Genomic DNA, 57,017 nt, shown 5'->3' with positions numbered 1-57,017 from the left:
CACCCACAACCGGCTGATCCGCGTGGAGGTCAGCGTCCCGGACAGCGACCCGCACGTCCCGTCGCTCGTCTCCGTGTACCCGACGAACGACTGGCACGAGCGCGAGACGTACGACTTCTTCGGCATCGTCTTCGACGGTCACCCCGCCCTGACGCGGATCATGATGCCGGACGACTGGCAGGGCCACCCGCAGCGCAAGGACTACCCCCTCGGCGGCATCGCCGTCGAGTACAAGGGCGCCCAGATCCCGGCTCCGGACCAGCGGAGGTCGTACTCGTGAGCACGCAGTCAGCATCCGCCCGTGAAACCACCGAGGGCACGGTCTACACCGTCACCGGCGGCGACTGGGACGAGGTCGTCGAGTCCGCGGCCAAGGCCGACGACGAGCGCATCGTCGTCAACATGGGCCCCCAGCACCCGTCCACCCACGGAGTGCTGCGCCTGATCCTGGAGATCGAGGGCGAGACGGTCACCGAGGCCCGCTGCGGCATCGGCTACCTCCACACCGGTATCGAGAAGAACCTCGAGTACCGGACCTGGACGCAGGGCACCACGTTCGTGACGCGCATGGACTACCTGACGTCCTTCTTCAACGAGACGGCATACTGCCTCGCCGTGGAGAAGCTCCTCGGCATCGAGGACGAGATCACCGAGCGCGCCAAGATCATCCGAGTGCTCCTGATGGAGCTGAACCGGCTCTCCTCCCACCTGGTGTGCATCGCCACCGGCGGCATGGAGCTCGGCGCCACCACGATCATGATCTACGGATTCCGTGATCGTGAAATGATTCTCGACATCTACGAGCTCATCACGGGCCTGCGGATGAACCACGCGTACATCCGCCCCGGCGGACTCGCGCAGGACCTGCCGCCCGGCGCGGTGGACCACATCCGCGAGTTCGTGAAGAAGATGAGGAAGAACCTCCCGGAGTACGACAAGCTCGCCACCGGGAACCCCATCTTCAAGGCCCGTATGCAGGACGTCGGCTACCTCAACCTGGCCGGCTGCATGGCCCTCGGCGCCACCGGCCCGATCCTGCGCTCCACCGGCCTCCCGCACGACCTGCGCAAGGCGCAGCCGTACTGCGGCTACGAGACCTACGACTTCGAGATCCCGACCGCCGACACCTGCGACTCCTACGGGCGCTTCCTGATCCGCCTGGAGGAGATGCGCCAGTCGCTGGGGATCGTCGAGCAGTGCCTGGACCGGCTCGAGCCGGGCCCGGTCATGGTCGCCGACAAGAAGATCGCCTGGCCCGCCCAGCTCGCCCTGGGACCCGACGGGCTCGGCAACTCCCTCGACCACATCAAGAAGATCATGGGCACCTCCATGGAGGCCCTGATCCACCACTTCAAGCTGGTCACCGAGGGCTTCCGCGTCCCGCCGGGACAGACCTACGCGGCCGTCGAGTCGCCCAAGGGGGAACTCGGGGTGCACGCCGTCTCCGACGGAGGCACCCGCCCCTTCCGGGTCCACTTCCGCGACCCGTCCTTCACCAACCTGCAGGCCATGGCGGCGATGTGCGAGGGCGGCCAGGTCGCCGACGTCATCGTCGCCGTCGCGTCCATCGACCCCGTGATGGGAGGCGTCGACCGGTGACCACCTCATCTTCCGAGCGGGGCGTCAGCCTGGGCATGCCCGAACTGCCCGCCCCCGGCTACCCGGACGACGTGCGCGCCCGGCTGGAGGCCGACGCCCGCGAGATCGTCGCCCGCTACCCGGACTCGCGGTCCGCCCTGCTGCCGCTGCTGCACCTCGTGCAGGCGGAGGAGGGCCACGTCACGCGCACCGGGATGCAGTTCTGCGCGGACGTGCTCGGCCTGACCACGGCCGAGGTCACCGCGGTCGCGACCTTCTACACCATGTACCGCCGCAAGCCGTCCGGCGACTACCAGGTGGGCGTGTGCACCAACACGCTGTGCGCGGTCATGGGCGGCGACGCCATCTTCGAGGAGCTCCAGGAACACCTGGGCGTCGGCAACGGCGAGACCACCGACGACGGCAAGGTCACCCTGGAGCACATCGAGTGCAACGCGGCCTGCGACTACGCCCCGGTCGTGATGGTCAACTGGGAGTTCTTCGACAACCAGACCCCCGACAGCGCCAAGCGGCTCGTCGACGACCTGCGCGCCGGCCGTGACGTGGCGCCCACACGCGGGGCCCGCCTGTGCACCTTCAAGGAGACCGCGCGGATCCTGGCCGGCTTCCCCGACGAGCGGCCCGGAGCCGTCGAGGAGGGCGGCAGCGCCGGACCGGCGTCGCTGGTGGGCCTCCGCCTGGCCAGGGGAGAGGCCGCACCCGCGCGCGTGGTCCATCCGCGCGACGAGCCGCAGGACAGGACCGTGCACCAACCGTCGCCGGCTGAACACCTCAGCTCGCACGACGCGCCGCAGGATTCGTCCGCGTCCGACCCGGCCCACCCGGCGGGGCCTGTCGCCGAGGAGGGGGAGTGATGACATTGACAGCGGAGCTGAAGGAGAACAGTCCCGAGAAGCTGCTCGCACCCGTGCTGTCGGCCTTCTGGGACGAGGACCGGTCCTGGACGCTCGACGTCTACCGCAGGCACGAGGGGTACGAGGGACTCCGCAAGGCGCTCGCGATGTCGCCGGACGACCTCATCGCCTACGTCAAGGACTCCGGTCTGCGCGGGCGCGGCGGCGCGGGATTCCCCACCGGGATGAAGTGGCAGTTCATTCCGCAGGGAGACGGAAAGCCGCACTATCTGGTGGTCAACGCCGACGAATCGGAGCCGGGGACCTGCAAGGACATCCCCCTCCTCTTCGCGAACCCGCACAGCCTCATCGAGGGCATCGTGATCGCGTGCTACGCCATCCGGTCGTCGCATGCCTTCATCTATCTGCGGGGTGAAGTCGTCCCCGTCCTGCGGCGGTTGCACGAGGCCGTGCGCGAGGCCTACGCGGCGGGCTACCTCGGCAAGGACGTCCTGGGCAGCGGACTCGACCTCGAACTCACCGTGCACGCCGGAGCCGGCGCGTACATCTGCGGTGAGGAGACCGCGCTGCTCGACTCGCTCGAAGGCCGCCGTGGTCAACCGCGACTGCGTCCCCCCTTCCCGGCCGTGGCAGGTCTCTACGCCTGCCCCACCGTGGTGAACAACGTCGAGTCGATCGCGTCGGTTCCCGCCATCCTGAACCGGGGCAAGGAGTGGTTCCGCTCGATGGGCAGCGAGAAGTCCCCGGGCTTCACGCTGTACTCGCTCAGCGGCCATGTCGCCGGCCCCGGCCAGTACGAGGCGCCGCTCGGCATCACCCTGCGCCAGCTGCTCGACATGAGCGGCGGCATGCGGCCCGGCCACCGGCTGAAGTTCTGGACGCCGGGCGGCTCGTCCACGCCGATGTTCACCGACGAGCACCTCGACGTCCCCCTCGACTACGAAGGGGTGGGCGCCGCCGGCTCCATGCTCGGCACCAAGGCGCTCCAGTGCTTCGACGAGACGACCTGCGTGGTCCGCGCCGTCACCCGCTGGACCGAGTTCTACGCCCACGAGTCCTGCGGCAAGTGCACGCCCTGCCGCGAAGGCACGTACTGGCTCGTGCAGTTGCTGCGCGACATCGAGGCCGGCAAGGGCGTGATGAGCGACCTCGACAAGCTGAACGACATCGCCGACAACATCAACGGCAAGTCCTTCTGCGCCCTCGGCGACGGTGCCGCCTCGCCGATCTTCTCCTCGCTGAAGTACTTCCGCGAGGAGTACGAGGAGCACATCACGGGCCGTGGCTGCCCCTTCGACCCCGCCAAGTCGACGGCCTGGGCCGACCACCGCACGGAGGTGAACGCATGACTGTGACCACCAGCGCTCCCTCCGGAGGGGGAGAGGCGGCGGTCCCGCCGGAGGACCTCGTGACGCTGACGATCGACGGCGCCGAGATCAGCGTGCCCAAGGGCACCCTGGTCATCCGGGCCGCCGAGCAGCTCGGCATCGAGATCCCGCGCTTCTGCGACCACCCGCTCCTCGACCCGGCCGGCGCCTGCCGCCAGTGCATCGTCGAGGTCGAGGGCCAGCGCAAGCCGATGGCGTCCTGCACGATCACGTGCACCGACGGCATGGTCGTGAAGACGCACCTCACCTCGCCGGTCGCGGAGAAGGCGCAGAAGGGTGTGATGGAGCTCCTGCTCATCAACCACCCGCTGGATTGCCCGGTCTGCGACAAGGGCGGCGAGTGCCCGCTGCAGAACCAGGCCATGTCGCACGGCGCCGCCGAGTCCCGCTTCGAGGGCAGGAAGCGCACGTACGAGAAGCCCGTCCCGATCTCCACGCAGGTGCTGCTCGACCGCGAGCGGTGCGTGCTGTGCGCCCGCTGCACCCGGTTCTCCAACCAGGTCGCGGGCGACCCGATGATCGAGCTGGTCGAACGCGGCGCCCTCCAGCAGGTCGGCACCGGCGAGGGCGACCCGTTCGAGTCGTACTTCTCCGGCAACACCATCCAGATCTGCCCGGTCGGCGCGCTCACCTCGGCGGCGTACCGATTCCGCTCCCGGCCCTTCGACCTGGTCTCCTCGCCGTCGGTGTGCGAGCACTGCTCGGGCGGCTGCGCCACCCGCACCGACCACCGGCGCGGCAAGGTCATGCGGCGCCTCGCGGCGGACGACCCCGAGGTCAACGAGGAGTGGATCTGCGACAAGGGGCGCTTCGCCTTCCGCTACGCCCAGCAGCGCGACCGGCTGGACACCCCGCTGGTGCGCAACGCCGAGGGCGACCTCGAACCGGCGTCCTGGCCGGAGGCGCTCCAGATCGCCGCCCAGGGGCTGCTCGCCTCGCGCGGCCGGACCGGTGTGCTGACCGGTGGCCGGCTCACCGTCGAGGACGCCTACGCGTACAGCAAGTTCGCGCGCGTGGCCCTCGACACCAACGACATCGACTTCCGCGCGCGGGCGCACAGCGGCGAGGAGGCCGACTTCCTCGCCGCCCAGATCGCCGGTCGCGGCCGTGACCTCGACGGCAGCGGAGTCACCTACACCTCCCTGGAGAACGCGCCCGCCGTCCTGCTGGCCGGGTTCGAGGCCGAGGAGGAGGCACCCGGCGTCTTCCTGCGGCTGCGCAAGGCGTGGCGCAAGCACGGCCAGAGGGTCTTCTCCCTGGCCACGCACGCGACCCGGGGCCTGGAGAAGGCCGGCGGCACCCTGCTGCCCGCCGCTCCCGGCACCGAGACCAAGTGGCTGGACGCGCTCGCCGCCGGCACCGGCCTGGAGGGCCCCGGCGCCGAGGCGGCCGGGGCGCTGCGCACCGAGGGTGCAGTGATCGTCGTCGGCGAGCGGCTGGCCGCCGTCCCGGGCGGGCTCACCGCCGCCGTGCGGGCCGCGGCCGCCACCGGCGCCCAGCTGGTGTGGATCCCGCGCCGGGCCGGGGAGCGGGCCGCCGTCGAGGTGGGCGCGCTGCCGTCGCTGCTACCCGGCGGGCGTCCCGCGACCGACCCGCGCGCGCGGGACGAGGTCGCCGCCCTGTGGGGCGTGGCCGAACTCCCCTCCCGCTACGGCCGTGACACCGGGCAGATCGTGGAGGCCGCCGCGCGCGGCGAGCTCCAGGCCCTGCTGGTCGCGGGCGTCGAGGTCGCCGACCTGCCCGACCCGGCACGCGCGCGCGAGGCGCTCGCCGAGGCCGGCTTCGTGGTCTCGCTCGAGTTGCGGCCCAGCGAGGTGACGGAGCTCGCCGACGTGGTGCTGCCGGTGGCCGCCGTCGCCGAGAAGGCCGGCACCTTCCTCAATTGGGAGGGCCGGGTGCGCTTCTTCGAGGCCGCGCTGAAGCCCGACCAGTCGACCCGCCGGCCGGCCCCGGCCGACGCGCGGGTCCTGCAGATGCTGGCCGACGCGATGGACGTGCACCTGGGGCTGCCCGACCTGCGCACCACGCGCGCGGAGATCGACCGGCTCGGCTCCTGGGACGGTCCGCGGGCCGCCCAGCCGCTGGAGATCGCCGCCCAGCTGCCGCGTCCGGCGGCCGGTGAGGCCGTCCTCGCCGGGCACCGGCTGCTGCTCGACCAGGGCCTGCTCCAGCAGGGCGACGAGGCGCTCGCCGGTACCCGGCACGCCGCCCACGCGCGCGTGTCGGCCGCCACGGCCGCCGAGGCGGGCGTGAAGGACGGCGACGTGCTCGCCGTCACCGGGCCCGCCGGGGTCGTCGAACTGCCGCTCCAGATCACGGAGATGCCCGACCGGGTGGTGTGGCTGCCGCTGAACTCCGCCGGCGCGGGCGTCGCCTCCGACGCCGGGGTGCTGCCCGGCTCACTCGTCCGTATCGGCCCGGCGACCCTCGCGTCCGAGGCCCCCGAGGAGGTGGAGGCATGAGCCCTTTCCTCGCCGCTGAAGACCTCTCGATGTTCGGCCGCGACCCCTGGTGGCTGGTCGTCGTCAAGGCGGTGTTCTGCTTCGCCTTCCTGATGGTGACCGTGCTGTTCTCGATCGTCTGGGAGCGCAAGGTCGTCGCGTGGATGCAGTTGCGCATCGGCCCCAACCGGCACGGCCCCTGGGGCATGCTCCAGTCCCTCGCCGACGGCATCAAGCTGATGCTCAAGGAAGACGTCATCGTCAAGCGCGCCGACAAGGTGGTGTACGTCCTCGCGCCGATCGTCGCGGCCATCCCGGCCTTCATGGCGATCGCGGTGATCCCCTTCGGCCCGGCCGGCAACGAGATCTCGATCTTCGGCCAGCGCACCACGATGCAGCTCACCGACCTGCCGATCGCGATGCTCTACATCCTCGCGGTCGCCTCGGTCGGCATCTACGGCATCGTGCTCGCGGGCTGGAGCTCCGGATCGACGTACCCGCTGCTCGGCGGTCTGCGCTCGTGCGCGCAGATGATCTCCTACGAGATCGCGATGGGCGCCGCGTTCGCCTCGGTGTTCCTCTACTCCGGGTCGATGTCCACCTCGGCGATCGTCGAGGCGCAGCACGACCGCTGGTACATCGTCCTGCTGCCGGTGTCGTTCCTGATCTACATCGTGACGATGGTCGGCGAGACCAACCGCGCCCCCTTCGACATGCCGGAGTCCGAGGGCGACCTGGTCGGCGGTTTCAACACCGAGTACTCGTCCATCAAGTTCGCGATGTTCATGCTCGCCGAGTACGTGAACATGGTGACGGTCTCGGCGGTGTCCGTGACGCTCTTCCTGGGCGGCTGGCGGGCGCCTTACCCGATCAGCTCCTTCTGGGAGGGCGCGAACCACGGCTGGTGGCCGCTGCTCTGGTTCGTCATCAAGGTGCAGCTGCTGCTGTTCTTCTTCATCTGGCTGCGCGGCACGCTCCCGCGCGTGCGCTACGACCAGCTGATGAAGCTCGGCTGGAAGGTCCTCATCCCGGTCTCCGTCGTCTGGCTGATGCTGGTCGCGACCGTGCGGACGCTGCGCAACGAGAACTACGACTTCGCGGACATCGCCCTGTACGTCGGCGGCGGAGTCATCGCGCTGCTGTTGCTCTCCGTCATCGCGGACCTGTTCCGCGAGCGGGCGAAGGGCGCGGCGCAACCCGCCGAGGAGCCCGCCGGGTTCGACCCGATGGCCGGTGGCTTCCCCGTACCGCCGCTGCCCGGACAGGAGCTGCCGCCGGTCCCGCGGCGCCGGCCGAGCCGGGAGCGGGAGCTGATTGTCAGTGGCGGGTCCGATACTCACAGTGACGGATCTCTGGATGGAAAGGAGGCGTCCGATGGCTGAGGAGCCCAAGGAGGCCGGGCAGACGAAGCCCAGCTTCCAGAACCCCGTGGCCGGCTTCGCCGTGACCTTCAAGGCCATGTTCAAGAAGCGGCTGACCGAGCAGTACCCGGAGCAGCAGAAGACCACCGCTCCGCGCTTCCACGGACGGCACCAGCTCAACCGCCATCCGGACGGCCTGGAGAAGTGCGTCGGCTGCGAGCTGTGCGCCTGGGCCTGTCCCGCCGACGCCATCTACGTGGAGGGCGCCGACAACACCGACGAGGAGCGCTACTCGCCGGGCGAGCGGTACGGCCGCGTCTACCAGATCAACTACGCCCGCTGCATCCTGTGCGGCCTGTGCATCGAGGCGTGCCCCACGCGCGCGCTCACGATGACCAACGAGTTCGAGCTGGCGGACTCCAGCCGCGCCAACCTCATCTACACCAAGGAGCAGTTGCTCGCCGGTCTGGAGGAGGGCATGGTCGACTCGCCCCACGCCATCTACCCCGGCACCGACGAGCAGGACTACTACCGGGGGCTGGTGACGGAGGCCGCGCCGGGCACGACCCGGCAGGTCGCGGTCTCCAAGGGCGAGGCCCCGCAGGAAGGCGCCTCGACCTTCGGCGAGGACGAGCCGGCCTCGGGGAAGGCGGTCGGCCGATGAGCGCTCAGATCGCCGCCGCCTACTCCACCTCCACCGGCGAGGCCGTGCAGTTCTGGATCCTCGGCACCGTCGCCGTGCTCGGCGCCCTGGGCACCGTCTTCCTCAAGAGGGCCGTGCACAGCGCGCTCTGCCTCGCCGGCACCATGATCGTCCTTGCGGTGTTCTACCTGGCCAACGGCGCGTACTTCCTGGGCGTCGTGCAGATCGTCGTCTACACCGGCGCGATCATGATGCTGTTCCTCTTCGTGGTGATGCTGGTCGGCGTGACGGCCGCGGACTCCCTGAAGGAGACCATCAAGGGCCAGCGCTGGCTGGCCCTTCTGTGCGGCCTCGGCTTCGGCATCCTGCTGTTCGCCGGCATCGGGAACGCGTCGCTGCGGCAGTTCGACGGCCTCGCGCAGGCCAACGCGAACGGCAACGTGGAGGGCCTGGCCACCCTCATCTTCACGAGGTACGTCTTCGCGTTCGAGATCACCGGCGCCCTGCTGATCACCGCCGCGATCGGCGCCATGGTCCTCACGCACCGCGAGCGCACCGAGCGCGCCAAGACCCAGCGGGAGCTGTCCGAGGAGCGCGTGCGCGAGGGCAAGCACGTCCCGCCGCTCCCGGCGCCCGGCGTCTACGCCCGGCACAACGCCGTGGACATCGCCGGTCTGCTGCCCGACGGCACCCCGTCCGACCTCACCGTCAGCAAGACGCTGCGCGAGCGCGGCCAGATCCGTGACGTGTCCACCGAGGCGCTCAACGACCTGCGGGCCCTGGAGCAGCGCGCGGCGGAGCGCCTGGAGCGGACGCCGATCGAGCCGTCCACCTTCAAGCGTCCGGAGGAGGCGTCCAAGTGAACCCGGTCAACTACGTCTACCTCGCGGCCCTGTTGTTCACGATCGGCGCCACCGGCGTGCTGATCAGGCGCAACGCGATCGTCCTCTTCATGTGCGTCGAGCTGATGCTCAACGCCTGCAACCTCACGCTGGTGGCGTTCTCCCGGATGCACGGCAATCTGGACGGCCAGATCATCGCCTTCTTCACGATGGTCGTGGCCGCCGCGGAGGTCGTCGTCGGGCTCGCGATCATCGTGTCGCTGTTCCGTTCCCGCCACTCGGCCTCGGTCGACGACGCCAGCCTGATGAAGCTCTGAGGGGTCGGAAGAAATCGTGGAGAACCTGATTGCGCTGCTGATCGCGGCGCCCCTGCTCGGAGCGGCCGTACTGCTGTGCGGTGGCCGGCGGCTCGACGCCGTCGGCCACTGGATCGGCACGCTCCTGTCGTTCGTCTCCTTCGCCTTCGGCGTGGTCCTCTTCGCCGACCTGCTCGGCAAGGGCGCCGAGGAGCGGACCCTGACGAGCCATCTGTTCAGCTGGATCCAGGTCGAGGGCTTCCAGGCGGACGTCGCCTTCCGCCTCGACCAGTTGTCCATGACGTTCGTCCTGCTGATCACCGGCGTCGGGTCGCTGATCCACGTGTACTCGATCGGGTACATGGAGCACGACGAGCGCCGCCGCCGCTTCTTCGGCTACCTGAACCTGTTCCTCGCGGCGATGCTGCTGCTCGTCCTCGCCGACAACTACCTGCTGCTGTACGTCGGCTGGGAAGGCGTCGGTCTCGCCTCGTACCTGCTGATCGGCTTCTGGCAGCACAAGCCCAGCGCCGCCACCGCCGCGAAGAAGGCCTTCCTGGTCAACCGCGTCGGCGACATGGGCCTGTCCATCGCGATCATGCTGATGTTCTTCTGGTTCGGCACCTTCGCCTTCGGGCCGCTGCTCGGCGGCGAGGGCGAGCCCGGTCTCGCCGGGGACGCGAGCGAGGGCAAGCTCACCGCGATCGGCCTGATGCTGCTGCTCGCCGCGTGCGGCAAGTCCGCCCAGGTGCCGCTGCAGTCCTGGCTCGGGGACGCGATGGAGGGCCCGACCCCGGTCTCGGCCCTCATCCACGCCGCGACGATGGTGACCGCGGGCGTCTACCTGATCGTCCGCTCCGGCGCCATCTTCGACGCGGCGCCCGACGCACAGCTGGTCGTCACGATCGTCGGCGCCGTCACACTCCTGTTCGGTGCGATCGTCGGTTGCGCCAAGGACGACATCAAGAAGGCGCTGGCCGGCTCGACCATGTCGCAGATCGGCTACATGGTCCTGGCCGCGGGCCTCGGCCCCATCGGCTACGTCTTCGCGATCATGCACCTGGTGACGCACGGCTTCTTCAAGGCCGGGCTGTTCCTCGGCGCCGGTTCGGTCATGCACGGCATGAACGACGAGGTCGACATGCGCAAGTACGGCGGTCTGCGCACGTACATGCCGGTCACCTTCATCACCTTCGGCCTCGGCTACCTCGCCATCATCGGCTTCCCGGGCCTGTCCGGCTTCTTCTCCAAGGACAAGATCATCGAGGCGGCGTTCGCCAAGGGCGGCACCGAGGGCTGGATCCTCGGCGGCTGCGCCCTGCTCGGCGCGGCCATCACCGCGTACTACATGACCCGCGTGATGCTGATGACGTTCTTCGGCGAGGAGCGCTGGCGGCACACCAGGACCGCCTCCCCGGCCGAGCCCGGCGCGGAGCCCGCCGCCGAGACCCGCCCCCAGAGCGTCGAGGGCCCGGGGGCACCCTCAGAGCACGCGGAGCCGCACCCGCACGAGTCGCCCAAGGTCATGACGATCCCCATGATCGTGCTGGCCATCGGGTCGGTGGCGGCCGGCTTCGTGTTCAACTGGCAGAGCGGCTTCGTGCACTGGCTCGAGCCCATCACCGGGCACGCGCACGGCAATCCGCCGATCAGCGCGGGCACCGTCACCGGCGCGACCGTCGCGTGCATGGTCATCGGCGTCGCCCTCGCCTGGGCCCAGTACGGCAGGCGCCCGGTCCCGGCGGTCGCCCCGCGCGGGTCGCTGCTCACCCGGGCCGCCCGGCGCGACCTGTACCAGGACGACTTCAACCACGTCGTCCTGGTCCGCGGCGGCGAGCACCTCACCCGCTCCCTGGTCTACGTCGACCACACCCTGGTCGACGGTGTCGTCAACGGCACGGCGGCCTCGGTCGGCGGTCTGTCCGGACGGATGCGCAGGTTCCAGAACGGCTTCGCGCGGTCGTACGCGGTCTCGATGTTCGGCGGTGCGGCGATCCTCGTCGCCGCGACCCTGCTGATGAGGGCGGTCTGATACCGATGTCCTTTCCTCTGCTGACAGCCACGGCGGCGCTCCCGGCGATCGGGGCGATCGCCACGGCCGCCGTGCCGGCCGCCCGGCGCACCGCCGCCAAATGGCTGGCGCTGTTCTTCTCCCTCGGCACACTCGCCCTCGCGATCGCCGTCCTGGTCCGGTTCGACCCGGACGGCGACCGCTACCAGCTCACCGAATCGCACTCCTGGATCTCCGACTTCGGGGTCCGCTACGAACTCGGCGTGGACGGCATCGGGGTGGCGCTCGTCGCGCTGACGGCGCTGCTGATCCCGTTCATCGTCCTCGCGGGCTGGCACGACGCCGACCCGCTGGAGACGGGAAGCCGGAGGTGGCGGCCGACACAGGGCTTCTTCGCCCTGATCCTGGCCGTCGAGGCGATGGTGATCCTCTCCTTCGAGGCCACCGACGTCTTCCTCTTCTACATCTTCTTCGAGGCCATGCTCATCCCGATGTACTTCCTCATCGGCGGCTTCGGGGACCGTGCCCACGAGCACGGCGAGAAGGTGGCGTCGACGCAGCGGTCGTACGCGGCGGTGAAGTTCCTCCTCTACAACCTGGTCGGCGGACTGATCATGCTGGCCGCGGTGATCGGCCTGTACGTCGTCGCGGGGAACTTCAGCCTCCAGGAGATCGCCGAGGCCCGCGCCAACGGCTCGCTGGACATGGCGACGAACACCGAACGCTGGCTGTTCCTCGGCTTCTTCTTCGCCTTCGCGGTGAAGGCGCCGCTGTGGCCGCTGCACACCTGGCTGCCGAACGCGATGCAGGAGGCCACCGCCCCGGTCGCCGTCCTCATCACGGCGGTCGTCGACAAGGTCGGCACCTTCGCGATGCTCCGCTTCTGCCTCCAGCTCTTCCCGGAGGCCAGCAAGTGGGCCACGCCCGCCATCCTGGTTCTGGCCCTGATCAGCATCATCTACGGGGCGCTGCTCGCGGTCGGCCAGCGGGACATCAAGCGCCTGATCGCCTACGCGTCGATCTCGCACTTCGGCTTCATCATCATGGGCATCTTCGCGATGACCAGCCAGGGCCAGTCCGGGGCGACGCTCTACATGGTGAACCACGGCATCTCGACAGCCGTGCTGTTGCTGGTCGCCGGATTCCTGATCTCGCGGCGCGGCTCGCGGCTCATCGCCGACTACGGCGGTGTGCAGAAGGTCGCCCCGGTGCTCGCCGGCACCTTCCTGATCGGTGGCCTCGCGACCCTGTCGCTGCCGGGTCTCGCGCCGTTCGTCAGCGAGTTCCTGGTCCTCGTCGGCACGTTCACGCGCTATCCGGCGATCGGCATCATCGCCACCTTCGGCATCGTGCTCGCCGCGCTCTACACCCTCGTCCTGTACCAGCGGACGATGACGGGCCCGGTGAAGCCGGAGGTCTCCGCGATGCCGGACCTCCGGGTACGGGAGATCGCGGTCGTCGCCCCGCTGGTCGTCCTGCTGGTCTTCCTGGGCGTCTACCCGAAGCCCGTCACCGACATCGTGAACCCGGCGGTCAAGCAGACCTTGTCCGACGTACAGAAGAAGGACCCCCAGCCCGAGGTGGAGGCGGCCAAGTGAGCGCATCAGCCGTCCACAGCCTGTGGACAACCGCGGCCGATCCGATCTCGAAGATCGACACGCCGAAGATCGAGTACGGACAGCTCTCGCCCACCCTGATCGTCGTCGGCGCGGCGCTCCTCGGGGTGCTGATCGAAGCCGTCGTCCCGCGCAGGTCCCGCTACTACGCGCAGGTGTTCACCGCCGTCGTGGCGCTCGTCGCCTCCTTCGCCGCGGTCGTGGCGCTGGCCGCCGGCGGGTACGCCACGACCAAGTCGGGCATCGCCGCGATGGGCGCGATCGCCGTCGACGGACCGGCCCTGTTCCTGCAGGGCACGATCCTGCTGACGGCCCTCGTCGGCCTGTTCACCTTCGCCGAGCGCCGGCTCGACCCGGCGGCGCACGGCAACCGGGTCGACTCCTTCGCCGCGCAGGCCGCGTCCGTGCCGGGCGGCGAAAGCGAGAAGGCCGCCGTGAAGGCGGGGTTCACCACCACCGAGGTGTTCCCCCTGCTGATGTTCGCCGTCGCGGGCATGCTGATCTTCCCGTCGGCCAACGACCTGCTGACGCTGTTCATCGCGCTGGAGGTCTTCTCCCTCCCGCTGTACCTGATGTGCGCGCTGGCCCGCCGCAAGCGGCTCATGTCGCAGGAGGCCGCAGTCAAGTACTTCCTGCTGGGAGCCTTCGCGTCCGCGTTCACCCTGTTCGGCATCGCCCTGCTGTACGGCTACGCGGGCTCCGTGTCCTACGGCACGATCGCGCGGGTCGTCGACGGCACCGCCACCGACGTCAGCCCGGTCCTGGCGGACACCATGGGCAACGACGCGCTGCTGCTCATCGGCTCGGCGCTGATCGTCATGGGTCTGCTGTTCAAGGTGGGCGCGGTCCCGTTCCACATGTGGACGCCGGACGTCTACCAGGGCGCCCCGACGCCGGTGACCGGGTTCATGGCCGCGGCGACGAAGGTGGCCGCGTTCGGCGCGCTGCTGCGCATCCTGTACGTCGTGCTGCCCGGTCTGCGCTGGGACTGGCGGCCGGTCATGTGGAGCGTGGCGATCGTCACCATGCTGGGCGGCGCGATCATCGCGATCACCCAGACCGACATCAAGCGGCTGCTGGCGTACTCGTCGATCGCGCACGCCGGGTTCATCCTGGCCGGTGTCATCGCGACCACGCCGGACGGGGTGTCGTCCGTCCTCTTCTACCTGGCCGCGTACTCGTTCGTGACGATCGGCGCGTTCGCGGTGGTGACGCTGGTGCGCGACGCCGGCGGCGAGGCGACGCACCTGTCGAAGTGGGCCGGTCTGGGCCGCCGCTCGCCGCTGGTCGCGGCGGTCTTCGCGGTGTTCCTGCTGGCCTTCGCGGGCATTCCGCTGACCTCCGGCTTCGCCGGGAAGTTCGCCGTGTTCAAGGCGGCGGCCGAGGGCGGGGCGGCCCCGCTGGTCGTGGTCGGTGTGATCTCGTCCGCGATCGCCGCGTTCTTCTACATCCGGGTCATCGTGCTGATGTTCTTCAGCGAGCCGAGGCCCGGGGGACCGACGGTGGCGGTGCCGTCCCCGCTGACGATGACGGCGATCGGCGTCGGCGTGGCGGTGACCCTGGTGCTGGGCGTGGCGCCCCAGTACTTCCTGGACCTCGCCGGCCAGGCGGGCGTCTTCGTGCGCTGACCGACCCCGCGCGGACGGCCCGGCTTCCCCTGAGGGAGGCCGGGCCGTTCCCGTACCGAGAGGGTGAGCCTGTGGACAACTCCGGGGGCTGTCGGTGCGGACCCCTATCGTGGAGGCAGTGGTCGAGGGACGACGGGCGGGGGACACGACGATGGGTGCGACGGGCGGGATCAAGGAGATGCCAGCGGTGACCGAGGCGGACCGGACAGGCGACAGCGAGGCGCTGGCCGCGCTGCACCGGGTCTTCGGATACGAGGCCTTCCGGGGCGAGCAGGAAGCCGTCATCGAGCATGTCGTGGCGGGCGGCGACGCGGTCGTGCTCATGCCGACCGGCGGCGGCAAGTCGCTCTGCTACCAGATCCCCTCCCTGGTCAGACCGGGCACGGGTGTGGTCGTCTCCCCGTTGATCGCCCTCATGCAGGACCAGGTGGACGCCCTGCGGGCGCTCGGCGTGCGCGCCGGGTTCATCAACTCCACGCAGGACTTCGACGAGCGCCGCGTGATGGAGGCGCAGTACGTCGCCGGCGAGCTCGACCTGCTCTACCTCGCCCCCGAGCGCCTGCGGCTCGACGCGACGCTCGAGCTGCTGTCCCGCGGCAAGATCTCGGTGTTCGCCATCGACGAGGCGCACTGCGTGTCCCAGTGGGGTCACGACTTCCGCCCCGACTACCTCTCCCTGTCCCTGCTGGGCGAGCGCTGGCCTGACGTGCCGCGGATCGCGCTGACGGCGACGGCCACCCGCGCCACGCACCAGGAGATCACCCAGCGGCTGGACATGCCGGACGCCCGGCATTTCGTGGCCAGCTTCGACCGGCCCAACATCCAGTACCGGATCGTGCCGAAGGCCGACCCGAAGAAGCAGCTGCTGAGCTTCCTGCGCGAGGAGCACGCGGGCGACGCGGGCATCGTGTACTGCCTGTCCCGGAAGTCCGTCGACGCGACCGCCGAGTTCCTCACCCGCAACGGCATCGAGGCGATCCCCTACCACGCGGGCCTCGACGCGGGCACCCGCGCGGCGCACCAGTCCCGGTTCCTGCGCGAGGAGGGCCTGGTCGTGGTGGCGACCATCGCCTTCGGCATGGGCATCGACAAGCCGGACGTCCGGTTCGTCGCCCACCTCGACCTGCCCAAGTCCGTCGAGGGCTACTACCAGGAGACCGGCCGGGCCGGGCGTGACGGCCTGCCCTCGACGGCCTGGATGGCCTACGGCCTCAACGATGTCATCCAGCAGCGCAAGCTGATCCATCTGGGCGAAGGGGACGAGGCGTTCCGGCGCCGCGCGGCCGCGCACCTGGACGCGATGCTGGCGCTGTGCGAGACGGTCCAGTGCCGGCGTGCCCAGCTGCTCGCCTACTTCGGCCAGGACCCCGAGGCCGGCGCCTGCGGCAACTGCGACAGCTGCCTGACACCGCCCGAGACCTGGGAGGGCACCGTGGCCGCGCAGAAGGTGCTGTCGACGGTCGTCCGCCTGCAGCGCGAGCGGGGGCAGAAGTTCGGCGCGCTGCAGATCGTCGACATCCTGCTGGGGCGGCGCACCGCCAAGGTGATCCAGTTCGACCACGACCAGCTCTCCGTGTTCGGCATCGGGGAGGAGCTGACCGAGGGCGAGTGGCGCGGCGTCATCCGGCAGCTGCTGGCCCAGGGCCTGCTCGCCGTCGAGGGGGAGTACGGCACGCTGGTGCTGACCGAGGACAGCGGCTCGGTGCTGCGGCGGGAGCGGGAGGTGCCGCTGCGCAAGGAGCCGAAGCGACCGGCGACCGCGCGGTCGGCGTCCGGATCCGGCCGCGGCGAGCGCAAGGCCAAGGCCGCGGTCGCCGAGCTGCCGCAGGAACTGGTCCCGGCCTTCGAGGCCCTGCGCGCCTGGCGTGCCGAGCAGGCCCGGGAGCAGGGCGTCCCGGCCTACGTCATCTTCCACGACGCCACGCTCCGGGAGATCGCCACGGTGTGGCCCACCTCGGTGGCCGAGCTGGGCGGGATCAGCGGCGTCGGCGAGAAGAAGCGGATGACGTACGGAGAAGGGGTGGTCGAGGTACTGGCCGGCCTGACCGCACCGGCACCCGAGTCCGCCCCACAGTCCGCCCCGCAGTCCGTCCCGGACGACCCCGACGACTGGCCGCTGGAGGAGCCGGAGCCCGACGGCTGGCAGTGAGGGCGGTGCGCCCTCTGCCTGGGCGCGCGGTGAGGTGAGGGGTGCCAGCGCATCTGGCGCCGACCTGCGCGCGCCGATGCCGGAGGGAGACGCCTCTCCCTAGGACAGCGAGAGAAGCCCCGGCGCGAAGGTGATCAGCAGGGGGACGAGCGGTACCAGGGTCGCCAGGGTCGTGGTGAGGGCGCGGTCGCGGCGGCCCAGACGCGGGGGCGGCTGGAGGAGGCGGTCGACGCGCTCGCCCAGCAGCCGGTGGGTGGAGGCGCAGGACAGCACGCCCCGGTGCTGGTTGAGCTCGATCAGGGCCAGGGCCGTCGTCAGATGGCCGCAGCGGCGGGAGGCCGTGTCGTCGGCGGCGAGCTCGACCAGGCGGTGGGTCTGGTCGCAGAAGTGGGCGAACAACGGGACACGGGGGAAACCGGTGGCGAGCGCGGTGGACAGGTGCAGCAGCCAGTCGTGGTGGGCGCGGGCATGACCCCGCTCATGGGTGAGGACGGCGTCGAGCTGGTGGTCGGTGAGGCGGTGCAGGGCACCGGTCGTGACGATCAGCTGCGGCGGACTGCCCGGCATCCACCAGGCGTCCGGGTACTCGTCCTCCAGCACCAGCAGCGGGCCGCGCGTGGAGCCGAGCCCGGCCGGCAGATCGGGGGCGCGCTCACGCAGCTGGGCCCGCGCACGGCCGCGCCGCCTGCGCGCCTCGACCAGTTCCCGCCCGAGCATCGCGGTCGTCCAGGCCGCCCCGCAGGCCAGCAGGAGGGTGAGGAGCGCGGCCCAGGCCGGGGCCGCGGAGAGGTCGTACGCCTCCGTCACGGACGCCGGCGCCGGGGCGAACAGCTGCGCGCGGGCGGTGCCGAAGACGGCGGCGGTGCCCAGGGCGAGCGCCGTCACGCAGCACAGCAGGACGGTGGCGACGAGGCACTGCCACACCCACAGCGCGACCACGGGGTCCCGTTCCGGCCAGGCGGCCCGGGTCAGGACGCGCGGAACGGGAACGGCGGCCGTCAGGCCGACGATGCTCAGCAGGAGCAGGCAGACGGTCATGCCAGGGGCTCCGGATCCTGGTCAGGGGACAGTGCGTGGGCGACGGTGCGAGGCGGCGGGCCGCGGGCACCCCGAGGGATGCGCTTCCCACCGCCAGCCAGTATGACGGTGCGGCCCGCGGCAGTCAGCGGGAAAGAGCCGACGGATCCACGGGCAGGCTCCGCCCACCCGGCGGCCGCGCCTCAGCCGGCCACGATCCGTCCGGTGACCTCGCCCAGGCCCACCCGCACATCGCCCGGGCCAGGGGCCCACGCGGTCAGAGTGACGACGTCGCCGTCCTCGAGGAACGTCCGCTTGCCGTCGGGGAGTTCCAGCGGATCGCGGCCGTTCCAGGTCAGCTCCAGGAGGGAACCGCGCTCACGCTCGGTGGGGCCGCTGACCGTGCCGGAGCCGTACAGGTCGCCGGTGCGCAGGGAGGCGCCGTTCACCGTCATGTGGGCGAGCTGCTGGGCGGCCGTCCAGTACATGGTGGAGAACGGGGGCTCGGAGACCACGTGGCCGTTGATCGCCACGGAGATGCGCAGGTCGTAGCCGCCGGGTTCGGTCTCGTCGCCGGAGTCGTCGAGGTACGGCAGCAGCGGGTGCGTGCGCTCGGGCGGCGCCGTCGTGGCCTCCTCCAGGGCGTCCAGCGGGGTGATCCAGGCCGACACCGACGTGGCGAAGGACTTGCCGAGGAACGGGCCGAGGGGGACGTACTCCCAGGCCTGGATGTCACGCGCCGACCAGTCGTTGAGCAGGCACAGGCCGAAGACGTGCTCACGGAAGTCGCTCAGCGGGACCGGCGCGCCCATCGCGGACGGCTTGCCCACGACGAAGCCGACCTCGGCCTCGATGTCCAGGCGGACGGACGGGCCGAAGACGGGGGCCGGGTCGGTGGGGGCCTTGCGCTGGCCCGAGGGCCGTACGACGTCCGTGCCGGAGACCACCACCGTGCCGGAGCGGCCGTGGTAGCCGATCGGCAGGTGCTTCCAGTTGGGGGTGAGGGAGTCCTCGGCATCCGGGCGGAAGATCTGGCCGACGTTCCGGGCGTGGTTCTCGGAGGCGTAGAAGTCGACGTAGTCCGCGACGTCGAACGGAAGGTGCAGCGTCACGGAGGAGAGCGGGTGGAACAGGTCCGCGATGGCCTCCTGGTGCGCCGGGACGGTCACCCAGGCGGTCAGCGCCCGCCGGACGTCCGACCAGGTGGTGCGGCCCGCGGCGAGCAGTGGGTTGAGCGACTCCTGGGCGAGCAGCGGGGCGTACGGCGAGTCGAGCGCCCGGGCCGCCCTCCCCGCGTCGAGGACGTGGTCGCCGAGCCGGACGCCCACCCGGCGCGCGGAGTCCGGGCCCGGGAGGGAGAAGACGCCGTACGGAAGGTTGTGCGCGCCGAAGGGGTCGCCCTCGGGGAGATCGAAGGGGGGCATGGGGTACTGCCTCACTCTCATACGCTCCGTAAGCCATGTGGTCGGGCCCACGTTACGGGTGAGGTGGCGGTCTTGGGCAGGGTGAATCCCGCGGGCAGGCGATCGGCTTCCCCCCAGCTTGCCGCGGTCGGCCGTCCCCCTCACCGGGCGAGCGGCCCCAACTCGGCGGCCGTAGCGCCCTCGAAGACCCCGCAGGGGCGAAACCGCCATAAACGGGCGCGAGTTGTGCGCGCTCGGACACAACTGGGACCGGAACGGGTGTCAACTCATGTGAACAGAGCAGCCGTCCGGTTCAGGTCGAGTCGATGGGGCTTCCTGTCCGTATTCTCTGATCATGGCCGCACCGATCGCATATTCACTCATCGCCACTGACCTGGACGGGACCCTCCTCCGAGGTGACGACACACTCTCCGACCGGTCCCTCGTGGCGCTCGCGCAGGCGGCGGTGGCCGGCGCCCAGCACCTCGTGGTCACGGGACGGCCGGCACCCAGGGTGCGGCCCCTCCTGGAGGTCATGGGCAGCAGGGGACTGGCGGTGTGCGGACAGGGCGCGCAGCTGTACGACGCCGGCCAGGACCGGCTGCTGTGGTCCATCACCCTGGAACGGGACCTGGCGGAGACCGCCCTCGGCAAGATCGAGGCCGAGGTGGGGCAGGTGTACGCGGCCGTCGACCAGGACGGAGTCGAGGGGCTCACGCTCATCGAGCCGGGTTATCTGATGCCCCACCCCACGCTGCCGGCGGTGCGGGTGCGGCATCGCGACGACCTGTGGTGCGAGCCGATCAGCAAGGTGCTGCTGCGCCATCCGACGCTGTCGGACGACGAGTTGGCGGTGACGGCCCGCGCGGTGGTGGGCTCGCTGGCGACGGTCACCATGTCGGGGCCGGGCACCGTCGAACTCCAGCCATGCGGCATCACGAAGGCGACGGGCCTCGCGCTCGCCGCCGAGCATCTCGGCCTGGGTCCGCACGAGACCATCGCCTTCGGGGACATGCCCAACGACATCCCCATGTTCGACTGGGCCGCCCACGGGGTGGCGATGGCCAACGCGCATCCCGAACTCAAGTCGGTCGCGGACGAGATCACCTTGTCCAACGAGGACGACGGCATCGCCGTCGTCCTCGAGAGACTGTTCGCCCGCAGCCTGGCCGAGTTCCCCTACTAGAGGATCCCTGCCGCAAGTTCCCCTACTGGAGGGGGAGAGCCGGCACGGCTCAGTAGGGGCCGTTCACGTTGTCGATCGAGCCGTAGCGAGCGGCCGCGTAGTTGCAGGCGGCCGTGATGTTCGCGACCGGGTCGAACGGGTCGTACGCGGTGCCCGGCACGTGGTACGTCGCGAAGGTGGGGTCGATGACCTGGAGGAGACCCTTGGACGGGGTGCCCGCGATCGCGTTGGAGTCCCAGTTGTTGATGGCGGCCGGGTTGCCCGACGACTCACGCATGATGTTGCGGTGGATGCCCTCGTAGGAACCGGGGATCCCCTTCTGCGCCATGATGTCGAGCGCCTCGCGGATCCAGCCGTCGAGGTTGTCGGCGTACGTCTTCGCGGAGGCCTGGGTGGCCTGGGCGACGGCGGACTCCTTGACGGGGGCGGACGCCGTGCTCGCCTTCGACGGCTCGGCCTTCTTCGTGCTCCGGACCTTCAGGTCGACACCCGGGTGGATCAGCCGGGGGTCGTCGCCGATGGCCTTGCGGTTGTCCTTGTAGAGCTGCCGCCAGCCGCCCTGGGCGTCGTAGCGGTCGGCGATCCCGTACAGGGTGTCGCCCTTCTTGGTGGTGTAGCTGACGGAGCCGACCGTGGCCACGGTGGGGGCCTTGGCGGGCTCGGCGGCGCTCGCGGTGGTCGCGCCCAGCAGGGGGAGCGCGAGAGCGGCGGTACCGGCTCCGGCGGCGATGACGCGCCGGGCGAACGGGCTGGTACGGGTGCGGCGGTGCTGGCCTCGGGACATGGCGCTGTTTCCTCTCCGGCGCCTGCGAGGTGAGCTGTCGGGTTCGGGCGGGAGATGCCCGGCCACGCCGCCGTAGGACGACGTGACTTCACCCCTAGCCGTCCCGGCGCGCCATCGAGGCGTGCGGTACGGCGACTTACCTGGGTCCCCCGCTCCTGCCGTGCGAGTGCGTTGTGTAGGTGGATGACTCGGGCGGCGGCAGGATTCGGCGTCCGCCCGACAGAGCGGGAACGTATGCGACAGCACATGTGTGGAACAAGTGCCGCAAGCACCTGACGTGCTAGTTGACCATGGTCTGAGGCGTATGAGGCGCTTGATCCTTTGCGGTTGCCAATTCTCAACTCGCTTTTGTGGCAAGGGGTCGACGGGCTCCGGCGGCGGAGGGGCCGATCTGGGGCCGCGTGACCCAACTCACGGCGATCACAACAGCGGCAAATCGGGCAATGATTCCAACTACCCTGTTATTGCCTACACGTGGAAAGCTCACCGTCAACGCGCCCATCTGCCCCTTGAGTCCGGAGAGTCCGTTTTGTGGGTGTGGAGCAAAAGGTGCGAAAGGGTGGCGACGCGCCCGGGGTGCCGGCGCGCAGGAACCTCGCCCTTCGTGTCGGTCGTTGAGGAGGCGTGGAGGCGTCCGGAGGGCGGGTCGGGGTAGACGGGGGCGGGGGTGTCGCGCGGGCCCGCGGTGCATCCCTCGAAGAGTCGAACGCAGTTTCGGTTCGGGAAAGGATGGGGGAGTGGGCGGCTACACACAGTGACGCGCCGATAAAACGATGAATGTCCGTCCTTATCGGGTGATCAAAAAACATACCGACCGTGAACCGATGTCGCCCGTGGTGGACGGGTGGGCGGCATCGGTGATCGAAACGTGACCGGATACGCTGACTTGAGTGATGGCAGCGACCTATCGACAAACCGTGTAACCAGCCGAAAGACACCAGCAGACAGGAGACCCCTCGTGACCGTCGTCGGGCCGTTCGGGCTGAGCGTGCGGGACCAGGCTCTGGAAGCCGATGTCCAGGCCGGATTGGCGGCTGTCGAGGAGGGACTGCTCGAAGCCACCAAGAGTGAGGTCCCCTTCATCACCGGAGCCGCCCAGCACCTGGTGCGGGCGGGCGGGAAGCGCTTCCGGCCGCTGCTGGTGATGCTCGCCGCGCGCTTCGGGGACCCGTATGCCCCGGGGATCGTGCCGTCGGCCGTGGTGGTGGAGCTGACCCATCTGGCGACGCTGTACCACGACGACGTGATGGACGAGGCCGAGGTCCGGCGCGGTGTCGACAGCGCGAACACCCGCTGGGGGAACTCCGTCGCGGTCCTCACCGGCGACTTCCTCTTCGCGCGCGCCTCGCACATCCTGGCCGACCTCGGGCCCGAGGCGGTGCGGGTGCAGGCGGAGGCGTTCGAGCGGCTGGTCACGGGCCAGATCCTGGAGACGGCCGGGCCGCAGGACGGCCGGGACCCCGTGGAGCACTACCTCGACGTGCTGAGCGGCAAGACCGGGTCGCTGGTGGCGGTCTCCTGCCGCTTCGGGGCGATGATGTCGGGCGCCGACGAGACCATGGTCGACGTGCTCACCCAGTACGGGGAGCGGCTCGGCGTCGCCTTCCAGCTCGCGGACGACGTCCTGGACATCGCGAGCGACTCCCACGAGTCCGGGAAGACGCCCGGCACCGATCTGCGCGAGGGCATCCCGACCCTGCCGGTGCTGCGGCTGCGGGAGCGCGCGGAGCGTCTGGGGCTGCCCGAGGACATCGCCCTGTGCGAGCTGCTGGACTCCGACCTGAGCGACGACGCCCGGCTCGCCGAGGCGCTGGCCGCCCTGCGTGAGCACCCGGCGCTGGAGCACGCCCGGCGGGACACGGTCCGCTACGCGGAGGACGCGCGCGCCGCGCTGGCGCCCCTGCCGGAGAACGACGCGAAGGCCGCCCTGATGGAGCTGTGCGACGCCGTCGTGCACCGGGCCGGCTGAAGCCCGGCGTCCCTGCCGCGGGACTGCCCCGCGGCCACCGTTCCTCTCCCCGCCTCACCCCCCGACCCCTACGGGTCGGGGGAGGTCCACCCCTGCGGCGTCATACCGCAGGTGTACACGGAGTTGGCTCCGCAGGTTGACGAAACTCCCTGCCCCATCTGGTCAGATGGACATCACGGAAACACCACTCCTCACCGATTCGGGTGAGAATGGCGGCTCAGGGGTGGACCTTGCCGGGTCGTGAGACTCGCGGGCGACAGACGAACGGACGGCCGCCGCCGACGACGGAGGTAGGGCACACATGGCACCGTACGAAGTCGACGACAGTACGACCGCAGGGGAGGGCGACGACCTGCGCGCGGGCCGGCGCAAGGCCGCTCGGTACGTCGTCCCGGTCACGGTGGTGGGGATCGCGGCGGCGACGATCGGGCTGGTCCCGGCGCTCGCCGACGCCGGGGACCCGGACCTGCCGGACCTCACCGCGCAGCAACTGGTCGAAAAGATCGCCAAGTCGGACGTGCAGCAGCTGTCCGGCACGTTCAAGATCACCACGGATCTGGGGCTGCCGGACCTCGGCGGGCTGGAGTCGGGTCTCACCTCGGGCCTCACCGGATCGGGCTCGGGCGGCGGCTCGTCCGCCGACCCCTCGGCGAAGCTGACCGAGCTGGCCTCCGGCACGCACACGCTGCGGGTCGCCGTCGACGGCGACGACCGGCAGAAGCTGTCCCTGCTGGACAACGCCTCCGAGTACAGCCTCATCCACGACGGCAAGGACGTCTGGGGCTACGACAGCGAGTCGGACGAGGTCTTCCACGCCACCGTCGACGAGGCCGGGCGGGAGAAGGCCAAGGGCCACGGGAAGCTCGACGAGGTTCCCGCCACTCCCAAGGAGCTCACCGAGGAGGCGCTGAAGGCGGTCGACGACACGACGTCGGTCACCGTCGACGGCACCGCGCACGTCGCCGGCCGGGACGCCTACCGGCTGCTCATCAAGCCGAAGCAGTCGGGCACCACGGTCGGCGCGATCACGGTGGCCGTGGACGCGAAGACCGGGCTGCCGCTGAAGTTCACGCTGACCCCGTCCAGCGGTGGCGCCGCCGTGGTCGACGCCGGCTTCACCCAGGTCAGCTTCGCCAAGCCCGCCGCCTCCACCTTCGACTTCACCCCGCCCAAGGGTGCGAAGGTCACCGAGGAGGGCGACGTGGACAAGGCCGCCCCGCGGCACGGCGAGGGCAGGTCCGAGGACGACGTCCGCAAGGAGTTCGAGAAGAAGTTCGGCTCCAAGGACTCCGCGGGTTCGAAGGGTTCGAAGGGCCCCGAGGACGGTCCCCAGATCATCGGCGAGGGCTGGAACACGGTGGCGGTCTTCGACACCGGCGGCGCGGGCGTTCCCTCGGGCGCCGAGGCCGGTGGCGACCTGGGCGGCTTCCTCGACTCCCTGGGCGACAAGGCCACCGGGAAGTTCGGTTCGGGCACGGTGTTCTCGACGCGCCTGATCAACGCCCTCGTCACCGACGACGGCAAGGTCTACGTCGGCGCCGTCGACAAGGCCACGCTCGTGAAGGCGGCCGACTCGGCCAAGTGAGGCGAGCGGCCCGGCCTCGGGGCCGGGCCGCCGTCACAGGGCATCACCGAGTGGCGCTCAGTCCGTCCGGTACGCGAAGCGGGCGAGCGGCGCGTCCTGGGCGAAGAACGTCTTGGCCCGGCTCAGGGCCCCGGCGTCCCGCAGCACGTCCCCGGGCTTGCTGCCGTTGCCGAGCAGCACCCCGCCGAAGCGCATCCCCATGTAGGCGGCCGAGTTGTTGAGGGTGCCGATCAGCGGGTCGGCGACCACCTGCTCCTCGTGGGCGAGCGCGGTCACGCCCCAGAGCGTGCGCCCGGCCAGGGTGTCCTTGAAGTCGACGCAGGGCGTGCGCAGCCAGCCCGACCAGTGGTCGAGGTAGCGCTTGACGTGCGCGGACACCGAGTACCAGTACAGCGGCGAGACGATCACGACGTCCGTGGCCGCGAGGGTGGCGTCGAGCAGTACGGCCGCGTTCCCCTCCGTCGGCCGCACGTGGTCGCTGTCGTGGCGCAGGTCCTCGAAGTCGGGCAATGGATGTGCCGCGAGGTCGATCCACTGCTGTTCCACACCCTCGGGCAGTTGCTCGGCGGCCCGGCGGGCCAGCAGTTCGGTGTTGCCGTCGGGGCGGCTGCTGCCGAGGACGAACAGGAAGCGGCGGGTCATGGGTCCCCCAGTGAACACGCGCGGAACGGAGCGCACGGCGATTAATAGCGTCTGCATTAAGTGCAGTTGCATTATATGCGTACGCAAGTAGCTGGCGTCCAGGGGCCGAGCGTGGCCTCGGCCGCCTCCGCCACCGCGAGCAGCGCCGTCTCCTGCCCGTGTGCCGCCACCAGTTGGAGCCCCACGGGGCAGCCGTCCGGCCCGAATCCGGCCGGAATGCTGATCGCCGGATGCCCGCTCAGGTTGAACGCCCAGGTGAGCGCGGTCGAGTACCGCTCGCCGGGACCCTGGTGACCGTGCGGCGGTGTGGGGGCCGTCGGTGTCAGGAGCAGGTGCGTCCGGCGGAAGAGAGCGGCGAGCCGGCGGTCGTTGCCCGCCCGCAGGCGCCGGGCGGCCTCGGGGGAGGGGCCGGCCCCGGACCCGCGCAGGGCGAGCCACGCCGGGGCCGGGTCGTCGAGCCGGAACACGTCCCCCGCGTCCAAGAGCAGCCGCACCACACCGGCTTCGTGGAGTCGTACGGCGGCCGCGTGTGCCACCGCCACGACCTCCGGGTCGGGGGAGGCGAAGCCCAGGTCGGGGGACCAGAGGGCGGCCGGGACGGGCGGGCCGTAGGGGCGGGAGGGCGCGTCGCCGGACACCACGGCCCAGTAGGCCACCGCGTCCGCCACGCGGCGCGTGAGCACGCCCGGCGCCATGAGTCCCGTGGAATCCCGGGTGGGGAAGCGCCCGTTGGTCGCCTTCAGGCCGACGACCCCGCACCAGGCCGCCGGAATGCGCACCGAACCGGCGCCGTCGTTCCCCGTGGCGAGCGGCACCAGCCCGGCCCCGACCGCCGCCGCCGAACCGGCCGACGAGCCGCCTGGCGTACGGTCGGGCCGCCAGGGGTTGACCGTAGGCCCGTACCGGCCCTCTCCCCAGGTCTGCCACGGGGTCCCCGGCCCCGGCACGGACGTCGCGCCCACCGGCACGCATCCCGCCGCGAGCAGCGGGGCCGCCGTACGCAGCCCGCGGCGGCCCTTCACGCCGATCGGCACCCCGGCCAGCGGCGGCCGTTCGCCCGCGTCGATCCGGGCGTCCACATCGCGCGCCCACGCCCGCGCCCGCTCGTCCCACACCTCGGCGAAGGCGGACACGGCGGGGTCGGCGCGCTCGATCCGGTCGAGGGCGTCCGCGATCACGTCCACCGCGCGCACGGCGCCCGCACGGACGGCCGAGGCGATCGTCACGGCGGAGCATGCCGAGACCGGACCGGAACCGGATCCCCCGGCGGCGGGGGTCGACGGAGGGGGCATGGGTCAGCGCCCGTACCCCGTCAGCCGCGCCAGCGCCTCCGGCTGCCCGGGCGGGCTCGGCGGCTCTCCCCGCTGCCCGCCCGGATCGCCCAGACGCCAGTCCGCCACCCACGGCACCTGGTACACGTCGATCACCGACTCGATCACCCGGACCCGCTCGGCGAGCGGACGCGGCAGCCGGCCCGGCGCGTCCGCGACCAGGACGACGCCCTCGAGGTCCAGCCCCCGCGGCGCCGTCCCACGCCGGAAGAGCTCGAGGGCGCCGGGCACGGCGGCCAGGCCGGACGCGTGGGTGCGCGCGACGAGCAGCACGGAGCGCGGGTCGTCCGGTCCGGGCCAGTCACGCCCGCAGTCCCGGCCGCCGTACGCCGTCGCGAGGGTCGTGACGCCGGCTCCGCCGTGCAGACCGACCCACGAGAAGCGCCGGGGGGCGCCGGAGGCGGGCGGGGGAGGCGGGTCGTCAGGGAGGGGGACCGGTCCGCGGAGCCAGATGTCCGGGCCCTGGCCGGACGGCCCCCGCTGTTCGCGCATGTCGGTGCGCATGCCCGCCCTCCTCCCTCGTCACGCCACGGTCCCGGGGTGAGGCATGAGAAGGCCGTGACGTGGCACAAGCTCCTGGAACGAGTCTGTGACGTCACGGTGACGCCCGCGCCGCCCGCGGCCGGAGAGACTCGACAGTACGTGTACGACGTCTTCGACGTTAACGACGTGTCCGATCTGAACGACCGCCTACCCGGCGCATGCGAGTGAGGAAGCGATGTCTCGTCTCAGCCGCGCGATGAAGCGGGAACAGAAACGCGCCGCGTCCGCCGGGGGGCCGATGCCGCCGGCGCCGATCGACGTGCGCGTCCCCGCCGCCGGGCCCGGCGCGGGCACCTGCGCGTCGATCGGCGGGGTGCCCGTCACCGCGGCGCCCGGCGAGGAGATCCAGCGGGCGGTGCTGACCCACCTCCAGCGGATCGCCGTGGCCGCCGGGCACCCGGTGTACGCGACGGTCCACGACGAGCGCATCGGCTACGTCGTGCCGCTGCGGGTGGAGCAGGACGGTTCGAGCCGCTACACGGCCGAGCCGCTGCGCACCGAACCCCCGCGCACGGCGGAGGCGCCCGTGCCGCCCGCCGAGCCCGCGCGGGAGCCGGAGGCCGCGCGGCCCGAGGAGGATCGGGCCACCCAGGTCCTCCGTCTGTCGCGGGCGCCCGAGGAGGACGCGACGCCCACGTTCCGGTTGCGTACGCTGTCCGGCCGGACGGACGACGCGGCCCCCGGCACGGTGGCGCCTCCGCTGGGAGAGTTCGGACCGCCGCCGTCCATGGAGGCACCGGCCCCGGACACGCCGGCCATGGACACGCCTGCCCCGACTACGCCGGCCCCGGATGCCATGGCCGTGGAGCCGCGGCCGCTTCCGACCGCGCCCGCCGTCCCGGAGCCGCAGCCGCTTCCGACCGCCCCCGCCGTACCGCACGCGGACCCGCTCCCGGTCTCCGCCCCTGACCTCGACCCGCTCCCGGTCTCCGCCCCTGACCTCGACCCGCAGCCCGCTCCGCCCCGTGGCTTCGACGCCGTCGCCGAGACCGTGCTGGGCGACGGCGCTCAGCCCGGTGCCACCGCCGACGCCTCGCCCTTCGCCGAACCGATGGCACGGGTGTACGACGCCGTGGGCGCGGGACGGACCGGTGAGGCGGGCGAACTCGTGCGGCGGACCGTGGCCGAGGCCTCGGCCCTGCTGGGCTTCGACCACGCCGAAGTGCTCCGGATGCGCGAACTCGCCTCCTACATCGCCTACTTGGCGGGAGAGCCGGAGCGCGCCTTCGGCCTGTCCCTCGACGTGGCGTGGGCGTACCGCCGGGCCGGGGACGCGGAGGCGGCGTACAGCGGCCTCCAGGGCGCGGCCACCGCCTGGCGGGCCGTCCGGGACCCGGCCCTGGGGCAGGACCTGGGCCGAGACCTCCTCGGCCTGTGGAGCGCTCTCGCGGCCGAGGGCGGTCCGGCCGCCGAGGAGGCCGAGGAACTGGAGTCGGCCCGGGCCCGTATGGACCGGCTGGCCGCACGGGCGGCCCGGGCCGCCCGGCCCGGGGGAGCTACCGGCGCCTAGGGCGTGTTGCGAAAGTCCCGTCTGGTCCGCGACGCCTGGCACGGCGCCTCGCCGCGTTGTCGGGATCGTCCGCGTACGCCCAGTACGCGGACGACCCTCCGCCTTGCGATGCACCGCACCAGACGCCGCGGACCCCGCCCTTCGGGCGGACGACGCTACTTTCGAAACACGCCCTAGTCGGACAGCTCCCACACCGCGTGGGCGAGGGCGTCGCTGTTGCGGTCGAGGGCGGTGTCGTTGATGTTGGACGTCGTGTCGCAGGACGAGTGGTAGCAGCGGTCGAAGGACTGCCCCGACGTGCCGCCCCACTTGGCGGCCTGCGCGGCGGTCTTCGTGCGGCTGGCCCCGGTGAACAGCCCGCCCACCGGCACGCCCGCGCTCTTGAACGGCGCGTGGTCGGAGCGGCCGTCGCCCTCGGTCTCGATCTCCGTCGGGACGCCGAGACCGGCGAAGTAGTCCTTGAACGTCTTCTCGATCGCCGGGTCGTCGTCGTAGACGAAGTAGCCGGCGTTCGGGGAGCCGATCATGTCGAAGTTCAGATAGCCGCTGATCTTCGCGCGGTTGGCGCTGGACAGGTTGTTGACGTAGGAGCGGGAGCCGACGAGTCCCAGCTCCTCCGCGCCCCACCAGGCGAACCGCAGGTGCTTGGCGGGCCGGTAGGCGGCCCGGGACACCGCGAGCGCGGTCTCCAGGACCGCCGCGGAGCCGGAGCCGTTGTCGTTGATGCCGGGTCCTGAGGTCACGCCGTCGAGATGCGAGCCGGCCATCAGGACCTGATCGGTGTCGCCGCCGGGCCAGTCGGCGATCAGGTTGTAGCCGGTGCGGCCGGACGACGTGAACTGCTGGACGGTCGTCGTGTAGCCGGCGGCGTCCAGCTTGGCCTTCACGTAGTCGAGGGACGCTTTGTAGCCGGGGCGGCCGTGGGCGCGGTTGCCGCCGTTGGCGGTGGCGATGGACTGGAACTGGGCGAGGTGTGCCTTCACGTTGGCCACCGGGATGTCGGGCGCGGCGGCGAGGGCCTCGGCCCCCGGCGTCGCGCCCGCTACGGATCCGCCGGTGAGCAGGAGGGCGACCGCGACGGCACCGGCCGCCGTCGTGCGCCCGGAGACGGAGAGCTTCATGTGGGGGGCTCCCGAAGTCCAGGGGGATCCTGTGGGATGGCCACAGGGGATCCGGGTGAATGGGGTGCCTGGATGGTCAGGCGGAATCTGACTTTCCGTCAAGAGCGCCGTTCGGACAGGAAGCCCACCGGTCCGGGAGTCACTGCACGCAGAACTCGTTGCCCTCCGGGTCCGTCATCGTCGCCCACTCGCCGCCCGGTTCCCTCACCCACCGCAGGACGCTCGCCCCCAGCTTCTCCAACCGTTCCACCTCGGCCTCGCGCTGTCCGTCCGCCGCGTGGACGTCCAGGTGCAGCCGGTTCTTCACGGTCTTCGCCTCCGGCACCCGCTGGAACAGCAGCCGGCGCCCCAGACCGGTCCCGCTGTCCTCGTCGTACGGGTCGTCCGGATGCCGTACGGCCACCAGGTCGCGGAACGCGAGCCGGCCGTGGAACTCGACGGTGGCCTCGCTGGGCAGCGCGCCCAGGTGCAGCAGCCGTTCGATGAGCGCGTTGTTGTCCTCGACCTCGTAGTGCAGCGCGGCCGCCCAGAAGTCGGCCTGGGCCTGCGGGTCGGCGCAGTCGACGACGAGTTTCCAGTGCAGCGGGGCGGGCCCGCTCCCGGGTTCCTGAGTCATGCGACCACTTCTAGGGCGTGGCCGTGCCGGACGCAACGGATAGGACCGCTCGGCGTAAAGCAGACGTTTGCGCGCGGGTGGAGACGGTAAGCCGGGTGGACCGTCAGACGTCCACGGCCGCCGAGGCCGGCTTCTCCGCCGTCCGCGGCGCGCGGGCGATCGCGGCGGCCACCCTGGCCCGCCGCGCGGCGCGCCACGCGTCCGCCGTGAGCAGCGTGAGCGCCAGCCACACCAGCGAGAACCCGGCCCACCGCTCGACCGGCATGGCCTCGTGGAAGTACAGGATGCCGAGCAGGAACTGGAAGACCGGCGCCAGGTACTGCAGCAGGCCCAGCGTCGACAGCGGCACGCGGATCGCCGCCGCGCCGAAGCAGACGAGCGGCAGGGCGGTGACGACGCCCGTGGCCGCGAGCAGGGCCATGTGCCCGGTGCCCTCCGTCGCGAACGTCGCCTGGCCCTGCGCCGAGAGCCACACCAGGTAGGCCACGGCGGGCAGGAACTGGATGGCCGTCTCGGCGGCCAGCGACTCCACCCCGCCGAGATTGACCTTCTTCTTCACGAGCCCGTAGGTGGCGAAGGAGAAGGCGAGGGTGAGGGAGATCCACGGCGGCCGGCCGTAGCCGACCGTGAGGACGACGACCGCGGCGAAGCCGATCCCGACCGCCGCCCACTGCACCGGCCGCAGCCGTTCCTTCAGGAGCAGCACACCCATGGCGATGGTGACGAGCGGGTTGATGAAGTACCCGAGCGACGCCTCGACCACATGGCCCGAGTTCACGGACCAGATGTAGACGCCCCAATTGACCGTGATCACCGCGGCGGCCACCGCGACCAGAGCGAGCCGCCGGGGCTGCCGCAGCAACTCGCCCGCCCAGGCCCAGCGCCGCACGAAGACGAGGGCGACCGCGACGAACACCAGGGACCACGCCATCCGGTGGGCGAGGATCTCGAGGGCTCCGGCCGGCTTGAGCAGCGGCCAGAAGAGGGGGACCAGCCCCCACATGCCGTAGGCCGCGAATCCGTTCAGCAGCCCTATGTGCCGCTCGCCCCTGGACTTCCCGGCCACGGTCCCTCCCTCACGCTCTCACCCTGGCCGCAGCCCCTGCCGCGACCTGCTCGAAGGTAACGCCGAAGACCCCCGGCTGTCATGTCCGTATCGCAATACGGTCATGACAGCCGGGGGTCGGGCCGGACGAGCCGTGCCTCCGGGGCGGGCGAGGCCGCCCGGGGGCTCAGTTCTTGAGCGCGTCGGCGATCGCGTCGGCGAGCGGCGTGGTCGGACGGCCCGCCAGACGGGAGAGGTCACCGCTGTCGACGACGAGCTCGCCCTTGGCGACCGAGCTGTCCACGCCCGCCAGGACCGCGGCGAACGGCGCGGGGACCCCGGCGCCGGTCAGGATGCCGGTCAGGACCTCGGCGGAGACGGGGTTGTCGGCGATCTCCCGGCCGGTCTGCCGGCTCAGCTCCGCCGCGTACTCGCCCATGCTCCAGGCGACGTCGCCGCCCAGCTCGTACGTGGTGTTCTCGTGTCCCTCACCGGTCAGCACGGCGACGGCGGCGGCCGCGTAGTCGGCGCGGGCGGCGGAGGAGATGCGGCCGTCACCGGCGGCGTGCGTGACGGCGTTGTGCTCCAGGACCGGAGCGAGGTTCTCGGTGTAGTTCTCGTGGTACCAGCCGTTGCGCAGCAGCACGTACGGCACGCCCGACGCGAGCAGCACCTCCTCGGTGGCCCGGTGGTCGTCGGCGAGGGCGGCGGTCAGGGTGCCGGGGGCGCTGGTGTAGGCGAGGAGGGCGACGCCGGCGGCCTTCGCGGCCTCGATGACCGTCCGGTGCTGGCCGACCCGGTCGTTGCCGACCTCGCTGCCCGAGATGAGCAGCACCTTGTCGCCGGCGGCGAACAGCCCGTCGAAGGTCTCCGGTGCGTTGTAGTCGGCGACGGCGACCCGGACGCCGCGTTCGGCGAGGTCGGCCACCTTCTCGGGGGTGCGGGCGACGGCGGTGACCTGGTCGGCCGGCACCTTCTCCAGCAGCTGCTCCACGACGTGGCGGCCCAGGTGCCCGGTGGCTCCGGTGACGACGATGCTCATGATCAGAACTCCTTGTGGGGTGTGGTGCCACCAACCCTAGGAGTGGCGCTAACTCTTGGAAAGTACCCACTTTGAAGTAAGGTACGGGCATGGCAGTAAGTACTGTGTCGATTGTACCGAGCACACCCCGCGGGTCCCGTACGGCTCCCGGCAAGTACACGGACCGCGAGGAGATGTGCCCGTACCGCCTGGTGCTGGAGCACGTCACCAGCCGCTGGGGCGTCCTCGTCCTGATGGAACTGCTCGACCGTCCGTACCGCTTCGGCGAACTGCGCCGGACGATCGGGCGCGTCAGCGAGAAGATGCTCACCCAGACGCTCCAGACCCTGGAACGCGACGGCCTCGTCCACCGCGACGCCAAACCGGTGATCCCGCCGAGGGTCGACTACTCCCTGACCGACCTCGGCCGCGAGGCCGCCGAGCAGGTGCGCGCCCTCGCCCTGTGGACCGAGCGCCGGATGGACGACGTGGAGCGGGCTCGCGCCGCCTACGACAGCGGCAGGAGCGAGGCGGCCGCCGGGCAGGACTGAGGGCTCCGGACGGCGCGGCACGTACGCCACGCGCGTGCGTGCCGGACGATGCCGAGGGCGGCCGGGAACGCGTTCGCGCTCCCGGCCGCCCTCGGCATCTGCCTCGGATGCGGGCTGGTCAGCCCACGACCGTCCAGGTGTCCCCGCCCGCCATCAGCGCGGCCAGGTCACCCTTGCCGTTCTGCTCGATCGCGGTGTCGAGCTGCTCGGACATGAGGGTGTCGTACACCGGCCGGTCCACCGAGCGGAACACACCGATCGGCGTGTGGTGCAGGGTGTCCGGGTCGGCCAGCCGGGACAGCGCGAACGCCGTGGTCGGCGACGCCGAGTGGGCGTCGTGGACCAGGATCCGCGACTCGTTTTCCGGGGTCACCGCGACGACCTTCAGGTCACCCGTGGCGGCGTCCCGCACGACACCGCGCGAACCGTCCGTCCCGAAGCGGATCGGCTGGCCGTGCTCCAGCCGGATCACCGCCTCCTCCGCCTGCTGCTTGTCCTTCAGCACCTCGAAGGCGCCGTCGTTGAAGATGTTGCAGTTCTGGTAGATCTCGATGAGGGCCGTTCCCTGGTGGGCGGCCGCCTCCCGCAGCACCTGCGTGAGGTGCTTGCGGTCGGAGTCCACCGTGCGCGCCACGAACGACGCCTCGGCGCCGAGGGCGAGCGACACCGGGTTGAAGGGCGCGTCCAGCGATCCCATCGGCGTCGACTTGGTGATCTTGCCGATCTCGGAGGTCGGGGAGTACTGCCCCTTCGTCAGGCCGTAGATCCGGTTGTTGAAGAGCAGGATCTTGAGGTTGACGTTGCGCCGCAGGGCGTGGATCAGGTGGTTGCCGCCGATCGACAGCGCGTCACCGTCGCCCGTGACCACCCATACCGACAGGTCGCGGCGCGAGGTCGCGAGCCCTGTCGCGATCGCGGGCGCGCGCCCGTGGATGGAGTGCATCCCGTACGTGTTCATGTAGTAGGGGAAGCGCGAGGAGCAGCCGATGCCCGAGACGAAGACGATGTTCTCCTTGGCCAGGCCCAGCTCCGGCATGAAGCCCTGCACCGCGGCGAGGATCGCGTAGTCACCGCAGCCGGGGCACCAGCGCACCTCCTGGTCGGACTTGAAGTCCTTCATGGACTGGCGGGCCGTGGCCTTGGGGATGAGCGAGAGCGCCTCGATCGTGCCCGTGCCTTCCGGGGACGTCTCAGGCATCGATGGCCTCCTTGAGAGCCTTGGCGAGCTGTTCCGCCTTGAACGGCATGCCGTTGACCTGGTTGTACGAGCGGGCGTCCACCAGGTACTTCGCGCGGACCAGCGTGGCGAGCTGGCCAAGATTCATCTCGGGGACCACCACCTTCTCGTAGCGTGCGAGTACCGCGCCCAGGTTGCGGGGGAACGGGTTCAGATGGCGCAGATGGGCCTGCGCGATCGCCTCGCCCGCGGTGCGCAGCCGGCGGACCGCGGCGGTGATCGGGCCGTACGTCGACCCCCACCCGAGCACCAGGGTGCTCGCCTCGTGCGGGTCGTCGACCTCGAGGTCCGGAACCTCGATGCCGTCGATCTTGGCCTGGCGCGTGCGGACCATGAAGTCGTGGTTGGCGGGCGCGTACGAGATGTTGCCCGTGCCGTCCTCCTTCTCGATGCCGCCGACGCGGTGCTCCAGCCCCGGCGTGCCCGGGACGGCCCACGGGCGGGCGAGCGTCTGCGGGTCACGCTTGTAGGGCCAGAAGACCTCGCTGCCGTCGTCCAGGGTGTGGTTCGGACCCTGGGCGAACTGCACCGTCAGGTCCGGCAGCTCGTCCAGCTCCGGGATGCGCCAGGGCTCGGAGCCGTTGGCCAGGTAACCGTCCGACAGCAGCATCACGGGCGTGCGGTACGTCAGGGCGATACGGGCCGCCTCCAGGGCCGCGTCGAAGCAGTCCGCCGGGGTGCAGGGGGCGACCACCGGGACCGGCGCCTCGCCGTTGCGCCCGTACATCGCCTGCAGCAGGTCCGCCTGCTCGGTCTTGGTCGGCAGACCCGTCGAGGGGCCGCCACGCTGGATGTCGATGACCAGCAGCGGCAGCTCCAGCGACACGGCGAGCCCGACCGTCTCCGACTTCAGGGCCACACCCGGCCCGGACGTCGTCGTCACGGCGAGCGAACCGCCGAAGGCCGCGCCGAGCGCCGCGCCGATACCGGCGATCTCGTCCTCGGCCTGGAAGGTGCGCACACCGAAGTTCTTGTGCCGGCTCAGCTCGTGCAGGATGTCCGAGGCCGGGGTGATCGGGTACGACCCCAGGTACAGCGGCAGGTCGGCCTGCCGCGACGCGGCGATCAGGCCGTAGGACAGGGCGAGGTTCCCGGAGATGTTCCGGTAGGTGCCGACGGGGAACGCCTTCGTCGCCGGGGCGATCTCGTAGGAGACGGCGAAGTCCTCCGTCGTCTCGCCGAAGTTCCACCCGGCGCGGTAGGCGGCGATATTGGCGGCGGCGATATCGGGCTTCTTGGCGAACTTCGACTTCAGGAACTTTTCCGTGCCCTCGGTCGGCCGGTGGTACATCCAGCTCAGCAGGCCCAGCGCGAACATGTTCTTGCTGCGCTCGGCCTCTTTACGGCTGAGATCGAATTCCTTCAGCGCCTCCACGGTCAGGGTCGTCAGCGGCACCGGGTGAAGGCTGTAACCGTCGAGGGAACCGTCCTCCAGGGGCGAGGAGTCATAGCCGACCTTCTGCATCGCCCGTTTGGTGAACTCGTCCGTGTTGACAATGATCTCCGCGCCCCGCGGAAGATCGTCGATATTCGCCTTGAGGGCCGCCGGATTCATCGCGACCAGCACGTTCGGCGCGTCGCCCGGGGTCAGGATGTCGTGGTCGGCGAAGTGGAGCTGGAAGGACGACACGCCCGGCAGGGTGCCGGCGGGGGCACGGATCTCCGCCGGGAAGTTCGGCAGCGTCGACAGGTCGTTGCCGAAGGACGCCGTCTCCGAGGTGAACCGGTCGCCGGTGAGCTGCATGCCGTCGCCCGAGTCCCCGGCGAAACGGATGATCACCCGATCCAGCCGGCGTACGTCCTTCGTCGTTCCCGCCGGTTTGCGCTGCTCTGCCACGACGGCTTCGTCGGCCTGCTCCGCTGGGCTACTGACCTGGCTGGTCACTGAACTGGACCTCCCTCGAGGCGGCTGTCTGGGCATGGCCTTCCCGCAAGCCTTCCCAGGATCAACCCTACGTCCGCAAAGGTCGCTCTCCCGGGGCCATTCGCATGACGGACTTGATGATGAAAACGTGCCCCGCCTTTGCTCCCCATGATTCACACGCCCCCCGGCGCTGGACTTGAAGACGCTTTGAGTTCTTTGTTCGGTTGCCGAATCCCTCGGGGCCGATTGCCCCGCCGGTCCCCGGTCGCGTCACGAGTTCGGTCAGGAGTTCAGATAGGTGAGGACCGCGAGGACCCGCCGGTGGTCCCCGTCGCTCGGGGACAGCCCGAGCTTGAGGAAGATGTTGCTGACGTGCTTCTCGACGGCTCCGTCGCTCACGACCAGCTGCCGGGCGATCGCCGAGTTGGTCCGGCCCTCCGCCATCAGCCCGAGTACCTCCCGCTCCCGCGGGGTGAGCCCGGCGAGCACGTCCTGCTTGCGGCTGCGGCCCAGCAACTGGGCGACGACCTCCGGGTCGAGGGCCGTACCCCCCTGGGCCACCCGCACCACGGCGTCCACGAATTCCCTGACCTCCGCCACGCGGTCCTTGAGCAGATAGCCGACCCCGCGGCTGGACCCGGCCAGCAGCTCCGTGGCGTACCGCTCCTCCACGTACTGCGAGAGAACGAGTACCCCGAGAACGGGGTGCGCCTTGCGCAGCTGCACGGCCGCCCGTACCCCTTCGTCCGTGTGCGTCGGCGGCATCCGGACGTCCGCGACCACCACGTCCGGCAGCTCGCCCTGGGCGTCCAGCTCCGTGATGGTCTTGATCAGCGCCGCACCGTCCCCGACCCCCGCCACCACGTCGTGCCCGCGGTCGGTCAGCAGCCGCGTCAGTCCCTCCCTCAGCAGCACCGAATCCTCGGCGATGACCACCCGCACCCTGTCCTCCACGATCCTCGGCCCCCCGAGCCCTGGGATTCGGCCGGGCATCCCCCCGGCCCTGACGTCCTCGCGATCTCAGTATCCCGCTTGAGGCTCGCTCGTAGGGGGCCTGTGGACAACCTGCCGGACGCGGTTCGGGGCCGCGTGCGGCCGGGGGAGGCGCACGCGGATGCCGGTCGCCCGTACGGGACGCCCGGCGGAGGGTGCTCGGTGCTTCGTACTCGTCACACGGCGGATCCGGCCCCGAACCACCCGGAGCCGGATCCCTCGCTCATCTCCCCGCCCGGAGCGGACCGTCTCAGACGGTGCGCCACGGCAGCTCCGCCGTCACGCGGGTCGGCCCGCCCTTCGGCGAGTCGACCACGAGGATCCCGTCGACCGCGTCGAGCCGCTCCGCGAGCCCCGCAAGGCCCGAGCCGGCCGCCACGTCGGCGCCGCCGGCCCCGTCGTCCACGACCTGCAGCATCAGCCGGTTCTCCACACACCACACGTCCACCGACGCCCAAGTGGCCCGCGCATGCTTGCTGATGTTCTGCAACAGCTCCGAGACCGTGAAGTAGGCGATGCCCTCGATCGCGGGCACCGGACGCTCCTCCAGGTCGACCTGGACCTCCACCGGCACCGCGCAGCGTGAGGCGACCGCCGACAGGGCCGCGTCCAGCCCGCGGTCGGTCAGGACGGCCGGGTGGATGCCGCGCGCCAGATCGCGCAGCTCCTGCAGGGCCGTCTTCACCTCGCCGTGCGCCTCGTCGACCATGCGCGCCGCGGCCTCCGGGTCCTCCGCCAGCTTCTCCTTCGCCAGCCCCAGGTCCATCGCCAGGGCCACCAGGCGGGCCTGCGCCCCGTCGTGCAGGTCGCGCTCGATACGGCGCAGGTCGGCGGCCGCCGTGTCCACGACGGTCCCGCGGTCCGATTCCAGCTCCACCACGCGCGTGGCCAGCCGCGACGGCCCGAGCAGGCCGTGCACCATCACCCGGTCGACCGTCGTCAGCGCCCGGACGATCCACGGCGTCGCCAGCGTGAAGACCAGCCCGACCAGCGCGGTGACCGTGATCTCGAACGGGTTGTCGAGATAGATGCTGTGCGTCTCGTCGCCGAACAGCTGCAGACCGTCCTGCCCCGCCCAGACCGGGAAGACCCAGAACCACAGCGGATACGTCAGCAGCGCCCATCCGTACGTCCACAGGCTCAGCGCGACGGTGAAGGAGAACACCGCCCACGGGAAGTGCAGCACCGCGTACAGCGCCGACCGCCAGGACGTGCCGCTCTTGAGCACCGCGCCGATCCAGCCCATGAAGCCGCCCTGGCGGGTCCGCAACGGCTCCGGGTCGCCCACGTCCAGGTGGAGCAGCGCCCGCGCGCGGGTCCGCTCCAAGGCGCCGAAGCCCCGGCAGCCGGCGAGGGCCGCCGCCAGCACCGGCACGCCCAGGAACGTCACCAGCAGGCCCGCTCCCAGCGACACCATCGTGACCGCGTACACGAACAGCATGATGCTGATCGGCAGCCCCAGCAGGACATATCCGAACTCCCGCCAGCTGCGTGCCGCGAACGGCGCACGCAGCACGGCCGGCACCCGGTGCCGCCGCTCACCGTGCTCGGAAAGCCCGCGCTCGGGGTAGCCGAGCCCGTGCCCGTAGCCCTGTCCGTACTCCGTCGCCATCGGCGTCGTCCGTTCTCCTCGTCCCGTCAGCCCCGTCCGGGGCCGTGCCGTCGTATCTCCACCCTCCTCGACCGCCGGTCCGCGGACCATGGAGACCGTCGGCGTCTTGAACGGGGGGTTTCCCCTACCCCTGGGCGGTGGCACGCGGCCGCCACGGCAGCTCGGCCGTCACCGTGGTCGGGCCACCGGCCGGCGAGTCGACGACGAACAGCCCGTCCACGGCACCCAGCCGGTCGGCGAGCCCGCGCATACCCGTGCCGCCGTCCAGGCGCGCCCCTCCACGCCCGTCGTCCCGCACCTGGATGAGCAGCCGGTCGTCCCGGCGCCACACGTCCACCGACGCCGACGCCGCCGCGCTGTGCTTGCTGACGTTCTGCAGCAGCTCGGAGACGGTGAAGTAGGCGATGCCCTCGATGGCCTCGGCAGGTCTGGCCGGCAGGTCCACGGTCACCTTCACCGGCACGGTGCACCGCGAGGCGACCGAGGACAGGGCGGCGTCCAGGCCCCGGTCGGTCAGGACGGCCGGGTGGATGCCGCGCGCCAGATCGCGCAGCTCCTGAAGGGCGAGCTTCACCTCGCCGTGCGCCTCCGCGACCATCTCCGCCGCCGCGTCGGGGTCCTCCAGCAGCTTCTCCTTGGCCAGGCCCAGCCCCATGGCCAGGTTGACCAGGCGGGCCTGCGCCCCGTCGTGCAGGTCCCGTTCGATGCGGCGCAGATCGGCGGCCGCCGTGTCGACGACGACCCCGCGGTCCGACTCCAGTTCGGCGATACGGCGCTCCAGCTCGTCGGAGGGCGACAGCAGGCCACGCACCATCGCCCGGTCCGCATTCGACAGACCCCGCGCGATGAACGGCAGGACCGGCCACAGCACGAACAACGACGTCAGCGTGACGACGAAGGTGACGATGCCCCAGGGCAGCCGGATGAAGTCGTACAGGACCGTCCGCCAGCCCACCGGGTCCTTCAACGCCAGCCACAACTGCGGGAAGAAGCCGTCCCGCCCACCGCGCAACGGCAGCCGGCTCGGCTCGTCCACCCGCACCCCGAGCAGCGCACGCGCGCGTGCCCGCTCCAGCTTGCCCAGCTGCCGCGCGCCCATCAGCCCGGCCGCGAGCAGCGGGAACCCGATCACCGTCAACGTCAGGACGGCGCCGGTGAACAGCACCGTCATCACATAGACGAAGCCCAGCAGCGACAGCGGGAAGTTCGCCAGAAGGTGGGCGATCTCCTTCCAGGTGTGCCGGTCATAGGCGAAACGGGCGCGCGGCAGCGGCGGCTGCGCGTTCCCGGAGGGCACGGAGGCGCTCCGGGAGGAGCTGGGGCGTTCGGTCATACGGGTCAGCGTGCCGCGCCCGCCGCCGTCGCGCCATGGAGTGGACCGCCCCCGTACCCGGGGGAAAACCCCACCTCCGGGCGGGAGGACGGGCCTGGGAGGAGCGTGGCGGCGAGCCGCCGGGCACGGTCCACGCCTCCCTGGGCGAGCCCGAGGCGTGACGGGCTGCTTACGGTGTCTTTAGCAGGGCCTAGACTCCCGTGCGTACAGATCGTCGAACAGCGTCGGCAGCGGGGTTCACGGCACTGTTCACGAGATCACAGTCGCAGGACACCGGCCCGGACGGGTCGGACAGCCCGGTCCTGGGACATCGGTCACGAGGTCAGGGAGCGAGGGACGGACGTGTCGGAACAGACCGTCGTCGTCGCGGCGGATGCGTATGACGTCGTCGTCTCGGCGGACTACTTCCAGTCCTACTCGGTCGTCGGACTGCTGGCCGTCGTCGGCGTGCTGTTCGTCGCCGTCGCCTTCGGCGCGGGCCGCCTGCTGCGTCCCGTGGTCCCCACGCCCGAGAAACTCCTCACGTACGAGTGCGGCGTCGACCCCGTCGGCGAGGGCTGGGCCCACACCCAAGTCCGCTACTACGTGTACGCCTTCCTCTACGTGATCTTCGCGATCGACTCGATCTTCCTCTTCCCCTGGGCGACGGTCTTCGCGGCCCCGGGCTACGGCGCGACCACGCTCGTCGAGATGTTCGTCTTCCTGGGGTTCCTGGCCGTGGGCCTGCTCTACGCATACAAGAAGGGCGTCCTGGCATGGACGTGACGCCAGACACCAACGAGCAGCCGGTACTGCTGCCGGAGCCGAAGCGGCTGGGCGCGCTCGCCCGCCTCGCCCCGGAACCGATGAAGGTGATCCTCAACTGGGGCCGCCGCTACTCGCTCTGGGTCTTCAACTTCGGCCTCGCCTGCTGCGCCATCGAGTTCATCGCCGCGTCGATGGCCCGCCACGACTTCATCCGGCTCGGCGTGATCCCGTTCGCCCCCGGCCCCCGGCAGGCCGACCTGATGGTCGTCTCGGGCACGGTGACCGACAAGATGGCACCGGCCGTGAAACGCCTCTACGAACAGATGCCCGAGCCGAAGTACGTCATCTCCTTCGGCGCCTGCTCGAACTGCGGCGGCCCCTACTGGGACTCCTACTCCGTCACCAAGGGCGTCGACCAGATCATCCCGGTCGACGTCTACGTCCCCGGCTGCCCGCCCCGCCCCGAGGCGCTTCTCCAGGGCATCCTCAAGCTCCAGGAGAAGATCGCCCAGGAGTCGCTGCGCGACCGCTACGCGACGCACCGCCCGTCCACGGCCGCCCTCCAGAGCGGCTTGGTACGGGGGCCGGAGACCCCGGGCACCCGGGCGACCGACGGCGGCGCCGGCACCGAGGCCGGGGAGGCCGGGCGATGACGACGGTCGGTTGGCTGCCCGCCCCGGTCGAGGAGCTGTTCGGCCCGGAGGCCACGGCCGAGGAGTCCTACGACGTCCTCACGGTCGACGTGCCCCCGGCGGCCTGGATCACCGCCCTGGAGACCGCCCGCGACGCCCTGGGCTGCACCTACTTCGACTGGCTCAGCGCGGTCGACGAACCCGGCACCGGCTTCCGGGTCGCCGCACACGTCGCCGCCCTCGCGCCGGTACGCCGTCTCCTCGTCCGCACCACCGTTCCGCACGAGTCGCCCGCCCTGCCCTCCGCCGTCGGCGTCTACGCGGGAGCCGCCTGGCACGAACGCGAGACCCACGAGATGTTCGGCGTGGAGTTCACCGACCACCCCGGCCTCGACCACCTCCTCCTCCCGGAGAACTTCGAAGGACACCCCCTCCGCAAGGACTTCGTCCTGGCCGCCCGCGTCGCCAAGGCATGGCCGGGCGCCAAGGAACCCGGCGAGTCCGAGCACGGCGGCCCCAAGCGCCGCCAGATGCTCCCGCCCGGCGTGCCCGACCCCAACGAGTGGGGCCCGCTGAAGGGCCAGCTCCCCCCTGCCCCCGCCCGCCCAACCCGGGCCGCGGGACGCACCGCCGGAGAACGCCCCGTACGCCGCGCCCGGTCCGCCGCCGAGGGCTCCGCGAGCCAGGCGGGCGCGGCGACGGAGGAGACTCCCGCCCCCGGCACCCGGCCCCGCCGCACCCGTACTGCACAGGGCTCCGCCAGCCAGACCGCCCCGGTGAAGGAGGCCGAGACCACGGCCTCTGCCAGCCAGACCGCCCCGGTGAAGGAGGCCGAGACCACGGCCTCCGCCAGCCAAACCACCCCGGTGACGGAGGCCGAGACCACGGCCGAGCCCGGCACCGCCGCGCCCCCGGCCCGCCGGTCGCGCAGCGCGAGCGAGGGCTCGGCGTCCCAGCGCACCCCGGCTACCCCCCGGCGCTCCCGCAGCGCCTCCGAAGGCTCGGCGAGCCGGCGCCCCGCACCCGAAGCGCAGGCCCCCGCGACCCCGGCACCGGAGGACGGACCGGCTGCCCCGGACGACACCACCGCCTCGGATACGGCTGCCACCCCGGACGCGGCTGCCCGCAACACGGCAACCCCCCGGGCTCCGCGCAGCCCGGACGCCCCCTGGCATCACGCCCGCCCGGCCTTCGAGGAACCGTCCCCGGAGAAGACCACCGGGCCACAGTCCGAGCCTCAGGCCGATCGGGAAGGCCGGGAAGACCGACGCGACCAGGAAGACCGACGCGACCAGGAAGACCAGCGCGACCGGGGAGACCGGCGCGACCGGGAAGACCAGCCCGTCCAGGTGGAGCAGCACGCCCAGGACGGCACCCGCACCGACGGTGAGCCGGACGACGCCCCCGGCATCCGACCCGACGAAGGCACCGACCCCACAGGAGGCCCGCGGTGAACGACGCTCTCGACGTCACCCTGCGACTCCTGCTCGTCTTCGTCGTCTTCCTCACCTTCCCCCTGCTCGTCGGCCAGACCGAGCACAAGGTGATGGCTCATATGCAGGGCCGCCTCGGCCCCATGTACGCCGGGGGCTTCCATGGCTGGGCCCAGCTCGTCGCCGACGGCGTGAAGTTCGCGCAGAAGGAGGACGTGGTCCCGGCCGGCGCCGACCGCCGCATCTTCCAGCTCGCCCCTGCCGTGGCCCTCCTCCCGTACCTGCTCGTCCTGCTGGCCATCCCCATCGGCCCGGGCGAAGGCGCGGTCGGCGAGGTCGTCGACGCGGGCATCTTCTTCGTCCTGGCGGTCATGGGCGTGGGCGTCCTCGGCTCGCTCATGGCCGGTTGGGCCTCCGCCAACAAGTTCTCCCTTCTCGGCGGTCTGCGGACCGCCGCCCAGCTCCTCGCCTACGAACTTCCGATGCTGCTGACCGCCGCCTCCGTCGCGATGGCGGCCGGCACGGTCTCCCTCGTCGGCATCCTCGACGCCTTCGAGTGGTGGTGGCTGCCCTGGCAGATCGTCGGCGCGATCGTCTTCTTCGTCGCCGGCCTCGCCGAACTCCAGCGCCCGCCCTTCGACATGCCGGTCGCCGACTCGGAGATCATCTTCGGTGCCTACACCGAGTACACCGGTCTGCGCTTCGCTCTCTTCCTCCTCGCCGAGTACGCCGGGATCGTCGTCCTGTGCGGGCTGACCACCGTCCTGTTCCTGGGCGGCTGGCACGGCCCCTGGGGCGCAGACGGTCTCGGCTGGGTCTGGACCCTGCTGAAGGCAGCCGTCCTCGCGTTCATCGTGATCTGGCTGCGCGTCACCTACCCCCGACTGCGCGAGGACCAGCTGCAGAAGCTCTCCTGGACCCTGCTCGTCCCCCTCTCGCTCGCCCAGATCGCCCTCACCGGCATCGTCAAGGTGGTGATCCAGTAACCATGGCCCCCGTCCCCGGCAGTGGCCTGGCCAAGGGCCTGGCCGTCACCCTCCGCACGATGACGAGGAAGTCCGTCACCGCGCAGTACCCGGAAACCCAGCCGGCCCTGCCGCCCCGCAGCCGCGGAGTGATCGGGCTGTTCGAGGAGAACTGCACGGTCTGCATGCTGTGCGCCCGTGAGTGCCCGGACTGGTGCATCTACATCGACTCCCACAAGGAGACGGTCCCGCCGGCGGCACCGGGCGGCCGTGAACGCAGCCGCAACGTCCTGGACCGCTTCGCCATCGACTTCTCCCTGTGCATGTACTGCGGTATCTGCATCGAGGTCTGTCCTTTCGACGCCCTCTTCTGGTCCCCGGAGTTCGAGTACGCGGAGACCGACATCCGTGACCTCACCCACGAGCGCGACAAGCTGCGCGAGTGGATGTGGACCGTCCCCGCCCCACCCGCCCTGGACCCCGGTGCCGAGGAGCCCAAGGAGATCGCCGCCGCCCGCAAGGCCGCCGAGAAACTGGCGGCAGCACAGGCGGAATCGCGGACGGACGCGCAGGAGGGACAGTCTTGAGCCTCGCCGCAGCCGCCGTCACCGCCCACGCCCTGACCGCTCACGCGGCCCCGTCGCACGACTCGAACGGCTTTCTCTCGCCGACGGGTGTCGAGATCACGTTCCTTCTCGTCGGCCTGGTCACCTTCGGCGCCGCCCTCGTCACCGTCACCAGCCGACAGCTGGTGCACGCCGCCCTGTGGCTCGTGATGGCGCTCGGCGGACTCGCCGTCGAGTACCTCCTGCTGACGGCCGAGTTCATCGCCTGGGTGCAGGTCCTCATCTATGTCGGATCCGTCGTCGTCCTCCTTCTGTTCGGTCTGATGCTGACCCGGGCTCCCATCGGCCGCTCCCCGAACGCCGACTCCGGGAACCGCTGGGCCGCCCTCGCCGTGGCCGCCGTCGCCGCGGTCACGCTCGTCTGGGTGGTCGTCGACGCCTTCCGCACCACCTGGATCGACCTGGACGGCCCCGCCGCCGGCTCCACCCAGGCCACCGGCGAAAGCCTCTTCCAGAACTGGGTCCTCCCCTTCGAGGGCCTGTCCGTCCTCCTCCTCGCCGCGCTGGTCGGCGCGATCGTCCTGTCCCGCAAAGCGAAGGCCGAGCCGGGCTCTCCTCCTGTGAACTCCCGAGCCGCGACCGGGAGTTCCCCATGCGTCCCGGATTCCCGTAATCACTCGATCGGGCGAAATGGGGCTTCCGGGGGAACCGAGCCGGGAGCGCCCGAGGGAAGCACGCCGGCCGAGCAGGAAGGCGCCCGCTGATGCATCTCGCCTACCCCGCCGTGCTGTCCGTCCTGCTGTTCTGCACCGGCCTCTACGGCGTCCTCGCCCGCCGCAACGCGATCCTGGTCCTGATGTCGGTCGAGCTGATGCTCAACGCCGTCAACCTCAACCTGGTCGCCTTCGACGTCTGGCTCAGCCGGGCCGCCGAGGACACCCTGCACTCCGGTCAGGCACTGACCCTCTTCACGATCACCATCGCGGCCGCCGAGATCGGCATCGGCCTGGCGATCGTGCTCGCCGTCCACCGCAACCGCGGCACCTCGGACATCGACCGGCTCCGCGACACCGCCGAAGGCCACGACCCCGATCACGACAGCCCCTCCGCCGGGCAGGCCGAGAAGGCTGAGGCCACCGCGTGACCACGACCACCCTCGCCGTACTCGTCCCCCTCCTTCCCTTCCTCGGTGCCGCGGCCGGTCTGCTCCTGGGGCGCACGACCCCCGGCCTCGTCCGGCCCCTCGCCGTCCTGCCCACCCTCGCGTCGCTGGTGCTCGCCGCCGTCGTCGCGGTGCGCCAGGGGGGCGAACAGGCGATCACCGCGGCCACCGAGCTCACGCCCACCGGCTCGGTGCCGATCGAACTCGCCCTGTACATCGACGGCTTCGCCGCGCTGGTCGCCGTACTCGTGACCGTCGTCGCGACCTGCGTGCAGGTGTACTCCACGGGCTACCTCCGCGAGGACCCGCGCTACCCGTCCTACGCCGCGCTCGTCTCCCTGTTCACCTCCGCCATGCTGCTCGTCGTCTACTCCGGCGATCTGATGGTGCTGCTGGTCGGCTGGGAGATCATGGGCATCTGCTCGTACTTCCTGGTCGGCCACTACTGGGAGACCCCGGAGGCCCGAGCCGCCTCCATCAAGGCCTTCCTGGTGACCAAGCTCGGTGACGTCCCCTTCCTCATCGGCCTGTTCGCGCTCGCCACCGACGCCGGGTCCTTCCGCATCACGAAGATCCTCGGCACCGTCGCCGGCGGCGGTCTCGACCACCCGACCGTCATCGCGCTGCTCCTCCTCACGGGGGTGGCGGGCAAGTCGGCGCAGTTCCCGCTGCACACCTGGCTGCCCGACGCGATGGCCGGTCCGACGCCCGTCTCCGCGCTGATCCACGCCGCGACGATGGTCGCCGCCGGTGTCTACTTCGTCGCCCGTCTCCTCCCGGTCTTCGAGGCCTCACAGGCCGCGATGGTCGTACTCGCCGTGATGGCCGCCGTCACGATGGTCGGCTCCGGGCTCGCCGCCCTCGCCCAGGACGACATCAAGCGGGTCCTCGCCTACTCGACGATCGGCCAGCTCGGTTACATGACGGGCGCCCTGGCCGTCGCCGACCGTGGGGCCGCCGTCTTCCACCTCCTCTCGCACGGCGCCTTCAAGGCGCTGCTCTTCCTCGCGGCCGGCGTGATCATCCACGCCGCCGGCACCAACTCGCTGGCCGCCATGTCCCGCATGGGTCATCTGCGCGACCGCGTCCCGGACGCCTTCTGGACGATGACCGTGGCGCTCCTCGCGCTCGCCGCGATCCCGCCGTTCAGCGGCTTCTTCTCCAAGGAGTCCGTCCTCGGCGCGGCCGAGCACGTCGCCACCGGCCACACCGAGCACGCCCCAGGTGCCGCCGGCTGGACCGTCCTGATCGCCGGGGTGGGCACCGCTCTGCTCACGGCCGCGTACGCGACCCGCCTGTGGCTGCTCGCCTTCCGCGGCCGGGGCGTCGAGGCCCCCGACCACGGCAGGCAGCCACTGACGATGACCGTGGTGCTGTGGGTGCTGGCCGTGCCCTCCCTGGCCGTCGGAGGCTTCGCCTACCGCGTGCTCCCCGACTGGTTCGACGGCAACGACCTCACCCCCACTCTCACCACGTCCGTCCTCGGCACCGGTGTCGCCCTCATCGGCGGCATCGTGACCTACGCGGCCTGGCGGCACACGACCTCGCTGGCGGTCGGAGTCCCGCTGGGCGCGGTCGCCGCCCACCCCGAGGGCGACGCCGGACAGGTCGAGGCGGAGGCCATCGCCAGTCACACGCCCGTGTACGGGGGAGTGGCCTACGCACCCGACCCGGCGGACCCCGGCAGGCTGTTGCTCGGTCCGCTGCACCGCCACGCGGCCGTCGGCTTCCACCTCGACGCGGTGTACCGGACGCTCTTCGTCCGCCCGGTCCAGGGCGCCGCCGCCCTCGTCCGCTTCCTCGACCGCGAGGTCGTCGACACCTACGTACGCGGCGCCGGCGCCGTTCCGCGCTGGCTCGGCATCGCCGTGCGGCGCGCCCAGACCGGCAATGTGCAGACCTATGTGAGCGCGCTGCTCGCCGGCACCGTCGTCCTCGCGGTCGCCGCCGTCCTCGTCGCCACGGGAGCGTGAGCAGGCGTGATCGATATCAGCGAGTCCGTGATGCAGTTCCTTCTGGCGTTCGTCGTCGTCGGGCCGCTCCTCGGCGCGGCCGCCGCCCTCCTGCCCGCTCCGCCCGGGCTGAAGGGGAAGTCACCCGAGCGGGCGGTGCTCCGGCACGGCGTGACCGTGACCGGCGTGGTACTCGTCGCCGCGATCGTCCTCGCGTTCGGCTTCGACCACGACCAGCCGTCGAAGATGCAGGCCAATACGGACATCAGCTGGATCCCGGCACTCGACGTGCGCATCCACCTCGGCGTCGACGGCATCTCCCTCCCCCTTCTGGTCCTGACCGCGATGCTGACCTTCCTCTGCGCGCTCTACTCGTACTTCAAGACGCCTTCCGGCCCCACCCCGAAGGCGTTCGTCGCCCTGCTGCTCCTGCTGGAAGGCGGCACCCTCGCCACCTTCGCCGTCCTCGACCTGCTGCTCTTCTTCCTCGCTTTCGAGACGGTCCTCATCCCGATGTACTTCCTCATCGCCCGCTGGGGCGGCGAGGGCCGGGCCGCGGCCGCCTGGAAGTTCATCCTTTACACGCTGCTCGGCTCCGTCGTGATGCTGCTCGGCCTGCTCCTGATCGGCCTCAAGGCGGGCACGTTCGACATGGTGGCACTCGCCACTGACAACGGCCGGTCACTGACCGCGTCCGTGCAGGTCGTCGCTGTTCTGGCGATCGGTCTCGGGCTGGCCGTCAAGACGCCGATGTGGCCCCTGCACAGCTGGCTGCCCGACGCCCACACCGCGGCGCCGACCGTCGGTTCGGTCCTGCTGGCCGGCGTCCTGCTGAAGATGGGCACCTACGGGTTCGTGCGCATCCTGCTGCCGATCGCCCCGGACGGCTTCGCCGACTTCGCGCCCTACCTCGCCGCCTTCGCCGTCGTCGGCATCATCTACGGATCGTTGGCCTGCCTGGCCCTGGCCAAGCAGGGCGCGAAGGGCGACCTCAAGCGCCTCATCGCCTACTCGTCGGTCGGCCACATGGGCTTCGTCCTGCTCGGCATCGCCACCATGACCCCGACCGGCGTGAACGGCGCCCTGTTCGCCAACATCGCCCACGGTCTCATCACCGGCCTGCTGTTCTTCCTGGTCGGCGCGCTGAAGGACCGGACCGGCACGACCGACCTCGACGCCCTCGCCGAGGAGACCGGCGCGGCGCTGTACGGCAAGGCCCCACGCCTGGGCGGACTGCTCGCCTTCGCGGCGGTCGCCTCGCTGGGACTGCCGGGGCTCGCCGGGTTCTGGGGCGAGATGCTCGCACTGTTCGGGGCGTTCGACCCCGCGCCCGGCCTCAGCCGCCCGGCCTTCCTCACCTTCATGGCGATCGGCGCCTTCGGCACCCTCCTCACGGCCGCCTACCTGCTCGTCGTCGTGCGCCGGGTGTGCATGGGCGCCGTCCCGCAGGACGGCCCGCGACTCGCCGACGTCCACAGTTACGAGTTCGCGGCCTGGACCCCGCTGGTCGCCCTCACCGTCGTCGCCGGCCTCTGGCCGAAGACACTCCTCGGCCTCACCGACCCGGCCGTGCAGCAGCTCCTCGCAGGAGGCACCCGATGAGCTCCCCGGCCCAGCCCCTCGCCGAGTCGCTGGTCCAGTCCGTCGACTGGCTCGCCATCGCGCCGCCCACCGTCGTGGCCGCCGTGGCACTCGCGGTCCTCGTCGCCGACCTGTTCGTCCCCGAGGGCAGGAAAGCCCTGCTCGGCTGGGCGTCCGTGGCCGGACTCACGGCCTCCGCGCTCCTGCTGCTGCCGCTCCTGGACGGCGACCGCTCCACCTTCTGCCTCACCGGCGCCCCGGACGTGTGCAGCTACACCGCCGACCGCTTCACCCTCGTCATCCAGTTCCTCGTCCTGGGAGGCGCCCTTCTCGCGGCCCTCCTCTCGGTCACCGCCCTGAAGGACGCCAGGAAGGAACTGGCCGAAGGGGAGTACTGGTTCCTGCTGCTGTCCTCCGCCGCCGGAGCCGCGCTGCTGCCCGCCGCCCGTGACCTGGCGACCCTCGTCGTCGCACTCGAGGTCGCCTCGCTGCCCGCGTTCGCCCTGGTCGGCCTCCGCCAGGGCGAGCGCAGGTCCTCCGAGGCGGCCCTGAAGTTCTTCCTGTCGTCGGTCACCGCCACCGCGGTCAGCCTCATGGGCATCAGCTTCGTGTACGCCGCGACGGGCACCCTGCACCTCACCCGGCTCGCCGAACGCATCCAGGACGTCGACGGCCAGCTCCAGACGCTCACCCAGACCGGTGTGGTCCTCACCCTGGTCGGCTTCGCCTTCAAGACGGCCGCCGTGCCCTTCCACTTCTGGGTGCCGGACACCTACATCGGTGCGCCCCTGCCGGTCGCCGCCTATCTGTCGGTCGTCGGCAAGGCGGTCGGCTTCACCGGCCTGATCCTCGTCACCGTCGTCGCGCTGCCGTCGTACGCCGACGTCTGGGGCCCGGCGCTCGCCGCACTCGCCGCGCTCACCATGACCGTCGGCAACGTCGGTGCGCTGCGGCAGCAGGCCACGCGCGCGTACAGCGCGGTACGCCTGCTCGCCTGGTCCTCCGTCGGCCAGGCCGGCTACCTCCTCGTACCGATCGCCGCCGCCGCGTACTCCGGCGACGCCGAGCGGTCCATCGGCTCCACCGTGGCCTACGCGCTCATGTACGGCGCCGTGAACCTGGGCGCCTTCGCGGTGGCCGCACTGGTGGGCCGTACGAAGACCCTGAACCGGATCAGCGACTACCGCGGCCTGTACGCCCGCAACCCCGTCTCGGCCCTGGTCCTGGCCTTCTTCCTGCTGTGCCTCGCGGGGCTGCCGCCGGGGATCATCGGACTGTTCGCCAAGGTCACCGTCTTCTCCGCCGCCGTCGACGCGGGTCTGGGCTGGCTGGCCGTGGTGATGGCGGTCAACGTCGTGATCGCCCTGTTCTACTACCTCCAGTGGACGGCCCTGCTGTTCCGGGCTCCCGAGGGCGAACAGGTCCGGCACCTCCCGGCCGCGCCGGTGACGGCAGCGATCGCCCTCACCGGCGTCATCGCCGTCGCCCTGTCCGGGGCGCCCCAGCTGGTCCTGCGCTTCGCCGACACCGGGCTCTTCTGACCCCGCGGCCCCGGCACGCGCGCGTGCCCGCGTACGCCGGGGCCTCACCCGGACAGCCCAGGGGTGGTGCCGACCGACCAGGGAACCCGTGACCTTCGCCTGGCGTTGACCAGTACAGAAGGGTCCACTGGACGTGACACCACGGCACCGGTGGCGTCGCAGACGACCAGTGAAGGTTCCCCTGCCGCACCATTTGGAGGGCGTACCGTGCACCGCCGGCACAACGGGCTCAGGACCGCAGTCCTCCTCGGGGGACTGTCCGCACTCATCATCGTCATCGGCAGTTTCTTCGGCCGGATGGGGCTCGTCGTCGCGGTCCTGGTCGCCCTCGGGACGAATGCCTACGCGTACTGGAACAGCGACAAGCTCGCCCTGCGCGCGATGCGGGCCCGCCCGGTCAGCGAGTTCGAGGCACCCGTGCTGTACCGCATGGTCCGCGAGCTCTCCACCCAGGCCCGCCAGCCGATGCCCCGTCTCTACATCTCCCCGACGGAGGCGCCGAACGCGTTCGCGACCGGCCGGAACCCACGCAACGCCGCGGTGTGCTGCACCGAGGGCATCCTGCGCCTCCTCGACGAGCGCGAGCTGCGCGGTGTCATCGGCCACGAGTTGAGCCATGTGTACAACCGCGACATCCTGATCTCGTCGGTCGCCGGTGCACTCGCCTCGGTGATCATGTTCCTGGTCAACTTCGCCTGGCTGATCCCCATCGGCCGCTCGGACGACGACGACGGCCCCAGCATCCTCGGCCTGCTGCTGATCATGATCCTGGGGCCCCTGGCCGCCTCCATCATCCAGCTGGCCATCAGCCGGTCCAGGGAGTACGAGGCGGACGCGTCCGGAGCCCAGCTCACCGGAGACCCGCTCGCTCTGGCCAGCGCCCTGCGCAAGCTGGAGATGGGCACCAAGCAACTGCCGCTGCCGCCCGAGCCCCGTATCGAGACCGCCAGCCACATGATGATCGCGAACCCGTTCCGACCCGGCCAGGGATTCGCGAAGATGTTCTCCACCCACCCGCCGATGGCGGAGCGCATCGCCCGACTCGAGAAGATGGCAGGCCACCAGTGAAGACCATCCTGAACGTCATCTGGCTCGTCCTGAGCGGCTTCTGGCTGTTCCTTGCCTACATGGTGGCGGGCCTCGTCCTGTGCATCACCATCATCGGCATCCCGTTCGGCATCGCGGCCTTCCGCATCGGCGTCTACGCACTGTGGCCCTTCGGGTACACCACGGTCGAGCGCCGTGACGCGGGAGCCCCCTCCTGCATCGGCAACGTCCTGTGGCTGGTCCTCGCCGGCTGGTGGCTGGCCATCGGCCACATCGTCACGGGCCTCGCGCTGTGCCTGACGATCATCGGCATCCCGTTCGGCATCGCCAACTTCAAGCTGATCCCGGTGTCGCTGTTCCCGCTCGGACGCGAGATCGTGCCGACGGACAAGCCGTTCGCGACGACCTGGTAGTCGGGGGCGGCAGCCCGACTGCGCACAGTCCGGGCTCCGACTGTCCACAGTCCGCCGGTTGTCCACAGCCCCGGCCCGTTGTCAGTGGCGGCTTGCATCATGAACGCATGACAGAGAACGAGCAGTTGCTGACGAGGGTGGCGGACGAGGCCCGCGACACCCGTCCGTGGGGCTGGCCGGCACTCCCCGAGCCGGTGGACGCGGCTGTCGTGGCCCGCGCCGAGGCGGCCCTCGGCTTCAGCCTGCCCCCGCTCCTCGCCGACCTCTATCTCCGCATAGGCGACGGTGGATTCGGCCCGGAGTACGGCCTGTTGCCGCTGCTCGACCACCCTCCCGCCGGTGAGCCCGCCGCCGTCCCGCAGTACCTCGCCAACCGGGAAGCCGCCCGCACGAACCCGGACTGGCCCTGGCCCGAAGGGGTCCTGCCGATATCCCACTGGGGCTGCGCGATGTACGCCTGCGTGGACTGCCGCAGCCCCGAGGCTCCCGTCCTCCTCTTCGAGCCGAACGGCGACGCCGCCGCCCACGCCTGGTACGTGGACGCGCCGAGCCTCGCCGACTGGCTGCGCGCCTGGCTCGACGGCACCGGCTGGTACGAGGAGGCGAACGACGACACGGACCTGACCCCGTGGGCAGACCTCCCCCTGCGCACGGGTTGCACGCACTCCACCACCTGAGGCGAGCCCAGCCGCCGCCCTACGCCCGGGGCGACCGCCGCCCCACCCACCACCGCACCCCGAACACGGCGACCCCCACCGCCAGCACACCCGAACCCACGACGACCGAGACCACCGGGAGGGAGAAGGCGAGCACCGCACACCCGACCAGCCCCACCGCCGGCACGACGCGTGAACGACGGGCCGAGTCGAGCGTCCAGGCCGAGGCGTTGGCCACCGCGTAGTAGGCGAGCACACCGAAGGAGGAGAAGCCGATCGCACCCCTCACGTCCACCGTTGCGGCGAGGACCGCGACGACCGCACCGACGGCCAGCTCCGCCCGGTGCGGCACCTGGAAGCGCGGATGGACGGCGGCCAGCACGCCGGGCAGATGCCGGTCGCGGGTCATGGCCAGCGTCGTACGGGAGACCCCCAGGACCAGCGCGAGCAGCGACCCCAGCGCCGCGACGGCGGCTCCTACCCGCACGACGGGGGCCAGCGCCGGCACCCCGGCTGCTCGCACGGCGTCGGTCAGCGGCGCACCGGCATCCCCCAGCCCCCCGGCTCCGAGCACGGAGAGGACGGCCACCGAGACAAGCGCGTAGACCACCAGGGTCACGCCCAGGGCGAGCGGGATCGCCCGGGGAATGGTGCGGGCCGGGTCCCGCACCTCCTCACCCAGGGTCGCGATCCGCGCGTACCCGGCGAACGCGAAGAACAGCAGACCGGCGGCCTGGAGGACACCGCTGACGCCACCCGTGGCCCCGGCTCCCAGGTGCCCGGCGTCCGAGCGGCCGGAGCCCAGGCACACGACCACCACACAAGCGAGGACAGCCAGAACGACCGACACGATCGCCCGCGTCAGCCAGGCGGACTTCTGCACGCCGCCGTAGTTCACCGCGGTCAGCGCCACCACGGCCGCGACCGCCATCGCGTGCGCCTGAGCGGGCCAGACGTACGCCCCGACCGTCAACGCCATCGCCGCACAGGAGGCCGTCTTGCCGACCACGAAGGCCCAGCCTGCGAGGTATCCCCAGAACTCCCCGAGCCGCTCGCGCCCGTACACGTACGTTCCACCCGAGGCCGGGTAACGGGCGGCCAGCCGTGCCGACGACATGGCGTTGCAGTACGCGACGACGGCGGCGACCGCGAGCCCGGCCAGGAGGCCGGAGCCGGCCGCGCGGGCGGCCGGGGCGAGTGCCGCGAAGATCCCGGCCCCGATCATCGAGCCGAGCCCGATGACGACGGCGTCCCCGACCCCGAGCGAACGCAGCAGCGCAGGGGAGGCGGGGGTGGACCGAGTCATGGCCCGACCCTAATGACCGCCGCAACCGGCGGGCGCCGACGATACGTCCTGTTCACCAACGGAGCAGCAACAGTGCGAGGACGAGCGCGCCGGAGATCACAGTTCCTGCAGATGTGCAGGCATGGCGCGGAGGGGCAGGTTCAGAGGTATGACGATCATCAGCTGGATCTTCCTGGGGCTGCTGGCCGGAGCCATCGCCAAGTTCCTGCTGCCGGGCCGGGACCCCGGCGGCTTCATCGGCACCACGCTCATCGGCATCGCGGGCGCGTTCATCGGCGGCTGGATCTCGGCCCGCTGGCTGGACCACCCGATCAGCAAGGACTTCTACGACGGCGCCACCTGGGCGTCGGCGATCGGCGGTTCCCTGGTACTGCTGATCGCCTACCGGATCTTCTTCGGCCACTCACGCGACTGACCGCGCGGTCGCGGACACGGGCACCACGCCGCCGTATCCGGGGCCGGAACGCGAGAAGGGTGAGCCCCACACGGGAGCTCACCCTTCCTGCCCCGGAGCCGACCGGCCGGCGAGCCAGCCTCTGACTCCGTCGGCTCAGCCGGTCACCGGGACTTCACGGTCACCGGTAGTTCACGAACTGCAGCGCGAAGTCGAAGTCCTTGCCCTTCAGCAGAGCGATCACGGTCTGGAGGTCGTCCCGGCTCTTGGAGCTGACGCGCAGCTCGTCACCCTGGACCTGCGCCTTCACGCCCTTAGGGCCCTCGTCGCGAATGATCTTCGCCACCTTCTTCGCGTTCTCCTGGGAGATGCCCTCCTCGATCGACGCGAAGATCTTGTACTCCTTGCCCGAGAGCTGCGGCTCGCCCGCGTCCAGGGCCTTCAGCGAGATGCCGCGCTTGATCAGCTTGGACTGGAAGACGTCGAGGACAGCCTTCACCCGGTCCTCGGAGTTCGCCTCCAGGAGGATCTTCTCCCCGGACCACGAGATCGAGGCACCCACGCCCTTGAAGTCGTAGCGCTGCGAGATCTCCTTGGCGGTCTGGTTGAGGGCGTTGTCGACCTCCTGCCGCTCGACCTTCGAGACGATGTCGAAACTGGAGTCGGCCATGTCCTGTGGCTCCTTGTATCGGGGTGCGAATGGGTGCGTCGGCGGGCGTGGGGGTGGCCGCCGAGCCCGGGGCGGACCTCGGGCCGCATCCCGACAAGCCTAGCCACCCCGGGTCCCCCGGGTGGCGATCAATCGGGTGGCGAAGCACCCCTCGGCATCGGGTATTGTTTACGTCGTTGCCAGGGCGCACCGCCGAAGAGCGGTTCGAACGGCAGCGACCCCGGCGGTGTGCCCGAGCGGCCAAAGGGAGCAGACTGTAAATCTGCCGGCTCAGCCTTCCCAGGTTCGAATCCTGGCGCCGCCACACGACCGAAAGGGTCTGTGAACAGCAGCAATGCTGGTCGCAGACCCTTTCGTCGTACCTCAAGCGTGCATGTGGGTGCTTTGCCCCACTGTGTCTCATTGTGATTCACGTGCTGACCAGCCGGTGCGGGCAGACGTGGGGCACCTTTCCGGCTGCTACCTGCCATTCCTGAGAGCAGCCTCAATCCGTGCGTTGGCGTTGGCGGCGGCGCCGTCGAGACACTTGGCGCAGACACGGAAGAGAACGGCCACGCTGTGGCCAGCGCGAGCGGCCACTACCTGTGGTTCGACCCCGGACCTGAGCCATGTGGAGACGGCGGCGTGGCGAAGATCATAAGGGCGCTTGGCCAGCAGTGAGGCGCGCTGAGTGGGGGTGAGTGCGCCTGCTCGCGCCTCTGCCCACACTTCGCCGTACCCGGTGTCTTGGATGAGTCCCCCACGCTGAGTACGGAACAGCCGGCCACCGGGCGCGACGCCGTAGGCCATGACGGGCCAGCGAAGCAGCGCAACCAGGTCGGGGGGATCGGGGCCGTGCGGACCGCCCTACGGGGCCGATGCTTGAGCCTGCGTTTGTCGTGGGCCTCTCCGCTGTCGGTCCACGCGGACCCTGACCGGGGGAGGGTCTCCCGTAGGTGTGCCAGCCGGGGACCTTCAGCCGGATCAGATCGGGTAACTCGCCCTCCCCTCACGGCACTCGGAAAGGCCGGCGGCCACGGCGGGCCCGATGTGATGAGCAGCGTCAGCGCACCGGGCCCTCCGCCTCGCACGTCACCTCAGCCGCTGAAGTCCCCGCCCATCGAGGGCAGTTCCATCAGCCCGGTGGCTGTCGGGACGGTGCTCGTGCCGCGGAGCAGGACGCTCAACTCCGCCGCCCCGATGCCCAGGTCCGCTTTGCCGTCACCCGTCACGTCGCGCAGGCGGAGGGTGTAGCCGAAGCCCACGTTCGAGTCGGCCGCGCCCTGCACCGTCTGCGGGATCCAGGAGGAACGCGAACCGCTCAGGCCGCCGGATCCGCCCCGGAAGACGTGGACGCCGCCCTGGTCCTCCATGCCGTTCACGTCCTCGTGCGGGACGCCGACCGCCAGGTCCGCGTAGCCGTCACCGTTGGTGTCGGCGGCCGAGACGTCGTAGCCGAAGTCGTCGTCGGTCTCGGGGGAGCCGGAGACGCCGGAGGTGGCCTGCGTGAACGTCGTCGAGCCGTTCGGGCCCGACGAGGTGCCGCGCCAGACGGTCACCGCGCCCTTGCCGTGGTCGCGGTCGGGCTGGGCGAGGGCGATGTCGCCGTAGCCGTCCTTGTCGAAGTCCCCGATGGCGGCGTTCGCGCCGAGGCCGCCGTTCCAGTCGCTGTCGAGGGTCTTGGACGTGCCGGAGGCCAGGCCGGTGGAGGTGCCCTTGAGGAACCAGGCGCGCAGCTGTACGGCGCTGTCGGATCCCTGCTCGCCGAGGACCACGAGGTCG

The 57,017-nt window shown here is 71.0% G+C and carries 50 protein-coding genes, 1 tRNA gene, 1 pseudogene and 1 riboswitch (2 of these 53 only partly in view); of the genes and pseudogenes, 33 read left to right on the top strand and 19 right to left on the bottom strand.

The window, feature by feature from the left end:
* The 13 genes from ACFRAC_RS18465 to recQ all read left to right on the top strand — a co-directional run.
* Positions 1-280: the 3' end of an NADH-quinone oxidoreductase subunit C gene (locus ACFRAC_RS18465; RefSeq protein ID WP_382924906.1), read on the top strand. The gene continues 482 nt to the left of window position 1, outside the view; only the last 280 of its 762 coding nucleotides appear in the window; the start codon falls outside the window, past its left edge; the stop codon is at positions 278-280.
* Positions 277-1,599, top strand: a complete 1,323-nt coding sequence (locus ACFRAC_RS18460) for an NADH-quinone oxidoreductase subunit D (protein WP_382924905.1) — start codon at positions 277-279, stop codon at positions 1,597-1,599. Before ACFRAC_RS18465 ends, ACFRAC_RS18460 begins: the two co-directional genes overlap by 4 nt.
* The gene (gene nuoE / locus ACFRAC_RS18455; RefSeq protein WP_382924904.1) at positions 1,596-2,453 is read left to right on the top strand and encodes an NADH-quinone oxidoreductase subunit NuoE; all 858 of its coding nucleotides are present in this window, start codon (positions 1,596-1,598) and stop codon (positions 2,451-2,453) included. Before ACFRAC_RS18460 ends, nuoE begins: the two co-directional genes overlap by 4 nt.
* Positions 2,453-3,802: an NADH-quinone oxidoreductase subunit NuoF gene (nuoF, locus tag ACFRAC_RS18450; protein WP_382924903.1), complete on the top strand. Its 1,350-nt coding sequence runs from the start codon at positions 2,453-2,455 to the stop codon at positions 3,800-3,802. The genes nuoE and nuoF overlap by 1 nt, the downstream gene beginning before the upstream one ends.
* On the top strand, positions 3,799-6,303 hold the full coding sequence (locus ACFRAC_RS18445) for an NADH-quinone oxidoreductase subunit G (RefSeq protein ID WP_382924902.1): 2,505 nt from the start codon (positions 3,799-3,801) through the stop codon (positions 6,301-6,303). The genes nuoF and ACFRAC_RS18445 overlap by 4 nt, the downstream gene beginning before the upstream one ends.
* The gene (gene nuoH, locus ACFRAC_RS18440; RefSeq protein WP_382924901.1) at positions 6,300-7,664 is read left to right on the top strand and encodes an NADH-quinone oxidoreductase subunit NuoH; all 1,365 of its coding nucleotides are present in this window, start codon (positions 6,300-6,302) and stop codon (positions 7,662-7,664) included. The genes ACFRAC_RS18445 and nuoH overlap by 4 nt, the downstream gene beginning before the upstream one ends.
* Positions 7,657-8,307 carry an NADH-quinone oxidoreductase subunit NuoI gene (gene nuoI / locus ACFRAC_RS18435; RefSeq protein ID WP_382924900.1) on the top strand — a complete coding sequence of 217 codons (651 nt, stop codon included), beginning with the start codon at positions 7,657-7,659 and terminating at the stop codon, positions 8,305-8,307. The genes nuoH and nuoI overlap by 8 nt, the downstream gene beginning before the upstream one ends.
* On the top strand, positions 8,304-9,149 hold the full coding sequence (locus ACFRAC_RS18430; protein WP_382924899.1) for an NADH-quinone oxidoreductase subunit J: 846 nt from the start codon (positions 8,304-8,306) through the stop codon (positions 9,147-9,149). The genes nuoI and ACFRAC_RS18430 overlap by 4 nt, the downstream gene beginning before the upstream one ends.
* A complete protein-coding gene (gene nuoK, locus ACFRAC_RS18425) occupies positions 9,146-9,445 on the top strand; it encodes an NADH-quinone oxidoreductase subunit NuoK (RefSeq protein WP_062664186.1) in 300 nt (99 codons plus the stop codon). The genes ACFRAC_RS18430 and nuoK (ACFRAC_RS18425) overlap by 4 nt, the downstream gene beginning before the upstream one ends.
* A gap of 16 nt (positions 9,446-9,461) precedes the next feature.
* A complete protein-coding gene (nuoL, locus tag ACFRAC_RS18420; protein WP_382924898.1) occupies positions 9,462-11,456 on the top strand; it encodes an NADH-quinone oxidoreductase subunit L in 1,995 nt (664 codons plus the stop codon).
* 5 nt (positions 11,457-11,461) lie between these two features.
* On the top strand, positions 11,462-13,033 hold the full coding sequence (locus ACFRAC_RS18415) for an NADH-quinone oxidoreductase subunit M (protein ID WP_382924897.1): 1,572 nt from the start codon (positions 11,462-11,464) through the stop codon (positions 13,031-13,033).
* Positions 13,030-14,679, top strand: a complete 1,650-nt coding sequence (gene nuoN, locus ACFRAC_RS18410; protein WP_382924896.1) for an NADH-quinone oxidoreductase subunit NuoN — start codon at positions 13,030-13,032, stop codon at positions 14,677-14,679. The genes ACFRAC_RS18415 and nuoN overlap by 4 nt, the downstream gene beginning before the upstream one ends.
* A gap of 151 nt (positions 14,680-14,830) precedes the next feature.
* Positions 14,831-16,828, top strand: coding sequence for a DNA helicase RecQ (gene recQ / locus ACFRAC_RS18405; protein ID WP_382924974.1), 1,998 nt, complete (start codon positions 14,831-14,833; stop codon positions 16,826-16,828).
* Between the two features lie 99 nt (positions 16,829-16,927).
* Here the strand turns inward: recQ and ACFRAC_RS18400 are convergent, their stop codons facing one another.
* Together ACFRAC_RS18400 and fahA are read right to left on the bottom strand one after the other, a co-directional pair.
* On the bottom strand, positions 16,928-17,866 hold the full coding sequence (locus ACFRAC_RS18400; RefSeq protein WP_361348470.1) for a M56 family metallopeptidase: 939 nt from the start codon (positions 17,864-17,866) through the stop codon (positions 16,928-16,930).
* A 182-nt stretch (positions 17,867-18,048) separates the two neighbouring features.
* Positions 18,049-19,269 (bottom strand): fumarylacetoacetase, encoded by a 1,221-nt coding sequence (fahA, locus tag ACFRAC_RS18395; protein WP_382924895.1) that lies wholly within the window; start codon positions 19,267-19,269, stop codon positions 18,049-18,051.
* 334 nt (positions 19,270-19,603) lie between these two features.
* Between fahA and ACFRAC_RS18390 the strand changes: the two genes are divergently transcribed.
* Positions 19,604-20,434 (top strand): HAD family hydrolase, encoded by an 831-nt coding sequence (locus ACFRAC_RS18390; RefSeq protein WP_382924894.1) that lies wholly within the window; start codon positions 19,604-19,606, stop codon positions 20,432-20,434.
* Between the two features lie 49 nt (positions 20,435-20,483).
* On the opposite strand, the gene ACFRAC_RS18385 is transcribed toward ACFRAC_RS18390, so the two are convergent.
* Positions 20,484-21,218, bottom strand: a complete 735-nt coding sequence (locus tag ACFRAC_RS18385; RefSeq protein WP_382924893.1) for a transglycosylase SLT domain-containing protein — start codon at positions 21,216-21,218, stop codon at positions 20,484-20,486.
* A 4-nt stretch (positions 21,219-21,222) separates the two neighbouring features.
* Positions 21,223-21,399: riboswitch (cyclic di-AMP (ydaO/yuaA leader) on the bottom strand.
* Positions 21,400-22,176: 777 nt separating this feature from the next.
* Here ACFRAC_RS18385 and ACFRAC_RS18380 point away from each other — a divergent pair.
* Positions 22,177-23,187: a polyprenyl synthetase family protein gene (locus ACFRAC_RS18380; protein ID WP_382924892.1), complete on the top strand. Its 1,011-nt coding sequence runs from the start codon at positions 22,177-22,179 to the stop codon at positions 23,185-23,187.
* Between the two features lie 301 nt (positions 23,188-23,488).
* A complete protein-coding gene (locus ACFRAC_RS18375) occupies positions 23,489-24,772 on the top strand; it encodes an outer membrane lipoprotein carrier protein LolA (RefSeq protein WP_382924891.1) in 1,284 nt (427 codons plus the stop codon).
* A gap of 57 nt (positions 24,773-24,829) precedes the next feature.
* Here ACFRAC_RS18375 and ACFRAC_RS18370 read toward each other — a convergent pair whose 3' ends face one another.
* The 3 genes from ACFRAC_RS18370 to ACFRAC_RS18360 form a co-directional block, all read right to left on the bottom strand.
* Entirely contained in the window at positions 24,830-25,414 is a 585-nt protein-coding gene (locus ACFRAC_RS18370) for a flavodoxin family protein (protein ID WP_382924890.1), read from the bottom strand.
* Between the two features lie 71 nt (positions 25,415-25,485).
* Complete coding sequence (locus ACFRAC_RS18365; protein WP_382924889.1) at positions 25,486-26,706, bottom strand: amidase; 1,221 nt, start codon at positions 26,704-26,706, stop codon at positions 25,486-25,488.
* Positions 26,707-26,709: 3 nt separating this feature from the next.
* Entirely contained in the window at positions 26,710-27,249 is a 540-nt protein-coding gene (locus ACFRAC_RS18360; RefSeq protein ID WP_382924888.1) for a DUF6668 family protein, read from the bottom strand.
* Positions 27,250-27,463: 214 nt separating this feature from the next.
* Between ACFRAC_RS18360 and ACFRAC_RS18355 the strand changes: the two genes are divergently transcribed.
* Positions 27,464-28,798 (top strand): tetratricopeptide repeat protein, encoded by a 1,335-nt coding sequence (locus ACFRAC_RS18355; protein ID WP_382924887.1) that lies wholly within the window; start codon positions 27,464-27,466, stop codon positions 28,796-28,798.
* 173 nt (positions 28,799-28,971) lie between these two features.
* Here ACFRAC_RS18355 and ACFRAC_RS18350 read toward each other — a convergent pair whose 3' ends face one another.
* The 4 genes from ACFRAC_RS18350 to ACFRAC_RS18335 form a co-directional block, all read right to left on the bottom strand.
* A complete protein-coding gene (locus ACFRAC_RS18350; protein ID WP_382924886.1) occupies positions 28,972-29,919 on the bottom strand; it encodes a M28 family metallopeptidase in 948 nt (315 codons plus the stop codon).
* Positions 29,920-30,058: 139 nt separating this feature from the next.
* A complete protein-coding gene (locus tag ACFRAC_RS18345; protein ID WP_382924885.1) occupies positions 30,059-30,535 on the bottom strand; it encodes a VOC family protein in 477 nt (158 codons plus the stop codon).
* 103 nt (positions 30,536-30,638) lie between these two features.
* Positions 30,639-31,601 (bottom strand): EamA family transporter RarD, encoded by a 963-nt coding sequence (gene rarD, locus ACFRAC_RS18340; RefSeq protein WP_382924884.1) that lies wholly within the window; start codon positions 31,599-31,601, stop codon positions 30,639-30,641.
* A gap of 166 nt (positions 31,602-31,767) precedes the next feature.
* Positions 31,768-32,622 (bottom strand): SDR family oxidoreductase, encoded by an 855-nt coding sequence (locus tag ACFRAC_RS18335; protein ID WP_382924883.1) that lies wholly within the window; start codon positions 32,620-32,622, stop codon positions 31,768-31,770.
* Between the two features lie 89 nt (positions 32,623-32,711).
* Between ACFRAC_RS18335 and ACFRAC_RS18330 the strand changes: the two genes are divergently transcribed.
* Complete coding sequence (locus tag ACFRAC_RS18330) at positions 32,712-33,152, top strand: winged helix-turn-helix transcriptional regulator (protein WP_382924882.1); 441 nt, start codon at positions 32,712-32,714, stop codon at positions 33,150-33,152.
* 118 nt (positions 33,153-33,270) lie between these two features.
* Here the strand turns inward: ACFRAC_RS18330 and ACFRAC_RS18325 are convergent, their stop codons facing one another.
* The 5 genes from ACFRAC_RS18325 to ACFRAC_RS18305 all read right to left on the bottom strand — a co-directional run bounded on the left by ACFRAC_RS18325 (position 33,271) and on the right by ACFRAC_RS18305 (position 40,191).
* On the bottom strand, positions 33,271-34,350 hold the full coding sequence (locus tag ACFRAC_RS18325; RefSeq protein WP_382924881.1) for a 2-oxoacid:ferredoxin oxidoreductase subunit beta: 1,080 nt from the start codon (positions 34,348-34,350) through the stop codon (positions 33,271-33,273).
* A complete protein-coding gene (locus tag ACFRAC_RS18320; RefSeq protein ID WP_382924880.1) occupies positions 34,343-36,274 on the bottom strand; it encodes a 2-oxoacid:acceptor oxidoreductase subunit alpha in 1,932 nt (643 codons plus the stop codon). The genes ACFRAC_RS18325 and ACFRAC_RS18320 overlap by 8 nt, the downstream gene beginning before the upstream one ends.
* A 261-nt stretch (positions 36,275-36,535) precedes the next feature.
* Positions 36,536-37,246, bottom strand: coding sequence for a LuxR C-terminal-related transcriptional regulator (locus tag ACFRAC_RS18315; protein WP_382924879.1), 711 nt, complete (start codon positions 37,244-37,246; stop codon positions 36,536-36,538).
* A 250-nt stretch (positions 37,247-37,496) separates the two neighbouring features.
* A complete protein-coding gene (locus ACFRAC_RS18310) occupies positions 37,497-38,858 on the bottom strand; it encodes a sensor histidine kinase (RefSeq protein WP_382924878.1) in 1,362 nt (453 codons plus the stop codon).
* A gap of 124 nt (positions 38,859-38,982) precedes the next feature.
* Positions 38,983-40,191: a sensor histidine kinase gene (locus ACFRAC_RS18305; RefSeq protein ID WP_382924877.1), complete on the bottom strand. Its 1,209-nt coding sequence runs from the start codon at positions 40,189-40,191 to the stop codon at positions 38,983-38,985.
* 342 nt (positions 40,192-40,533) lie between these two features.
* Between ACFRAC_RS18305 and ACFRAC_RS18300 the strand changes: the two genes are divergently transcribed.
* From ACFRAC_RS18300 to ACFRAC_RS18240, 13 genes are all read left to right on the top strand, one after another.
* Positions 40,534-40,956 carry an NADH-quinone oxidoreductase subunit A gene (locus ACFRAC_RS18300; RefSeq protein ID WP_055622584.1) on the top strand — a complete coding sequence of 141 codons (423 nt, stop codon included), beginning with the start codon at positions 40,534-40,536 and terminating at the stop codon, positions 40,954-40,956.
* On the top strand, positions 40,947-41,591 hold the full coding sequence (locus ACFRAC_RS18295; RefSeq protein ID WP_382924876.1) for an NADH-quinone oxidoreductase subunit B: 645 nt from the start codon (positions 40,947-40,949) through the stop codon (positions 41,589-41,591). The genes ACFRAC_RS18300 and ACFRAC_RS18295 overlap by 10 nt, the downstream gene beginning before the upstream one ends.
* On the top strand, positions 41,588-43,024 hold the full coding sequence (locus tag ACFRAC_RS18290) for an NADH-quinone oxidoreductase subunit C (RefSeq protein WP_382924875.1): 1,437 nt from the start codon (positions 41,588-41,590) through the stop codon (positions 43,022-43,024). Before ACFRAC_RS18295 ends, ACFRAC_RS18290 begins: the two co-directional genes overlap by 4 nt.
* A complete protein-coding gene (locus ACFRAC_RS18285; RefSeq protein ID WP_382924874.1) occupies positions 43,021-43,989 on the top strand; it encodes an NADH-quinone oxidoreductase subunit H in 969 nt (322 codons plus the stop codon). Before ACFRAC_RS18290 ends, ACFRAC_RS18285 begins: the two co-directional genes overlap by 4 nt.
* A 2-nt stretch (positions 43,990-43,991) precedes the next feature.
* Positions 43,992-44,555 carry a NuoI/complex I 23 kDa subunit family protein gene (locus ACFRAC_RS18280; RefSeq protein WP_382924873.1) on the top strand — a complete coding sequence of 188 codons (564 nt, stop codon included), beginning with the start codon at positions 43,992-43,994 and terminating at the stop codon, positions 44,553-44,555.
* A complete protein-coding gene (locus ACFRAC_RS18275) occupies positions 44,552-45,298 on the top strand; it encodes an NADH-quinone oxidoreductase subunit J (protein WP_382924872.1) in 747 nt (248 codons plus the stop codon). The genes ACFRAC_RS18280 and ACFRAC_RS18275 overlap by 4 nt, the downstream gene beginning before the upstream one ends.
* Positions 45,298-45,678 (top strand): NADH-quinone oxidoreductase subunit NuoK, encoded by a 381-nt coding sequence (nuoK, locus tag ACFRAC_RS18270; protein ID WP_382924871.1) that lies wholly within the window; start codon positions 45,298-45,300, stop codon positions 45,676-45,678. The genes ACFRAC_RS18275 and nuoK (ACFRAC_RS18270) overlap by 1 nt, the downstream gene beginning before the upstream one ends.
* On the top strand, positions 45,675-47,669 hold the full coding sequence (locus ACFRAC_RS18265; RefSeq protein WP_382924870.1) for an NADH-quinone oxidoreductase subunit L: 1,995 nt from the start codon (positions 45,675-45,677) through the stop codon (positions 47,667-47,669). The genes nuoK (ACFRAC_RS18270) and ACFRAC_RS18265 overlap by 4 nt, the downstream gene beginning before the upstream one ends.
* Before the next feature lie 6 nt (positions 47,670-47,675).
* The gene (locus tag ACFRAC_RS18260) at positions 47,676-49,250 is read left to right on the top strand and encodes a NuoM family protein (RefSeq protein ID WP_382924869.1); all 1,575 of its coding nucleotides are present in this window, start codon (positions 47,676-47,678) and stop codon (positions 49,248-49,250) included.
* Positions 49,247-50,770 (top strand): NADH-quinone oxidoreductase subunit N, encoded by a 1,524-nt coding sequence (locus tag ACFRAC_RS18255; protein WP_382924868.1) that lies wholly within the window; start codon positions 49,247-49,249, stop codon positions 50,768-50,770. Before ACFRAC_RS18260 ends, ACFRAC_RS18255 begins: the two co-directional genes overlap by 4 nt.
* Before the next feature lie 207 nt (positions 50,771-50,977).
* Entirely contained in the window at positions 50,978-51,838 is an 861-nt protein-coding gene (gene htpX, locus ACFRAC_RS18250; RefSeq protein ID WP_382924867.1) for a zinc metalloprotease HtpX, read from the top strand.
* Positions 51,835-52,230: a YccF domain-containing protein gene (locus ACFRAC_RS18245; protein WP_382924866.1), complete on the top strand. Its 396-nt coding sequence runs from the start codon at positions 51,835-51,837 to the stop codon at positions 52,228-52,230. The genes htpX and ACFRAC_RS18245 overlap by 4 nt, the downstream gene beginning before the upstream one ends.
* Positions 52,231-52,337: 107 nt before the next feature.
* On the top strand, positions 52,338-52,907 hold the full coding sequence (locus ACFRAC_RS18240) for an SMI1/KNR4 family protein (protein ID WP_382924865.1): 570 nt from the start codon (positions 52,338-52,340) through the stop codon (positions 52,905-52,907).
* A 19-nt stretch (positions 52,908-52,926) separates the two neighbouring features.
* Here the strand turns inward: ACFRAC_RS18240 and ACFRAC_RS18235 are convergent, their stop codons facing one another.
* Entirely contained in the window at positions 52,927-54,192 is a 1,266-nt protein-coding gene (locus tag ACFRAC_RS18235; protein ID WP_382924864.1) for an APC family permease, read from the bottom strand.
* 148 nt (positions 54,193-54,340) lie between these two features.
* On the opposite strand from ACFRAC_RS18235, the gene ACFRAC_RS18230 reads away from it, so the two are divergent.
* On the top strand, positions 54,341-54,607 hold the full coding sequence (locus ACFRAC_RS18230; RefSeq protein ID WP_382924863.1) for a GlsB/YeaQ/YmgE family stress response membrane protein: 267 nt from the start codon (positions 54,341-54,343) through the stop codon (positions 54,605-54,607).
* A 160-nt stretch (positions 54,608-54,767) separates the two neighbouring features.
* Here ACFRAC_RS18230 and ACFRAC_RS18225 read toward each other — a convergent pair whose 3' ends face one another.
* A complete protein-coding gene (locus ACFRAC_RS18225) occupies positions 54,768-55,256 on the bottom strand; it encodes a YajQ family cyclic di-GMP-binding protein (RefSeq protein ID WP_361348378.1) in 489 nt (162 codons plus the stop codon).
* Between the two features lie 222 nt (positions 55,257-55,478).
* Between ACFRAC_RS18225 and ACFRAC_RS18220 the strand changes: the two genes are divergently transcribed.
* Positions 55,479-55,560 (top strand) — tRNA-Tyr (locus tag ACFRAC_RS18220).
* A 155-nt stretch (positions 55,561-55,715) separates the two neighbouring features.
* Here ACFRAC_RS18220 and ACFRAC_RS18215 read toward each other — a convergent pair.
* Both ACFRAC_RS18215 and ACFRAC_RS18210 read right to left on the bottom strand, forming a co-directional pair.
* A pseudogene (locus ACFRAC_RS18215) lies at positions 55,716-56,263 on the bottom strand (site-specific integrase); the annotation flags it as partial.
* 69 nt (positions 56,264-56,332) lie between these two features.
* Positions 56,333-57,017, bottom strand: the 3' portion of a protein-coding gene (locus ACFRAC_RS18210) for an FG-GAP and VCBS repeat-containing protein (protein ID WP_382924862.1). 680 nt of this gene lie beyond the right edge of the window; the window shows 685 of its 1,365 coding nt (coding positions 681-1,365); its start codon lies beyond the right edge, outside the window — the gene reads right to left on this strand; it ends in the stop codon at positions 56,333-56,335.

This window comes from Streptomyces sp. NPDC056628, assembly GCF_042792555.1.
Taxonomy (GTDB): domain Bacteria; phylum Actinomycetota; class Actinomycetes; order Streptomycetales; family Streptomycetaceae; genus Streptomyces.
The sequence above is the reverse complement of the archived record's forward strand: the minus strand, read 5'-3'. Positions and strand labels throughout refer to the sequence as shown.

Coding starts and splice junctions, on each gene's coding strand:
- nuoF (WP_382924903.1), top strand. CDS start 2,453: ATGACATTGACAGCGGAGCTGAAGGAGAACAGTCCCGAGAAGCTGCTC.
- ACFRAC_RS18445 (WP_382924902.1), top strand. CDS start 3,799: ATGACTGTGACCACCAGCGCTCCCTCCGGAGGGGGAGAGGCGGCGGTC.
- nuoH (WP_382924901.1), top strand. CDS start 6,300: ATGAGCCCTTTCCTCGCCGCTGAAGACCTCTCGATGTTCGGCCGCGAC.
- nuoI (WP_382924900.1), top strand. CDS start 7,657: ATGGCTGAGGAGCCCAAGGAGGCCGGGCAGACGAAGCCCAGCTTCCAG.
- ACFRAC_RS18430 (WP_382924899.1), top strand. CDS start 8,304: ATGAGCGCTCAGATCGCCGCCGCCTACTCCACCTCCACCGGCGAGGCC.
- ACFRAC_RS18415 (WP_382924897.1), top strand. CDS start 11,462: ATGTCCTTTCCTCTGCTGACAGCCACGGCGGCGCTCCCGGCGATCGGG.
- recQ (WP_382924974.1), top strand. CDS start 14,831: ATGGGTGCGACGGGCGGGATCAAGGAGATGCCAGCGGTGACCGAGGCG.
- ACFRAC_RS18400 (WP_361348470.1), bottom strand. CDS start 17,866: ATGACCGTCTGCCTGCTCCTGCTGAGCATCGTCGGCCTGACGGCCGCC.
- fahA (WP_382924895.1), bottom strand. CDS start 19,269: ATGCCCCCCTTCGATCTCCCCGAGGGCGACCCCTTCGGCGCGCACAAC.
- ACFRAC_RS18390 (WP_382924894.1), top strand. CDS start 19,604: ATGGCCGCACCGATCGCATATTCACTCATCGCCACTGACCTGGACGGG.
- ACFRAC_RS18385 (WP_382924893.1), bottom strand. CDS start 21,218: ATGTCCCGAGGCCAGCACCGCCGCACCCGTACCAGCCCGTTCGCCCGG.
- ACFRAC_RS18375 (WP_382924891.1), top strand. CDS start 23,489: ATGGCACCGTACGAAGTCGACGACAGTACGACCGCAGGGGAGGGCGAC.
- ACFRAC_RS18370 (WP_382924890.1), bottom strand. CDS start 25,414: ATGACCCGCCGCTTCCTGTTCGTCCTCGGCAGCAGCCGCCCCGACGGC.
- ACFRAC_RS18365 (WP_382924889.1), bottom strand. CDS start 26,706: ATGCCCCCTCCGTCGACCCCCGCCGCCGGGGGATCCGGTTCCGGTCCG.
- ACFRAC_RS18360 (WP_382924888.1), bottom strand. CDS start 27,249: ATGCGCACCGACATGCGCGAACAGCGGGGGCCGTCCGGCCAGGGCCCG.
- ACFRAC_RS18355 (WP_382924887.1), top strand. CDS start 27,464: ATGTCTCGTCTCAGCCGCGCGATGAAGCGGGAACAGAAACGCGCCGCG.
- ACFRAC_RS18350 (WP_382924886.1), bottom strand. CDS start 29,919: ATGAAGCTCTCCGTCTCCGGGCGCACGACGGCGGCCGGTGCCGTCGCG.
- ACFRAC_RS18345 (WP_382924885.1), bottom strand. CDS start 30,535: ATGACTCAGGAACCCGGGAGCGGGCCCGCCCCGCTGCACTGGAAACTC.
- ACFRAC_RS18335 (WP_382924883.1), bottom strand. CDS start 32,622: ATGAGCATCGTCGTCACCGGAGCCACCGGGCACCTGGGCCGCCACGTC.
- ACFRAC_RS18330 (WP_382924882.1), top strand. CDS start 32,712: ATGGCAGTAAGTACTGTGTCGATTGTACCGAGCACACCCCGCGGGTCC.
- ACFRAC_RS18325 (WP_382924881.1), bottom strand. CDS start 34,350: ATGCCTGAGACGTCCCCGGAAGGCACGGGCACGATCGAGGCGCTCTCG.
- ACFRAC_RS18315 (WP_382924879.1), bottom strand. CDS start 37,246: ATGCCCGGCCGAATCCCAGGGCTCGGGGGGCCGAGGATCGTGGAGGAC.
- ACFRAC_RS18310 (WP_382924878.1), bottom strand. CDS start 38,858: ATGGCGACGGAGTACGGACAGGGCTACGGGCACGGGCTCGGCTACCCC.
- ACFRAC_RS18305 (WP_382924877.1), bottom strand. CDS start 40,191: ATGACCGAACGCCCCAGCTCCTCCCGGAGCGCCTCCGTGCCCTCCGGG.
- ACFRAC_RS18295 (WP_382924876.1), top strand. CDS start 40,947: ATGGACGTGACGCCAGACACCAACGAGCAGCCGGTACTGCTGCCGGAG.
- ACFRAC_RS18290 (WP_382924875.1), top strand. CDS start 41,588: ATGACGACGGTCGGTTGGCTGCCCGCCCCGGTCGAGGAGCTGTTCGGC.
- ACFRAC_RS18280 (WP_382924873.1), top strand. CDS start 43,992: ATGGCCCCCGTCCCCGGCAGTGGCCTGGCCAAGGGCCTGGCCGTCACC.
- nuoK (WP_382924871.1), top strand. CDS start 45,298: ATGCATCTCGCCTACCCCGCCGTGCTGTCCGTCCTGCTGTTCTGCACC.
- ACFRAC_RS18255 (WP_382924868.1), top strand. CDS start 49,247: ATGAGCTCCCCGGCCCAGCCCCTCGCCGAGTCGCTGGTCCAGTCCGTC.
- ACFRAC_RS18240 (WP_382924865.1), top strand. CDS start 52,338: ATGACAGAGAACGAGCAGTTGCTGACGAGGGTGGCGGACGAGGCCCGC.
- ACFRAC_RS18235 (WP_382924864.1), bottom strand. CDS start 54,192: ATGACTCGGTCCACCCCCGCCTCCCCTGCGCTGCTGCGTTCGCTCGGG.
- ACFRAC_RS18230 (WP_382924863.1), top strand. CDS start 54,341: ATGACGATCATCAGCTGGATCTTCCTGGGGCTGCTGGCCGGAGCCATC.
- ACFRAC_RS18225 (WP_361348378.1), bottom strand. CDS start 55,256: ATGGCCGACTCCAGTTTCGACATCGTCTCGAAGGTCGAGCGGCAGGAG.